Raw genomic sequence first — 57,671 nt, 5'->3', positions numbered from 1 at the left:
GTTAACGTATCCGTTTTTGGACGAAAATCGGTGGACCGGATGAGTGCTACCGCAAACTTTTAGCCAACAACATTCCTTGCAATCAATTGAAAGTTTGCTGTTGATTTCCTCGTCTAAGATGCTATTCATATAAATGGTGAAATCATATAATGAAATATTCGTCACATTGAATCCTGTGTGAATTATTGTTCCGCTAGATCTCAAAATATCGTCTGGACTTAAATCACCATTTGAAGATATTGTGATTGCGTTTGTGTTAGCTATGCCTAAGCCAGATACTAAAGATGAACCCCCTAGCAAGAGCGAGATAACAGAATTGAGAAATCTGACTTTTATCGTTGGAACATCATCATTAAACCATTCATCAAAAAGTGCGGTAAGATATTCCTTATATTTTCCAGTATGCTTTATATTATAGGTTTCATGATTATCATCAGGGAGCAAAAAATCAATTAACTTTAGATTTAACTCTTTAGTAAAATGGTTAAAAATCTTTCTAGATGAATTTTCTGGGTTAATTACACAGATCAATCCATATGGAGCGATTTTGCCACTTTTGACTGCCGCATCAAGAAGTTTCAGCCCTTTTATAGTTTCATCATATGTCCCACTTCCATCGAAATGGATTCGACCGATGTCATTTTCTGATTTTGTTCCGTCAAGACTAGTTGATAATTTGATGTCGAATAGGGAAAAAATATTTATCCAATCCTCATCAATAAGCATGGCATTTGTTTGAAGACAGAACTCTAGTTTAACATTAGATGAAAAACTCTTTTTAAAAATATTAACCATTCTTACGAATAGTATTTTATTCATTATTAACGGTTCACCGCCATGAAAATCTATTTGCAAATATTCTATTCCTAATTTTTTACAACCTTCTGCTAAGAAAGCCGCTATGTCTTTTACAGTGTTAATGGTTATTGTCTTTGCATGACTTTTATAAGAGTCATCTTGTCCATTGAAAAAATAGCAATAAGAGCAATTAATATTGCACCTTTCTGCTATTTTCAAAATAACTTCTAATGATTTCATTTAAAAGTTTTTAGACCATGCGACAAATGCATCAAAACCAGGACTCTCGTTCAAATTCAGTTTGTCAAGCGCTTCTTTGGAAATAGCGCTATTTTCACCAAGATTAGAGTCTTTAATCTCTTTTACAGTATATCCTTGATCCTGCAATTGCTGTAGCAGATCGGCAAGTTTGTTTGTTTGCTCCATTTTATTATGATTTTAATGTAGAGTTCTATTACATAATTACTTTAAGTATTCCTATGGTATGTAAATGTATTGCCTTGAGAATCGGTATATGACACAGTAACACAACCCTGTTCGTCATAGGCTTCTATTTCAATTGTGGGGTGTAATGTGATTTTTTCGGATTCGCCATTTTTTTCGATTTGAAATTTCGCGTCATTTAAAATTGCGTCACCAATTTTTTTTCCAATTTCTAGGTAGACCTCTTGATTATCTCCCATGTGCGCGTCAATGTATGACGTTGTAAGTTTTGTTCCCATAAGTGTTTGATTACTAATTTTATATAAAAATAGCATAAACATTGTAAAATTTTTTGATCGTTATAAAGTTGTGAATGAATCTGGTAATTTATTTTACATATTATACAACTTTTATACATTCAATAGTTTGCATGTGCAACTTTAAGCCGCCTTTATTTTTGCCATTATTCTTAGGGTTGCTGCCTACACCTTTCAGGATATCCTTAAATAGCCGGATGGTGGTGGAATCTACGATGAAAAAGTTCTTTTACAGTTAAGCTCGTTGTTCGGCTGTCCGACAAAAGCTGAGGTAACGTTTGGCTAACTCATAATACAATGCTTCAAAAAAGATATTGTTCGCTTATAATAACGATCACTTTTATCTTCTTTACCAAGTTTTGGAAAGCTATTTATCTGATAATTGTATTACGTGGCTTAAAAGCGTCTCACCGACTAACTTTATTTTTATATTTTTGCTTTTATTTTTACCCGTTGTAGTTATAAAGTCTAAAAGATAACTCAAAAAGAAACTTAAGCCGATTTCTTTACGCTACTAAAGCTAGGAATAGCACTTAGGGTAAATAAAAGGGAAAGAAAATTGATTCAATATGCCCATTTTTGAACACCTATGACTCATTTCAAATATGTCCTAAGGATGAATTTTTTATCGTCGGGACCAACACTAGATTACATATAAAATACACTTAATTACTTGACAGTATATTTAGAGCGCCAGTTGTTATCTTTGCATGATCATTTGTTAAGCTCTTCAGATGATTCTTCCCCATCCTCAGAATCGTATTAACATGCCTTCATTTTTACTTCAGATAATTTTAAATAGATATACCGCAGTTACTGATTAAGATATAATCTTTTCAATAAGAAGGCCTAACATTGATCCTTTAAATGATTGAATGGTCGTTTTTACATGATCCGAAATAGTAGGCAAAATTTTCAGGTCAGGGCATTACAATAAATACTTCAGAAAAGGTTTAAACTTTATTCAGAGTTAAATATTAAATTAAAATGCACAGCAAAAGACTAGAGTTACTATTGATTTACGATGCTAGTGAATTGTTCTCAGAAATTTCTCGTTTAACTTTGATCGGTTTCTTTCTACATACTCGAATGCGCTTGGCGGCCACTTATCGCTAATAATTTACGATTATTTTGGCAAATCATCTTTTAGAAGTCTGTAAATATTATCCAATTTGACATGAACAAACTTTAAGGTGCAATGTTATATTCCGTCACAAAATTAGGGTAAAATATCTCATTTCTTGTCACAGAATTAGGGTAAATTTTCTTGCAAGTTGTAATAAAATTAGGGTAAATGGACTTATCGTAATAAATTATTGAGATTAATTTTTAACAATTATTTGAAAACTATTATGAAGTTATTAGAGATTGAGCAATTTGTGAGGACAGAGTGAGTGTTGTTTACTTTAAACAAAAGAACCCTGAAGCAAGTTCAGGGTTCTTTTTATTTTACTTCCTCGTAATCTACGAAGTCGCCGAGTTTATCTGTTTTACTTTGATCGGGTTTTGGAGGCATATAATCTATAGAAATAGAACCTTCAGGTTTCGATCGCCTTTGTTGCTGCTGCCCGGTAGCCTGACTCTGCATTTTGCCCGCCAGGTTATTAAACAGCATTGGAAGAATCAGCCTAATCAACATTCTGATTAGCCAGAGTACCAATATCGTTATGAATATGAATTTTACTAATGCCATTCTTTAAATTACTGTTGTTACAAATATAGACGTCAGGAAATTTATTTTGTTACTTTTTTCGCCTTTAATTGCATTTCCATTACAATATAATACGCAAATTGGCTTGTAAAAGTTTTAATATCTGCTAATCCTCAATAATTTCAGTAACGCGGCCCACCTGTCCATCTTCGAGTCTTACCTTTATTCCTCTCGAATGAAATGCCGATGATGTAAGCAGATCTTTTACAACGCCATAAGTAACATTTCCAGATCGCTGATCTTTCTTCAATATAATTCCGACTTCTAAACCCGGATAAATGTCTTTTCTATTTTGCCCGTCCATTTATGTTAAATAAATAATTAAAGCCGCAAAAATCCATAAATATTTCGAATGTTAAGGTAATTTGCTGAATTCTATTTCAGGTTTTTTACCTGTAGCGTTTCTATTGAAAATTTTTCTTGGGGAGGTATAATTATTAAAGAATCCTCCATTTTTTAAGTAAAATAAACCTTGGTCTATTCCTCCCTGGTAATCCATTCTATATCCTTTTGCGCCAGTATTATCAGTTGTAAAACGTGCAGAATTTAATTCAGTCCACTTGCCTCTATCGTCGCAGATCCATTGATTGTTGAATAAAACTTTTCTGGATAAATCTCCCTGAACGGGCGAGAAATTTTCTAAAAAGGAATGGAATCGTTTTAGATAAGTTTTAGTCTGTGGCCTGGTAAAACTGGCAATTAACTTCCATTTATTCATTTCTGGAGCGAAGAAATAAGCAGTATATGTAGTGATGCTATCGTTTCCGGGCACACCATGTAGCAAAAATTTATAGGTATTTCCTGTTTTCCACATGTAGTTTAAGTAACTCTGACCGCCAGCACCTTCATTTCCAAATTCACCTGTATGTACACTTTCTCCTTTTTTAAGCATTTTAATTTTGTGCGATTCTGGAATGCTTTTCGGATCATCGGTATTAAAAGGACTCCATACTGAAAACAAGATGTGCCTTTCTGTCGGGCTGTTTACCTGCATACCAAAATATCCTTCCCCAAAACCACAGGCCATAAAGTATGAACCAAGAATATCTTCTCCTTTTGGTACAGTCACCTCGTTGTAATACCATTCTGCATTTACATTTTCAGGCTGTAAATAGTTTAGGTGAACAGATGGACCGCGTCTGCCCCAGTGGAAGAAATTTCCTTCATTATTTTTGACATAAGCAGTTTTGCCTTCTGTTGCCGTTCCGCTGAGAATTAAACTTGGGATGGAAGGAAATTTTGCACCACTTTTATTTATCCCTTTAATGGCAATGGCAACATATCCGGTATCTTTAATCGTCCATTCCCCAATTTTACCATCGAAAGATCTCGATTCATCGAAATTTACTTTTTTGGGTTGATTGTTAATGGAGAATTCCAAAGTTCCCCGCCCTTCAATAACTGGCTTTTCGCTAAGCGAAATGACCAATGTACCTGGCTTTCCAACCCTGAAGTAAGCCGTAAAGTATTCGTTCGGATTGCTCCAGTTTACGATTCCCTGATTGGATAAACTTCTCTCAGCATCCTGGTGTAAGGAGCTGTAGGCATTACCACCGAGCGGCAGGGAGATTGCCGGAACATTTTGGGCCTGACTTTTCAGACCCATAGCACCGAGTACGATCAGTGCTGATAGTTTAAAAGATTTCATTGAATGATTTTTAGATAACTTATTGAAAGCAATTGTAGGCTAAATTATCTAAAAATCATGCTATAAAACCAAATCGTTACTTGCCAAACTTTTCGTTAAACATTTTCTCCAAGGCAAACATTTCATCACGCAGTTTTGCGGCTTGTAAAAAGTCCATATCTTTTGCTGCTTTCTGCATATCCTTACGGGTGGTATCGATAGCGCGTTGCATTTCTGCTTTTCCCATATATTGCACTATTGGATCTGCAGCAATGCTGATTTCGGCATTTTCTACATAAGCTCTTGCTTTGTTATCGCTTGCTTTTTGAGAGAAATCAAGTACAGAGGTCTGCTCTAAAATGGCTTCCCTTGATTTTCCGACGGTTTTTGGGGTAATTCCGTGCTCAAGGTTATATGCAATCTGTATATCTCTACGTCTGTTCGTTTCTGAAATGGTTTTTTCCATACTTTCGGTAATTCCGTCAGCATACATAATCACACGCCCCCTGTCATTACGGGCAGCACGGCCAATAGTCTGTATTAAAGATTTCTCCGAGCGCAGGAAGCCCTCTTTATCGGCATCTAAAATAGCAACCAAAGTTACTTCCGGTAAATCTAAACCTTCACGTAAAAGGTTAATTCCCACTAAAACATCAAATTCTCCAAGGCGTAAACCACGCAGGATTTCCACACGTTCAAGGGTTTTAATTTCGGAGTGGATATACCTGGTTTTAATATTTAAACGGTCTAGATATTTGGTTAACTCCTCGGCCATCCGTTTAGTCAAAGTAGTTACCAGAATACGTCCGCCATCCTTTATGGTTAGGTCAATTTCATCCAGTAAATCATCAACCTGATTTATTGCCGGTCTGATTTCAATCACAGGATCAAGTAACCCTGTAGGTCTGATTACCTGCTCTACCACTACACCTTCCGATTTTTCCAGTTCGTATTCCGCAGGCGTTGCACTCACATAAATGGTTTGCGGAGCAAGAGCTTCAAATTCGTTAAAGTTTAAAGGCCGGTTATCAAGTGCTGCTGGTAAACGGAAACCGTATTCAACCAATGATAATTTACGCGATCTATCCCCACCGTACATCGCCCTGATCTGTGGAACGGTAACGTGGCTTTCGTCAATTACCATTAAATAATCTTCCGGGAAATAATCCAGCAAACAAAAAGGACGCATACCAGGCTGTCTTCCATCAAAAAAACGCGAATAATTTTCGATACCCGAACAATAACCCAGTTCTTTCATCATCTCGATATCGAAATTCGTCCTTTCTTCCAATCTTTTCGCTTCCAGCAAATGTCGGTCGGCAATGAGCTGGTTTTTACGGATTTCCAGTTCTTCCTGAATTCCCCAGATGGAAGAGTTGAACCTATCTTTTGGCGTAACAAAAAGATTTGCAGGATAAATGGCCATATCTTCAAGTTTTTCCAACGTTTTGCCCGAAACTGGATCAATTGCTGAAAGTTCTTCAATATCATCCCCGAAAAAGGAAATGCGGTAGGCATGATCAAGATAGGCAGGGAAAATATCTACAGTATCACCCTTAACCCTAAAAGTTCCGCGTTTGAACTCGGTTGTGGTACGTGAATATAGAATTTCTACTAAACTATGTAAAAAAGCATTTCGTGAAATCCGTAAGCCTACGCCAAAACGGAAAACCATTCTAGAGAAATCTTCGGGATTACCCATACCATAAATGCAGGAAATAGAAGATACGACAATAATATCGCGCCTTCCGCTCATTAGCGAAGATGTAGTGCGTAACCGAAGCTTTTCAATCTCTTCGTTTATACTGAGGTCTTTTTCAATATAGGTATTGCTAGAGGCGATAAAGGCTTCGGGCTGATAGTAATCGTAATAGGAAACAAAATAATTAACAGAGTTTTCGGGAAAGAAATTTTTAAACTCGCCGTAGAGCTGCGCCGCCAGGGTTTTATTGTGACTTAAAATCAAAGTAGGCTTTTGCGTCTGTTCAATCACGTTGGCCACAGTAAATGTTTTTCCCGATCCTGTAACCCCCAATAACGTTTGATAATGTTCGTTTGCATTTACACCATCAACCAATTGTTTTATTGCGCTGGGCTGGTCTCCGGTGGGCTGATATTCTGAAGTGATTTTAAATTTCATGAGTATATCAAATATACGGTTTAGGCTGTAAAGAGTAAAACAGGCGAAAGTCAGGAAAGTTGGAAAATAAAATCCCCGTTGATTTTTTTCAACGGGGGATTAGTTGCAATCTTAATACTTCGCTGGTAACTGGCAATAATTAAATTCTCCGCTACGGTCTAAATTATCATCGCTTAGAATAAGCGCGGGAATCTTTTATTTACCCGTAGCCGCCTGCATTGGGTTTTTGCCAACAGATTGGCCTCTTACTGCCCCACCGGTTTTTGCTTTATAAACTTTAAACTTGCTTTCTTTGGCTTTACCTCCCCAACTATTGTTTGTGGTATCAATATCAGCGGTTTCGCGTAATGGATCAACTAATATAGAAGCCACTTCTTTATCTTTTACATAAAATTTAGAAGTTTTCAATTCATTATGTCTCCAAATCTGTGCCGGTATACGGTCTATTTCTTTTGTTCCATCTTTATAAGTAAATTCTACAATAACAGGCATAACCAAGCCACCTTTGTTGCTAAAACTTAACTCATACAAGAATTTATTGTTGTATTTACTTTGATCTGCATCTGCAACAACTTCTACAGGTGGAGTTATATCCATCTTTGATGAAATTGTAGTATCAACAGTAACCAGGCCTCTATCATACTTGTAATAAAAATCTTGGGCTGCGGTATTTTTATCGGTATAGAAGTTGATTTTTTTATCTTCACGGTTTCTGATTTTCGAAATATCCTCAAAAGCATTCACTGCAGGCTTATCTATTTTTACCATTCTTGATCTTGCCGCAGGTACTTCTTTAGGGAAATCTGCCTTTGCAAATTTTACGCTATCCAAAGAAATGTCACATGGATCGGTTCCATAAAACCAACCTCTCCAAAACCAATCTAAATCTTCTCCACTGGCATCTTCCATCGTACGGAAAAGGTCGGCAGGTTCAGGGTGTTTAAATGCCCATCTTCTTGAATATTCTTTAAAGGCATAATCGAAAAGGTCTCGGCCCATAATTGTTTCGCGTAGGATGTTTAAACCCGTTGCAGGTTTTGAATAGGCATTCGGACCAAAACGTGCAATGTTTTCAGAATTGCTCATAATCGGCTCCAATTCATCCTTAGGCAGTTTCATGTAATCAACAATGGTATATGCCGGCCCTTTTTTGCTCGGAAATTTATTGTCCCAAAGTTCCTCTGTTAAGTATTCTACAAAAGAATTCAGCCCTTCATCCATCCAGGTCCACTGGCGTTCATCACTGTTAACAATCATCGGGAAAAAGTTGTGCCCAACTTCGTGAATTACCACGCCCAACATGCCGTTTTTAGTGCTTTCACTATATGTTCCGTCAGCATCGGTACGGCCGTAGTTGAAACAGATCATCGGATATTCCATTCCGTTGGCCGCCTCAATGCTTTGGGCAACAGGATATGGGTAAGGAATGGTGAAATCTGAATAAGTTTTAATGGTGTGGGCAACTGCGCGGGTAGAAAATTTGCTGTATAAACTATAGGCTTCTTTTCCATAAAAACTCATACACATTACGGTGTTGTTGTTGGCCTGAATTTTTTGAGGCATCGCATCCCAGATAAACTTTCGTGAAGAAGTCCAGGCGAAATCGCGCACATTATTGGCATTAAAAACCCATGTTTTTTTAGCGGTCGATTTTTTGGTTTCTGCAGTTTTGGCCTCTGCAAGCGTTTGAATTTCTACGGGTGCAGCTGCGGTTTTAGCAGAATTGTATCTGGCCAATTGTGTTGGATTTAGAACAGCGCTGTAATTGATACATTCGCCTGTTGAACCTACCAAGTGATCTGCCGGAACAGTCATTTGTACTTTAAAATCACCAAAAGTTAACGCAAATTCTCCTCTGCCGGTAAATTGATGGTTCTGCCATCCCTGGAAATCGCTATATACACATAAACGTGGGTACCACTGAGTCATGGTGAACAGGTAATTCCCATCATTTGGAAAAAATTCATATCCGCCACGGCCTCCAACGCTCATTCTGTCGGTAATTTTATAGTTCCAGTCAATGTTAAAAATTAATTTTTGGCCGGTTCTTAAAGCTACAGGCAAATCCACCCTCATCATGGTTTTATTAACAGTATACTTTAGGTTTTTGCCTGTTGCATCTGTTAATTTGGTAATGTTAATCCCAAAACCATTATTATCCTTTGCACTAAGTTGATCTAAATTTTTGGTGGTACCGATAGCTGGCATTTTGGTTGCATCCTGATAGTTTGCACTTTTATCGGTGCTATGCTCGTTTTCGTCAAGCTGCAACCAGATATAGGTTAACGGATCGGGCGAATTATTGGTGTAGGTTACGGTTTCAGACCCTGTTAACAATAGGTTTTTTTCATCCAGCTCACATTTGATGTTGTAATCGGCCCGTTGCTGCCAATATTTAACGCCTGGTGCACCACTGGCTGTGCGTTGTTCATTTGGGGTAGGTAAAATAGTGCCCAATTGCTCAAACTTGTTTCCGTGGTTACTGCCCGGATTGTTCAAAATGTTTTGGGCCATGGCCAAACTACCCGAAAAGAGTAAAAGGCCAGTTAATGTATACAGTTTATTCATAATATGTTGTTAAAGAGGAATTCTTTCCAAAGCCATTTTTAAAGCCAGGCTAAATACGGCTGCAGATACAAATAACACCCAACTGGTGCGTTTTATACGTGTATAGTTAAAAATAAAAAATGTAACCAATAAAATAATAATCACCATAAAAACCTGTCCGGCCTCTAAGCCAACATTAAAACCAAATAATCCCCACCCAATGTTCTGGTCTTTTGCCAGCATAATCCTGATGGAATTTGCAAAACCCATTCCGTGGATCAATCCAAAACCCAATGCCAGAAAGTAATTGATTTTGACTGATTTTAATGAAAAATTCTTCCTGAATAAATTACTTATCGCGGTAATTACTATGGTGCAGGGAATTAAAAATTCTACCCATTTGCTTTCGAATCTGATGATGTCCAATACACTCAAAAGTAAGGTTAGCGAATGGCCGATGGTAAAAGCAGTAACGAGTATCAATACCTGTTTCAGATTATTGTAGCTGTAAATGGCCACCAATGCTAAAACAAAAAGTTGATGATCTAAAGCATCAGCGCTTATAATATGTTCCCAACCCAGTTTGAAATAAAAGATAAAATCTTGTAACGGCATGAAATAATAAGCTAACTATTGGAGGCAAAATAGATTATAAAGATTAAAAATATATTTTTAATTCCATAAAGACCAAATATCCATTAAACAAAAGCCTAAATACCAAATTTGTTACCAATATTTTATGTTTTACAGCAATTATTAACCAATTACAAGGTTTACAGGTGTAAACTAGATTGTTGTTTAAGCTGCACAAACAATAAGTTATATTGGTACCTGAAATACTGGTTTTTTAATCATCGATATGCTTTGGCTTAAATATTATTTTCAAAAACCCGAAAAAGGTTTCGATCCTGTTCCTAAAGCTTTTGCAGAAAAGTATGCCGCAAATGAGTATCAAAAATTAAATAATGAGGTGATAGAGGCAATAAAAGAACGAGTACCTGATTTTAAAAATAAAACGATACTCGATCTCGGTGCCGGACCAGGGCAATATAGCATTGCTTTTGCTAAAAAAGGGGCAAAAGTTACCTGGCACGATATCAGCCGGAACTATCTTGATATCGCCAAAACCAAAGCTGCAAACGAGAGCCTCGCACTGAACTTTTCACTTGGTTACCTGGAAGAGGCCCATGGGAAATTCGATATAATTTTTAACCGCATCTGCTGGTATTATTGCATTAACGACATCCGTTTTGCCAAGTGCATTTACAATCTGGTAAAAGAAAACGGGTATGGTTTTATTATAGTTAACAATGAAAAATACCTAAAGGAAGAACTTGAAAAAGAATCAGGATTAAAAAAAATGGCAATGAAAATGAGTTATTGGCTTAACGAAAATTTTAATATTAAATTTACTCATGTCCATCCCTCCCACAAAAAATTAGCTAAAATATTTGCCAGGTTAAATTTTAAACATTTACAGCTTGAGCAACGCGGGCATAACACCTTAATTACATTTAATAAGTAGCCGATTTATCTCTTAACTTTGTTTGCTGAAAACAAAAATATTGATGCATAAATTAAAATATATTCTGCTGCTTTTGTGCGGTGCCTTTTTCTCTGTTGAGGCTGGCATAAAACATCCGCTTCATGTAAGTACAACCGAAGTAAACTTTAATGCTAAAGATAAAACGCTGGAGATAAGCTGTAAGATTTTTTCGGATGATTTTGAGGCCATTTTGGCTAAGGTGTATAAGCAGAAAACCGATTTGAGCAATCCAAACATGAAGAATGCGATGGATGAACTGGTAAAAAAATACCTGCTTTCCCATTTACAGGTAAAAGCCAATGGAAAACCCGTCGTAATGAATTACATCGGGTTTGAGATCGATCATGAAGCCACAAACATCTACCTCGAAGTTGAAAAAATTCCGGCAATAAAATCGGTAGAAGTGAACGATACTATTTTATACGATATGTTTGATGATCAGATGAGTATAGTGCATATTGTGAAAGGGAATAACCGCAAAAGTACCAAGATTCTTTACCCTGATAAAAAGTTCAGCGCAAACTTTTAATTGTAATTTTTGTATTAGATAACGGTTCAGTGTTAAATTACCGTTAATTTTATTAGGCGGTATTGTTTTGTTAATATTGGCTGAGAAATATTTCTTGTAATCTTTGTTTTAAAATTCCGGTTTGTTAAAATAGGTTATGCATCTAATCATCTTCTCCAATATATTAACGCCCAGGATAAAATATATCTTCAATTTTATTTTTAAGGATATACTTAAGGCCGAAGTAGAATTTACCGGCAATAGCCAATATTTTCTGCAAAGCGACCAGGTTAAGATCAGTTATGGCGAACAGCCATTGGGCGCTGAACTTTTTTTTAAAAGTACCCCGTTGCTTTTCTCCAATAAACTGGAAGAACTAAAACCTAAAAGCATTTCTTTTGGCGAGTACCAGGTTCCTTTTCCCGTTGAGGATTCTACTTTACCCTTTGATATTTTTGCTGCCTCGTTTTTTATTGTTACCCGTTACGAAGAATATCTTCATCAGCAAGTAACAGACGAAGCTTTTAAACCATCAAAAAGTTATCAGCACAAATGGCGGATTTTAGAGCGGCCGATTATTGATGAGTGGGCGCTGATGATTAAAAGTATCATCAGGAAAAAACATCCCGAGTTTAAATTTCACGAAAAGAAATTTCAACAGCAGCCCACCATACACTTTAGTTTACCGCCCAATATACCCGATGGCTTTTTAAACCGGACTAAATTTGTTTTTAGTGCACTTTTTAAAAAAGAGAACAATTACCTCAGCTCTAAATTTGATGTGCTTACCGGTATTGGTATCAATAATGAGAAGGTTTTGGAAGAAACGAACAACATTTTTGCCAAAAAGAAAAATAAGCCACTCTATTTTGCCGATTTTCCAGATGTACCGATAGAATACCTCCGGATAAGCGGCATTTCACAGCTTTTAGCTAACCAATCATTAGGTTTATTAAGGCCTTGCGCCAGCGATGTGCAAAAAAAGGTAGAAATTAAAGAAGGCTTATCGAAACTTAAAAAGATACATCCAAATATTGTTCCTTCAAGCAGTCAGCAACTGGAAGTTTTAAAGTTTCCCATTTGTTACCTTAATATTCTCAACTCAGGTATTACTGCCGATTATTCGATGGGTTACAGTAATGTACCTGGTTTTAGGGCCGGTACCTGCACAGCATTTAGCTGGTACGATCTGCAACTCGAAAAAGTAACGCCCCTGCTTGTTAATTCTTATTGTTTAACCGATTACATTCTTCAGTTTTTGCCACACCAGGACGCTACAAAAATTTTGCGGCGGTATATTGATTCGGTTAAGGTTGTAAATGGCACTTTTTACAGCAGCTGGCATTTAAAGAGTTTAGCTAACCACCCTAAATACAAAAAGTTAAAACTACTTTTTGCAGAAATGATGAGTTACACAGGTAATTGATTTAGTTTAATATATTTTGGCTTAAAATTCTTAAATTTAAACCATTACAGGGTAATTCCCTGGGTACCGAAAACATGATTATGATTTTTGATCTGAGCAAAACAAAATCTATTGCCAATACCTTTATTGCCGAACTCCGGGATGAGAATATCCAGAAAGATTCGATGCGTTTCCGTAAAAACCTGGAGCGGCTTGGTGAGTTTTTCGCTTATGAAATCAGTAAATCACTTCAATACACAACCAAAGATATTACTACACCCCTAGGTGTTTCGCCTTGCAATGTTTTGGCAGAACAGCCGGTTATGGCTACCATACTCAGGGCCGGTTTGCCCTTACAGCAAGGTTTGCTTAATATTTTCGATAAAGCAGAATGCTGTTTTATTTCGGCATACAGGAAAGTAAAAAAGAGCGGTGATTTTGTAATTCAGATGGATTACATTTCTACCCCTGATCTTGATGGAAAAGTTTTAATTATGGCCGATCCTATGTTGGCCACCGGCCAAAGCATGGTAATGTGCTGTAAAGAGCTTATAAACCGCTATAAAATAGCAGAACTTCATATCGTTGCCGCAATAGCAAGTACCGAGGGGGTAGCACATGTACGTGCCAACCTGCCAAAGGCGAAACTCTGGCTGGGTGCCATTGATGAAGAAATGACCAGCAAATCTTACATTGTTCCAGGGCTTGGTGATGCTGGCGACCTGGCTTACGGTGAGAAAGTGTAAATTGGTCTGCAATCTATATTTTTACCCCAGCGTTATTAATCATTAGTAAATAAAACTTGAATATTCTCTTTGTATGCAGTAGAAACAAATGGCGAAGTGCTACTGCCGAAACCATTTATAAAAACCATGCTGATCACCAGGTACGATCTGCCGGAACTGAACCATCGGCCAGGATTAAAATCAATGCAAAACTGATTTTGTGGGCTGATTTGATTTTTGTAATGGAGAAAAAACACAAGCAAAGAATTACGCAGCGTTTCGCTGAAGAAACCTACCAAAAGGAAATCATTATACTTGATATTCCTGACGATTACCAATACATGGATGAAATGCTTATTGAAGAGTTAAAAGCGAAAGTTGATGATTATTTATAATTCAAAAATCATTAGGCTACCTTTGTAAAAACTTATTTCATGAAAAAACATATTTTCTTCGACCTTGACCACACCATTTGGGATTTTGACCGCAATGCCGAAGAAACGTTGAACGAGCTTTACCTAACGTATAAACTGGATACGCTTGGCCTAAAATCCTGCTCTGATTTTATCTCCACTTATACCGAAAATAATCACCAGTTGTGGGCCGATTATCACCTGGGCAAAATCACGAAAGATTTTTTAAGGTCGGAACGCTTTAGCAAAACCTTTATTCAATTGGGTATTCATCCAGATGCAGTACCTCATCAGTTTGAAGATGACTATGTGAGTATTTCACCTACCAAAACCAATCTTTTCGAAGGAGCCGAAAATGTTCTGGCTTATTTGAAACAAAAATATACCCTGCATATAATTTCCAATGGATTTAAGGAAACCACCTTAACCAAAATGAATCTTTCTAACCTTAATCCTTATTTCGAAAATGTAATTATCTCCGAAGATGTAGGCGTAAACAAACCAAATCCACTAATTTTCGAGTACGCATTGGATAAAGCCAAGGCCTCTAAAGCAGAAAGCATTATGATTGGCGATAGTTTGGAGGCTGATATTTATGGTGCTTTAAACTTTGGGATGGAGGCTATATTTTTCAATCCCATGCGCAAAGAAAAACCTGATGATGTACATAAAGAAATTCTTCACCTCGAAGAATTATTAAGACTTTTTTAGCCTTACTCCTTTTTTGTTTGATTTTGGCATTTGTTTAGCATTAGTTTAATACACACACAAATGAAACCTTAATTAAAATGAAAAAAACCATCTTTTTAGGATTGGCAATGCTATTTGCTACCCTAACTTTCGCTCAACACAATGGCAATTCTGCCGAAGTATTCTTACAAATTGTTAATCCAGGCAAGTACAGCGTGTATTTAGACGATGAACTCGTTGGATCTGCCAATGGGAGGTTCCGCTTTTACGATGTATACAACACCGCACCAACACTATCTATTATTCAGGGCAATACCGTATTGTTAAAACAGCGGCTTAGGGTTACTCCGCAAGAGCGGCTTGTATTAAGTTATGAAAATAAGCGGTTAATCACTTTTAAACAGCTCACCATCTTCCGCAACAGACAATATGCGCTAAATGATTTTGATGGTTATGCCGGAAATTACAATACTGGGATTGTGCCGCCAAGGCCACCACAGCTAGAATTAAATTACAGATTACTCTCTGAGGAGGCTTTCCAGGCGTTTTTAAACCAGTACAGAAAGGAAAATTTTGATGATGGCAGACTAAGAATGATTAATGTAGTGAGCAAAAACTCCTCACTATTAAGCGCTCAGGCAAGAATTTTGTTAAAATCTTTCAGCTTTGATGATGAGCGATTGAAAGTGGCCAGGAATCTTTATAAAAACGTTGCAGATCCTCAGAATTATTTCACGGTATCTGATGTTTTCATTTTCCCATCTAATAAAGACGACTTCTTAAAATATTTGGAGAAGCAGTAATTCATCCTATCTTTATTAAATGACAGCGGCAAAAATAAAGGCATCGATACATAAAATTATCGATGCCTATAAAACAAAATTATTTAATTATCCCGACAGTATCTTTCAAAGTACACCCCCAATTGCCGGTTGGAGTTACAGCGAAGTATACTCACATATTTTTGATGCGAGCCTCTTATCTATAATTGCGATGGAGCATGCAGCTAACGGCAAGGGCGAAAACAAACCGACACACTTCATTGTAAAAATGATTTTACTTTTGGGTGCTCTTCCGCCTGCAAAAAAATATAAGGTGCCCAAACGCCTGGCAGATCGTGTAAAAAAGATCAGTAAAACAGAAGCACTGGATTTTATTTTAGAGTTCGAAAAGGCGCTGGAAGATAATTATCCTTTAATTGCCGATGCGAAGCCCGATTGTAAAACCAAACACCCCAGGTTAGGCTATTTAAATGCTAAACAATGGTTAAGGTTTATTGAAATTCATCTAAAACACCATTTAAAACAGTTAGAAAGAATAGAAAAGAGTTTTCAGGCGTAAATTAATTTCGCCATATTTGGGTAGTCCCAAATTCAGTCTCATGAAAAACGCTTTTTACCTCCTCATTATTACTGTGCTTTGTGCCTGCAATAGCGAAAAAAAAGAAACTGCTCAAACGGTTATTTCAACACCTACAGGGATGCAGGGTTTGCAAAAAAGCAACACTATTCAGCCAGTAAGCCAAAGTTCAAAAACTAACCTTATTTTTAATCCACCGCATGGCGCAGCTGGCCATACATGTGCTTTGGCGGTAGGTGCACCACTAAATCAAGCGGCAGCTGCACAACCACAGCAAAAACTAAATCAGCAGGCAAATAATACTCCCGCAACAACACAAGCAAATACCTCAGGGAAGAAATTAAATCCCAAACATGGAGAGCCAGGTCATCGGTGTGATATTGCAATCGGCGCGCCTCTTGATAGTAAACCCACTCAGGTGGTTACCACTCAACCTGCGGTAAAACAATCGATAGGGATTAAAACAGCCAAAGGTTTAAACCCACCGCATGGCCAGCCAAACCATAGGTGCGACCTTGCAGTTGGTGCTCCTTTAAACAGCAAGCCAGTTCCATCGGTAAATGCGCTCCCTGCGCAAACGCCCGAAGTTAAAACAACAGAAACAAAAGTGTTGGAAAGTAAGGGTAAGGGCAAATAACCTTTATATGTACTTTCGGGATTAAATATTTAGCATTTACATCGCCTTACTTAACGCACATTTTTTTACATCTTTGCGTTAATGAAATTACCCGCCATAAAAGGTTTTAACGAAGAAGCATTTAACAAGTATCTTAAAAATACGGGATGGTTAATGTTCGGGCGGATTTTAAGCATGTTGGTAGGGTTTGTTGTAGCAAGGTTTTTAGGTCCGGTATCTTTTGGCGATCTGAGCTTCGCTGATGCATTTACAGCGATAGCAGCCGCAATTGGTGCGTTGGGTTTAGATACTTTTATCATCCGCGAAATTATAAACGATCCATCTAAAAAAGATGAGATTCTTGGAACTTCATTGTTTTTAAGGTTAGGTGTTAACCTGCTACTTATCCCAATTTCTATTGGTTTATACCTGCTTTTTCATCATTTATCAGATAATCCGGGCCAGCCGCTTACCTATGTGGTAATACTTTTATCCTTTGCTGCATTCTTTAAGTCTTTCAACGTAATCGATTCTTATTTTCAATCACAAGTACAGTCTAAATATGTTGTCCAGGTTCAGAATATATGCGTAATACTATCTGCGTTAGTAAAAATAGTTCTGGTAATCTTGCATCTTCCAGTAATCTGGTTTGCATGGGCATTGGTTTTTGATGGTTTCATTTTGGCCTTCGGATTGATGTTAATGTACCGCATCAAGGGTTTTGATATGTCTAAATGGCATTTCAAAAAAAGCAGGGCCAAATCCTTACTTAAGCAATCTGCGCCGCTAATTTTATCTGCGGTAATGGTTTCTATTTACATGAAAATAGATCAGGTAATGCTAAAAACAGAAGGAAGTAAGGCCGTAGGCATTTACGCTGCAGTTGCAAAAATAAGCGAAGCCTGGTATTTTATTCCGGTAGCAATTGTTACCTCAGTTTTCCCAGCGCTGATTCTTGCCAGAAAAACAGATCATGAGCGGTACCTGAAACGCTTGCAAAACCTGTACGATTTACTGGTTGCAATAAGTTTACCAGTTGCTGTGGTAATTACTTTTTCCTCATCACTTATCATCAAAATTATATACGAAAATCGTTTTGAAGGAGCAGAAACTATGCTCCCGATACACATTTGGTCGGGTATATTTGTTTTCTTAGGCAGTGCGAGTTCTCAGTTTTTACTTGCAGAAGGGTTTACTAAAATTTCTTTTTATCGAACAGCATTTGGTGCATTATTGAATGTTCTGCTCAATTTATGGTTAATTCCTTTATATGCGGGGGTTGGAGCTTCAATTGCTACCCTGATAGCCTGTGCAAGTTCCGCATTTTATCTTTTATTTATTCCTAAAACTAGGCAACAAGGTATAATGATGTTAAAATCATTATTTTTGGTCACAGCATTTCAAAAAATATTTAAACGTTGAGTACTCTTAAAGCATTAACCACACTAGTTGCAAAGCCAAGCAGGCTTAAAGCATTATTATCTTACGGTCATAAAGGCTACCTGAACAGCATTGGCTGGTTCACCGCTTTTGATAAGAAACAGGCTGTAGATGGCAAAGGAAAAGCTTTGCCCTGGGTAACCTATTCGTTTATCGATTTTATAAAGGAGCGGATCAACAAAACGCAGCATATTTTCGAATACGGTTCGGGCAGTTCTACCATTTTTTATGCAGAAAGAGCAGGTTCGGTTACTTCGGTTGAACATGATAAAGGCTGGTTTGATAAAGTTAAAAATACAAGTCCGGCCAATGCCGAGATGATTTTCTGTCACTTGGAAAAAGATGGCGAATATGCTAAAAAAGCAACTTTACTGGGTAAAAAGTTCGATATTATTATCGTAGATGGCCGCGACCGCGTAAATTGCTGTAAATATAGCGTTGATGCGTTATCATCAAATGGTGTATTGGTTTTGGATGACAGCGAACGCGAAGTTTATAATCCTGCACGTGTGCTTTTAAAAACACAAGGTTTTAAAGAAATTAGTTTTAGTGGAATTTCACCAGGGCTTTTTTACGAAAAAGCAACATCAGTTTTCTACAAGCAAGACAATTGTTTAGGTATTTAAATCAATTAGCACCATGTTAAGCGAAGAAGTAAAAACCGCATACGATAATTTTTATACCAATAGCGATGTGGCCTGGCGAATGCTCGGTGCAAAATATAAAGCACAAAACATTGTTGAGGTTTGTAAAGGGCTAAAGCCTAAAAAAGTATTAGAGGTTGGTGCAGGCGATGGCAGTATTTTACACTTTTTAAATGAATGGCATTTTGCACCTGAACTTTATGCGCTGGAAATTGCACAAAGTGGTGTCGACATTATAAAAGACCGTAAGCTTGCCAGTTTAAAAGAGGCACAAACCTTTGATGGATATAAAATTCCTTATCAGGATGATGCTTTCGACCTAATCATCTTAGCGCATGTTTTAGAACACGTGGAACACGAAAGAATTTTGCTCCGTGAGTTAAAAAGGGTTGCAAAATATGTAGTGGTAGAAGTGCCAAAAGATTACCGTTTCGGTGTAGACCAAAGAATGAAGCATTTTTTGGATTATGGGCACATCAACATGTATACGCCAACTTCTTTGCGATTTTTATTGCAAAGTGAAGGTTTGGAAATTCTGGAGGATAAAGTTTCGATGACTGCCCCTGAAACGGTTAAATTTAATGAGTTTATCAATAGAAAAGCACCAAAAACGTTTTCTAAAAATTTAAAAATAGAGCTCGAATACCGCATTAAAAAAGTGTTGGGCAATCTTTTTGGAAAGAAAAAGCAGGAGCAATTTGCAAACGCATACACGGTTTTAACTAGAAAATCAGATCATAACCTGCATATATTTTAAATTAGAAAGACCGTCATTTCGAAATGAAGCCGAGAAATCTTTTTACTTCATGCTAGGTTTGATCATTTTTCTCCAGTCCACGATGCTTTATCCGGTAGCTATCGGATCAAAATGACGATGAATAACAGCAACTGGCCAATTTATTGATAGGGTAATTTATAAAACAAAAATGCAAAAACTTGCTCCAATAGCACTTTTCGTATATAACCGCCCGCAACATACCGAGCGGACAATCAAATTTCTCCAGCAGAACGAACTGGCTGAACAAAGCCACTTATACATCTTTTCTGACGGGGCAAAAACGGATCAGGATAAAGAAAAAGTTGCTGCGGTACGGAAAATCATAAAAAAAATCGACGGATTTAAATCTGTCAAGGTTATTGAAAGTAAAAATAATGCCGGATTGGCCAATTCGGTAATCGCAGGGGTAAGCCAATTAGTAGAGGAATACGATCAGGTGATTGTTTTTGAAGATGATCTGGTTACCTCGCCCCATACGCTGGCATATTTTAATGATGCCCTAAACCGTTACCGCAAAGAAGAAAAGGTAATGCATATCGGTGCTTATATGTATCCTTTAAAGACGGAAACATTGCCGCAATCTTTTTTTTACAGGGCTGCAACAAGTTGGGGATGGGCAACATGGGGAAGAGCCTGGAAAAATTTTGAACCTAATATAGACTTGCTCTTAAAACAGTTTGATAAAAAGAAGCGTGCAACGTTTTCTATCGACAACAAAATGAATTTCTGGAAACAAATGCAGGAGTTTAAAAAAGGAAAAAACAATAGCTGGGCCATAAGATGGTATGCTTCCATCTTTTTAAAAGGAGGTATAACGCTTAATCCATCACAATCGCTTGTGAACAACATTGGGCACGATGGAACAGGAGTGCACTCCGGCATAAATGACATCTATAACGTTATTATCAATCCGAAACCAATTACCGAATTTCCGGCAGTTATTGCTGAAGATCCTATTGCATATGCAGCCATAAAAAACTTTCTGATCAAACGGAAGGGCAATATGGTTATGCGGGTGAGAAGATTCGTAAAAGAAAAACTTACACAGTATTTTTCTAAAGAATAAGCGGTTCATCTTTAGCGATCTGTTGTAAACAATCAAAAATATGACAAACCTTTTTTTGATTGTAGGTGTTGCTCTTATACATCAAAACTATAAAAATAACAACATGAAAACGACAACAGCAACAGCAGAAATATTAAACGACCTTGTTCAAATCAATAACGACCGTATTGAGGGTTATGAAAAAGCCCGTCAGGAATTAAAAGATGGCGACGCTGATCTAAAAACACTATTTTTAAATATGATTGCCGAGAGCCAAAAATATAAAATGGCTTTAGCTACAGAAGTAGCTGCATTGGGCGAAGATATTGAAACAGGAACAACCAACTCTGGTAAAATTTATAGGGCTTGGATGGATGTTAAAGCAATTTTTACCGGACACGACCGTAAAACAGTTTTAAACAATTGTGAATTTGGTGAAGATGCCGCTCAAAATGGATATAAAATGGCTTTAGAAGAAGAAGATCTTCCATCGAATATTAGAGAACTGATTTCTGATCAAAAAGCATCATTAAGAACATCACACGACGAGATTAAAAGATTGCGTGATGCACAAGCATAAATAAAAAGGATATTCAATAAAAAGCCCTCTTTAGTTTCGAAAGAGGGCTTTTTTATGGGTTTCCGTCATGATAAGCATAACAATTCTGCTATTTAAAATCCTAAAATGAATTCAAGATAAAGATGGGTAGCATAATAAAATTGAAAATTATGACTCCAGTTCACGGTCTAAATGTTCAGTAACACGCTGAATTGTATTGTCGATCGTATTACTTAAAATCGTTAAATAAGAACCTTTTTGAGCAGTTTCAATTGCAATCTGCAAACATTCGGTACTTTTATTATTGATAATGATTTCTTTATTGGGATCTACCTCTTTAATTCCTTGCACCAATAAATCAACCAGTTGCTGCTGATCTCTTCCCCTTAAATACTTTTCCTGACAGATGTAGATCTTATCGAACATTTGTGCTGAAATACGGGCAGTTTCGATAATATCTTCGTCTCTTCTGTCGCCGGTTCCAGATATTATGCCTACATGTTCTGTTGCTTCAACACTTTGTAAAAAAGATTTAACACCATTAAATCCATCTGGATTGTGCGCAAAATCAACTAATACTTTAAAATCCTTAAATCTGAAAACATTCATTCTGCCGGGAGTATGTGCTGCAGATGGAATAAAAGTTTCCAATGACAAACGGATATCTTCCGGTTTATAACCCCACAAATAGGTAGCAAGCGTTGCGGCAAGAACATTTTGGATCATAAAGTTTACCGAGCCACCAAAAGTTAAAGGAATATGAGTTGCTTTATCTACGCGAAGTTTCCAGTCGCCTGTTTTAATGGTGATAAATCCGTTTTCGTAAATGGCTGCAATGCCACCTTTTCTGCAATGCTCCTTAATTACCGGATTGTTTTCATCCATACTGAAATAAGCAACATTACAGCGTGCATCTTTGGCAATGCGCACACAATACCCGTTATCAGCATTTAATACAGCCCAGCCTTTACGGCGCACTGCACCAATTACAACCGCTTTAACGCGAGTTAAATCGTCAAGGTTATGGATATCTGAAATGCCTAAGTGATCTTCCTGAATATTGGTTACCACACCAATATCACAGGCATTAAAACCTAATCCTGCCCTTAAAATTCCGCCACGGGCCGTTTCCAAAACAGCAAATTCTACGGTTGGGTCTTTTAAGATAAACTCCGCACTTACAGGCCCCGTGGTATCGCCTTTCATCAGCATGGTATTGTGCACATATACGCCATCACTGGTAGTAAAGCCCACACGCTTACCATTGCTACGGATAATGTGTGCAATTAATCGGGTTGTGGTGGTTTTACCGTTCGTTCCGGTAACGGCAATAATTGGAATCTGTGATAATTTACCCTGAGGATACAGCATATCAATTACCGATGCGGCAACGTTTCTAGGTAAGCCTTCGCTCGGGGCTAGGTGCATCCTAAATCCCGGTGCCGCATTAACCTCTAAAACAACACCGCCATTTTCGGTTAAGGGCTGAGTAAGATTTTGGGCCATAATATCGATACCGCAAATATCCAAACCGATTACCCTCGAAATCCTTTCACAAATAAAGATATTTTGAGGGTGAACAATATCAGTTACATCAATCGATGTTCCGCCGGTACTTAAATTAGCGGTTGATTTTAAATAAACAACCTCTCCTTTTTCGGGGATGGTTTCTAAAGTATATTCTTTTTTGGCAAGCAGATCTAACGTATCACGGTCTACAGCAATCTCGGTTAACACGTTTTCGTGTCCGTAACCACGGCGTGGATCTTCGTTTTCCTTATCAATAAGCTCCTGAATGGTATGGATTCCGTTACCTCTTACATGCGCAGGATCGCGTTGAGCCGCTGCAATTACTTTATGGTCAATTACCAATACACGAAAATCGTATCCGGTAATGAATTTTTCAATAATAACCCTTCTCGAATAAGTTTTTGCATATTCAAAAGCAGCAATAGAATCTTCCATCGTTTTAACGTTGATGGTTGCTCCCTTTCCATGATTTCCATCAAGCGGTTTGAACACCAACGGAAAGCCAACTTTTTTAACCGAAGCTTCAAGGTCATCAATATTGGAAATGGTAACGCCAGATGCGACCGGAATAGCCGCCTCAGTGAGCAAACGTTTCGTTTCCTCCTTATTGCTTGCAATATCTACCGCAATGCTACTGGTTTTTTCAGTCATGGTGGCCCTAAAACGAACCTGGTTTTTGCCGTATCCCAATTGCACCAGAGAGCTTTTGTTCAGTCTGATCCATGGAATGCTTCTGCTCACTGCCTCTTCCACTATTGAGCCCGTACTTGGACCCAAAGCTTCCAGCTCACGAATTTCTTTCATCCTACGGATGTCGTGCTCCAGATCGTATTCTTCATTATTAATTAAAGCTTCGGCAATTTTTACGGCAGCTTCCGCAGCATAAACACCTACTTTTTCTTCCAGATAGCTGAATACCACATTATAAATGCCTTCAGTTTTGGTTTGGCGTGTTCTACCGAATCCGGTTTCCATGCCTGCAAGAGTCTGAATTTCTAAAGCTATGTGCTCAATTACATGGCCCATCCATGTTCCTTCTTTCACGCGGGTAAAAAAACCGCCTTCTACCCCTTTAGAACAGCGGTGGGTAAACATACTTGGCAATAGTTTCTCTATCCGTTCGCTAAATCCTTCTATTACATTGGTTGGTTTTTGTTCTAAATCTTCTAAATCCAGACGCATCTGAATCAGTTTCTTCCGGCTAATCGACCAAATATTTGGCCCTCTCAATACTTGTATGTTTGATATCTTCATGTAATATTTTGTTCGTTTTTTAGGTAAATCAGGCATTTGAAACAGCCTGTTTTATTCAATTTAAAGAAAGAAATTGATGACTGTAAATTATGCATTTATTTTGAAAATAGGTGCCTCATTTAGCTAAATCAATTTTAAGGTGTATTTGTTTTATTTTCAAGTACAATAACGTTAAATTTAGGTTAGATTATTTTAAGGTTTGTTAATAATTTGAATATTATTGACAAAAAAAGTCGTGTTTTTTATCTTAAGCCTATATATTTGGGTTTTTTGATACAATATAATACACAAAGAATGGTTCCGAAAGGTAAACTCATCATTATTGGCGGCGCAATAAACACAGGTAGCTTCGCAGAAACGCAATTTGGCCTCCCTGAAAACATGAATTTTTTTGAGCGTGGAATTCTTAAACGGATTACTACAGAATCATTAAGAGACACACAATCCCGCTTCGAAATCATTACTACGGCTTCATTAATGCCCGAAAAAGTTGGCGAAGAGTACATAAAGGCTTACGCACAACTGGATGTTCATAATGTTGGTGTATTAAATATCACCAATCGTGAAGAAGCCAATTCTGACGAAAATTACGAACGGATCAAAGCAGCTGAAGTGATTATTTTTACAGGTGGCGATCAACTCCGTCTTTCTTCGATCTTCGGTGGGACAAAAATTCACCAGATTTTACTCGAAAAATATAGAAATGAACCTGTGGTAATTGCAGGTACTTCTGCAGGTGCGGCGGCGAGTTCTAAAAACATGATTTACCAGGGCAGCAGCAAAGATGCTTTGTTAAAAGGGGAAGTGAAAATTACTGGCGGCCTTGGCTTTATTGATGATGTTATTGTAGATACACACTTTGTTCAGCGCGGCAGAATTGGTAGATTACTGTATGCTGCGGCCAGTAACCCGGGTATTTTAGGCATCGGCCTTGGCGAAGATACAGGTCTTTTTATCTCCGACGGGCATATTATGGAAGCGATCGGCTCCGGGATGGTGATTTTGGTAGATGGACGCAATATGGCCGATACCAATTTAACCGATGTAGAAATGGGCCAACCGGTCTCGATTAAAAATATGGTGGTACATGTAATGTGTGATGGTGACGTTTATGATTTAACAGACCATAGTTTGGTTATTCATCATCCAAAAGTTATTCCTATATCTTAAATGAAGATTATGGTGTAGGATTTAAAGCCAAACGCTCATAATAATTGTTTTAATACACAAATTTAAAAGATGAAACTCATCATACACGGAGGATTTTTTAGTGAATCGTCTACCAATCAGGAAACAAAAAAGGCGAAACAAGATGCTTTGGCTTCTATTGTTGCGCTTGGGCATGAATATTTAAAAACGCATACGGCTTTAGAAACCGTTGTGTATACTGTTGCACTGCTGGAGGATAATGAGTTATTTAATGCAGGTATTGGCTCACAGATCCAAAGCGATGGTAAGGTGCGGTTAAGTGCTGCTTTAATGGATGGCAAAACAGAAAAATTTAGTGGAGTGATCAATATTGAGGATGTTAAAAACCCGATTGAAATTGCACAGAACTTATTAACTTATGACGACCGTGTTTTAAGCGGAGCTGGTGCACAGCAGTTTGCCAGGGATAATGGGTTCGACTATTATAATCCCATTACCGCGCAACGTCAATCAGAATATGAAGCTAAATTAAATTCAAAAAACAATAAAGGCACTGTAGGTTGTGTTGCGCTCGATGCAGATGGAAATTTGGCTGCTGCAACATCAACCGGTGGCAAAGGCTTCGAAATTCCTTGCCGGGTGAGTGATTCTGCAACTGTTGCTGGCAATTATGCAAATCAATATGCAGGTATTTCCTGTACAGGTGTTGGCGAAGATATAGTGAGCGGGGCACTGGCTGCTAAAATCGTTACCCGTGTTACTGATGGCTTTTCTTTGAAGGATGCATCTGATAAATCTTTTGATGAACTTAAGGCTTTTGATGGCTTTGCAGGAGTTGTTGGCATAACCGCTATAGGCGAGGTATACCATTGCGATTCACACCCATACATGGTTTGGGCATCTTTTGATGTTAATTTACAGGTATTTAGCTGAAATTAGATTTAAAGTATTATTTTTGTTGCATGACCAAGATTGTATTGGCTTTGATTGGCCTTTTCGCATCATTACAATTACAAGCTCAAAACATAGATAAAACTGAAATCCAGGAACCAAATGGAGGTAGCGCTATTAATATTGCGGTATCTAAATTTGATTTGGAAGACGGAAATTCTTTTTTTGAGGAAGCAGAAGATTTAGAGCGAAAAGGAGATTTTAACGAAGCCCTTACCTTATTCGGAAAAGCCGCTTTCGAATATAATGCTGTAAAAAACTTCAACAGGTACGGCCAGGCCATTATCAAAATGAGCAGCATGCATTATCAGTTGGGCCGTTTTAGTGATGCAGAACAGATTCTTTTAAACGTTGCGCTAAAAAACTATTCTAAAACAGGCAATAGAGCGGGTGTAATGAATACTTATAGCCTATTGGGTAAAGTTTATCTGGCAAATACCAAATACACGCAGTCTATGTGGTTTTATACTCAACAGGGTATCCTTGCAAAACAATCCAAAAATAATAACGCATACATCGAATCTATTTTAGGGATTGTTCAGGTAAAAATCAAAAAGAAGGATTTCACACTTGCCCTCCGCGATCTTAAATCAGCAGAATGGATTGCCAATTCAATTAAAACTTCTCAATATAAATCACAGATTAAAGATGCAAGAGAAGTAATTGCAAGTAAAACAACAAGCAAAAAAGTAAATCCAAGCTAGTTTAAGCATTTAAACCCTCTCTTCTTCCTCATAGCTGATCTTTTTGCGTCTTTAATTAGTCAAAATCAGTTCCCTTTTAAAACAAAAAATAAGGCTCAACGTTCTCCTATAGAAATTGTTAAATAAAAAGCTTTTAGTTAGATTTGATAAAGTTTTAACAAGAGACGGTAATAATGCTGTCTCTTTTTTGTTTTTTTGCTAAAATGGTATCATATTGGCTATATAGAATTGGAAATGGATTTTAAATCATTTAAAGAGATGTTAAAGAGAATATTTTTTGTAATTTTTACTGCGGCAGTACTTGCTTGTCATGCTGCACCTAAAACTCAGCCCATGGTTGAGGGTGTTACCAATGTAAAACCTGATGAGCAACAACAATTGGTTATTAAGGAGGTTGTAAACCTGATTGAAAGCTATAATTACAAAAAAATTCAGATTAATGATTCCATATCTTCTATTATTTTAGATAAGTACATTAAATCTTTAGACCAGGGAAAGAATTATTTCTTAGCATCGGATATCAAGGAATTTGAAAAGTATAGGTATACACTTGATGATGATTTTAAAAATGGCGATTTAAGTGGTCCGTTTTTCATCTATAATGTTTATGCTAAAAGGTTAAACGAATATTTTAGCTACTCTTTAGCGCAGATCAAAACCAAATTCGATTTCAATCAAACCGATACCTATGTTTACGACAGGGAGAAAATGCCTTGGGCAGTTTCTTCAACAGCTTTAAATGATACCTGGAAAAAACGTGTTAAATATGAACTGATCAATTTAAACCTAGCAGGAACAGCTGAAGCCAAGAATGTAGAAACATTAACAAAACGTTATCAAAACCTGCAATCTCAAACTTCAAAAACAAACAATCAGGATGTTTTCCAGATTTTGATGGATGCATTTACCGAATCAATCGATCCGCATACCAACTATTTTAACCCTAGCAATGCGGTTGCCTTTAACGAGGATATGTCGCGCTCATTTGAAGGTATTGGTGCCCGTTTACAATTGGAAAATGAAGTGGTTAAAATCTCGGAAATTATTGCCGGCGGACCCGCTTTTAAAGGCAAACAATTAAGTGCAGGCGACAGGATTATTGCTGTAGCGCAAGGCGATGGTGAATTTGTTGATGTTGTGGGCTGGAGATTAGACAATACGGTAACTAAAATTAAAGGTCCTAAAGGCACAAAAGTCCGCTTAAAAGTTATTCCGGTAGGTAAAGAAATGTCATCAAAACCAGTCATAATTGAATTGGTTCGCGATAAAATTATTTTGGAAGAAACCTCTGCCAAGAAAAAAGTTAAAACGATCAACAGCAACGGTAAAGACATTAAGATCGGAATAATTACGCTGCCCGCATTCTACGCTGATTTTAAAGCAGCAAATGCTGGTGATAAAAATTATAAAAGTACCACACGTGATGTAAGAAAACTGATCGATTCATTAAAAACATATGATAAAGTAAATGCGATTGTATTGGATTTACGCGGTAATGGAGGTGGTTCTTTAGTAGAGGCCATTTCATTAACAGGTTTGTTTATTGATAAAGGCCCGGTTGTTCAGGTAAAAGATTTACGTGGTAAAATTGAAGTAGATGAAGACGAAAATAGTGGTGTAGCATGGGATGGTCCTTTTGGCGTAATGGTAGACCGCCTGAGTGCATCAGCGTCAGAAATTTTTGCAGGGGCAATACAAGATTACGGACGTGGTATTATTATGGGAAGCCAAACCTATGGTAAAGGTACTGTTCAATCTTCTATCGATTTAAATAAATTGGTAAACCCAAGCATGTTACAGAGAGTTGCCGGTTTGGTTTCTAAAGATAAAACGGTAGGTACTTCGCCAAACGGCACAAGCCCTGCTGATATTAATTTAGGTCAGATTAACTTAACCATGGCTAAATTTTACCGTGTGGCCGGAAGCAGTACCCAACACAAAGGTGTAACGCCTGATGTTGTTTTCCCTTCTATCTATCCGATGGATAAAATTGGTGAAGATACTGAGCCATCTGCATTGCCTTGGGATGTTATTCCAAGTTCTAACTTTAAAGCAGTTGCAAACTTAACAACCGTTAAGGCACAGTTGATGAAAAACAGTGAGCAACGTGTTGCAAATTCATTGGATTTTAAATACCTGAAACAAGATATCGCCGATCTTAAAAAGCGCGATGCTGAGGTTTCTGTAACGTTAAATGAGGCTAAGCTTAAAGCTGAACGTGAAGCTCAGGAAGCAAAAACGCTTACCAGACAAAATGAATTAAGAGCATTACGCGGATTGCCTGCAATTAAAAAAGGAGATAAAATTACCAAACAGGATGCTTACGATTTTATCGAAGATGAATCGTTAAAAGTTATGGGCGATTTTATGCAACAATCAGGTAATTATGTAATGAACTTAGGTTTAATGCCTAAGAATAATTAATCAGAAATATCTTTAACCAAAAAGGCCGCTTTAGTTTTTTGCTAAAAGCGGCCTTTTATTTTTTACAAATACTTCGGAGGTTTCATTGGCACCTGGCCCAACAGAACTCCGAGGTCTAAATTATTGTGATTTCGGATATTCTTATCCGATATAGCAATTTAATATGGTTAACTGTCTAATGCTAACATCCTACTGCACTTCAAAATAAGCTAGGCTTTCTTTGAAGATGGTTCAGTTTGTTTATTCAATTGCATCGCCATCATTTCTTTCATGGTTTTATTCATCCCATCGGCACTCCCATCTAAAAAGATTACATTACCATCCCCATTTTCTGCAAAGTGTTTGATCGATTCCGTCCACATGGTAAATAAAATTACCGAAATATCCAGGTTAGCCTGTTCCATTTCCTGTGCAGCTTTGCTCATACCATGGGCAACCTCAGCTCTGAATAAAGCAATACCTTGTCCGCGCAATTGCGCAGCCTCACGCTCTGCTGTTGCTGCAATTTTAATGGCATTACCATCAGCTTCTGCAGCTTTAGTTTTGGTAATCAACAAAGCCTGACCTTCATTTTCTGCGGCAGCTTTAAGGTTGTTTGAAGCCACTACACGGCTCATTGAGCGCATAATTTCTTCATCAAAGGTAATATCATTCAACTGAAGATCCTGAAGGTGATAACCCCAGCCATCCAGTACCTGGTCTATCTGTTCCTTAACATGCAGTACAATTTCATTACGCTGAGCCAATACGTTGGCTTGTTTTTGTGTAGCTACATATGCCCTGATCGAACCTTCGATGGTTCTGATCAACGCTTGCATAAGGTTAGTGGCATCTACGAATTTAAAGGCTACATTTTTGATGGTTTCTTCATCCTGGTTTACCACAGAATATAAAAGCATGGCTTTAAAATATACATTGGCCTGATCTTGCGTTACCGCCTGGAATGAAAGTTCTACCGAACGGTTTTGAATCGAAATACGCGAATAAATCTGTTCTATCAACGGAATTTTAAAGTTTAGCCCAGGCCTTAACTGACGGCGGTATTTACCGAAAACCGTTACCACGGCAATGGTTCCTTGTTTAACAGTAACAAACGAGCTGAGTAGAATAATAAAAGCTACTATAACTACAATGTAAATGGTGTATTGCATAATTAGATTTTTTTATGAAGTTATAAAAAATTCATGCAAACTACATCAGGCATTTAGTAGCTTTAAGTTTTTCTAACTAATTCATAAACAATGAAAACTAAATTAATTCTTCCGGCGGCCAGCATTTTGTTGTTTGCTGCTTGTCAGAATAAGAAACATCAGGAAACCGAAACGATAACTGCGCGTACCGAATTTTTCGATAAAACAGGTATGGATACCACAGTTAAGCCAGGTGATAATTTTTTCCTGTATGCAAATGGCAAATGGATTAAAAACACCGAAATTCCGAAAACAGAAACAGGCTGGGGCTCTTTTTATGTTTTGTATAATGATAACCTTAAAAACCTGGATAAGATTCTTGAAAGCGCGTCAAAATCAGATGGTGCTAGGGGAAGTGCCGAGCAAAAAGTTGGCGATTTTTATGCGAGTGGAATGGATACACTTACCATCGAAAAATTAGGTATCGAACCTATAAAACCTTTACTTTCGAAAATTGACGGGATTAAAAATGATAAAGATTTAATCAACTTTGTGGCTGATGGTTATAAAAATGGCGAAGGTGATTTGCTAAGTTTTAGTGTAGAGCCCGACGATAAACTGAGTACCATAAATGCGCTGGCATTTTCACAGGCAGGCCTTACCTTACCCGATCGGAGCTATTACCTTGATCAGGATGATAAAGCAAAAAAAATAAGAGCAGAGTATATTAAATACATCACAAAGATTTTTAGTCTTGCAGGCGATTCAATAAATGCAGCAAAGTATGCAGATAACATTTTAAAGTTAGAAACTGCCATTGCACAATCGCATTCAACACCTGTTCAACTACGCGATCCACAGAAAAACTATAACAAAATGACAGTGGCCGATTTCCAGAAACAAACACCGAATATTGAGTGGAAATCTGTGTTGAATAAATTAGGCGCAACTACTGATACGATTATTGTTAGACAGCCGAAATATTATCAAACTTTATCGGGCCTGGTAAAAAGCCAACCTATTGAGATTTGGAAAGAAAAGCTAAAATTTGATGCCTTAAACCGATCGGCCAATGCTTTTACCAAAAAATTCAGAACGGCTAAATTCAATTTCTTCTCCAAAACGCTGTATGGTCAGCAGGCACTAACAGAAAGGTGGAAATCCATTGTAAACGCTACAGACAATAGTTTAGGCGAACTTTTAGGTCAATTGTATGCCGAAAAGTACTTTAAACCGGAAGCGAAAGAACGCATGTTGACTTTGGTAAATAACTTACAAAAGGTATATGCAGAACGGATTCAGAAAGTGGATTGGATGACCCCGGAAACTAAAAAGAAAGCTTTGGAGAAATTAAATGCATTTATTAAAAAAATCGGCTATCCGGATAAATGGAAAAAATATGATGATGTAGAGGTTTCCAAAAATACGTATTATGCAAACCTCCAATCAGCAAATAAGCACGGCTATAAAGAAATGATGGATAAGCTGGGCAAAAAAGTTGATAAAACGGAGTGGGGAATAACTCCGCCTACAGTGAATGCCTATTATAATCCTTCATTTAACGAAATTGTATTCCCTGCGGGAATTTTGCAGTTTCCTTTCTTTGATTTCGCGGCTGATGATGCAATAAACTATGGTGCTATTGGTGCGGTAATCGGACATGAAATGACACATGGTTTTGATGATCAGGGCCGCCAGTATGATGCTGTAGGCAATTTAAAAGAATGGTGGACCAAAGCTGATGCAGATAAATTTAAAGCTAAAGTGGGTAAGGTTGAAACATTTTACAACAACTTCACTTTGCTGGATAATCAGCACGTTAATGGTTCATTAACTTTAGGCGAAAACCTTGCCGATATTGGTGGATTGAACATCGCTTATGATGCATTTAAATTAACTAAGCAGGGAAAAGGCGATAAAAAGATTGATGGTTTTACGCCAGATCAACGTTTCTTTTTAAGTTTTGCCCAGGTATGGAGAATGAAAACCCGTGATGAAAGTATGCGTGTAAGGATAAAAACGGATCCGCATAGCCCAGAAATGTTCCGGGTAAATGGCCCGGTTTACAATATGGAGGCGTTTTACAAAGCATTCAATATACCTGTTACGGCAAAAATGTATGTTGCACCTGCAGACCGCTTGGGTGTTTGGTAAGCAATTGATTAAAATTAAATTATAGAATCGTCATTTCGAGCGGAGTTTACGCAGTCGGGAAATCTGAATATATTGATCTCTCCATTTTGCTATGCTTCAGTCGGGATGACGGCTTTTTTTGTAATATTCTCTATGATAGGTATTTACTGTTTTATAAAATTTCTGGAAGAGATAACTTACAGGCAAATTGCATTTACAACACAAGCACTTTTTTGATCGATTTAAAACAAAAGCAAAGTTATTTTGTATTAGTCATATTAAAAAGTAACCTCATGAATGTAAAACGCACTTTTGGAACCGTATTAACTATATTAGGAATAATAGGCCTAATATACGCAGGGTATGGTTTTGTAAACCACAATCAAAACTCAAGAGGTTTGATGGTTTATGGAATCATCGGATTGATATTCTTCGTATCAGGCATTGGTCTGGTGAAAAACACTAAAGACGAAAGCTAAGCTATTGTTTTTGTCTTATTTTTGGGATAGCTGGAGGAGTGTCGAAGGTGCTCTGAGGTTATCCCAAATTACTTTTATTTTTAAGCAGCATTTTGTTCGCTAAATTAAGTGAATCACTTCTGTTTCTTTTTTTGCTTAATAATCTGGTATTGACTAAAAGCTACGAGGCACCCCGCTAAAATAATAATACCTGCCGATAATAAGTTCTTAGGATTCTGATTGATGTAATAAGCTGCTGCCAACACCAAAAGTGCAGCTGCAATACCTATGATATAATGAATGATTAATCCGGTTTTCATGGCGCAAATATTCTTAAATAAATTGAGATTGATGTCTTAGAAGATTAATCTTTTAAGCTAATCCTGTTATCAGCAAATTTTAGCTGATGGCCAATGAAATCAATATCCGTTAATTCTTTAATCCTTTTAAAGGCACCATAATTATCATCCAATGTCAAACGGTTGATTTTATCCTGTTTAACCGAAACGATATCCGCAAAAAGAAAATCTCCTTTAGCGTTTATTTTAAGCTGTAGCAAAGGAGCAATGCCATTATTTCCTTTTAGGCTGAACATGCCATAAGTGCAAAAATTACCCAAACTGTAAGCAATAAATTTATTTTTATATACTTCAACCGCACGGGTTACATGTGGGCCATGGCCTAGTACTACATCTGCACCGGCATCTATAACGGCATGTGCAAACGCATATACATTGCCTCTGTTTTCATTGTAAAAAATCTCATTTTTGCGCGGCACATGCTCAAACCTGGCACCTTCGCCCCCGCCGTGAAAAGAAACGATTACAATATCGGCCATCTTTTTTAAACGGGTTACTAAAGCTTTAGCACTATCTATCTTATTAATAGAAACGGTATTTTCATTTGGTGCAAATGCACAGAAAGCATATTTTACACTATCCTTTTCAAAAATTTCGAATGGTTTGTTTACTTGACCCGCATAATGAATCTGTAACGAATCCAAAATTCTTGCGGTGTTTTTACGTCCTTTCGCATCAAAGTCGCCAACATGGTTGTTTGCTATGCTTAAAACATTAAAGCCTGCACTTTTGTAAATTCCTGCATACCGTTCAGGCATTCTAAATGCGTAACAGTTGTTAGGGTTGATGCCATTACATTTATTAGAGTTGCCAGAATTAAGGAAACAACCTTCAAGGTTCCCGAAAACGATATCACCTTTTAACGGGCTATCTACCGCATCAAAACTATTTAAAGCGTCATCGGGTGGCAAATTTATTTTTGAAGGAAATGCTGAGCCAAGCATAATATCGCCTACAGCAGTAATGGATATCGTATCTTTTATTTTTCTGATTACGGTATCCTTTTTGGCAACTGTAGTGGTAATCTGGGCATTATTACTGGTGCAACTAATCAAAATAATCAGTGCAATAGCGGATATCATTAGTGTATTGAAGAACTTCATTATTGATTTAAGCGGTATAAAAAAATCCTCCAAAATTTCTTTAGGAGGATTGTGTATGTTTTAAACTGTTGACTAAAAACCGTCAACTATATATTGGTCTATTCTACTTCAAATTCTTTCTTGAACGATTCTAAAACACGACCGCCTTTGTAAAAGTAACGGCTGTAATAAGGTTCGTTCAGGTTACTGATTACCACACCGCGAGAACTTGATGCGTGAGCAAATCTATTATCGCCTAGGTAAATTCCTACATGAGAAATACTTCTGCTTTTTATTTTGAAGAAAACCAAATCACCTTCTTTCAAATCTTCTTTAGACAATGGATCTACCATGCTGAAAATATCGCGCGAATTTCTTCTGATCGTTGTGTTGAAAACTTTGTCGTAAATCGCTTTGGTAAAAGCCGAGCAATCAATGCCTCTTTTACTGTTTCCACCATAACTATATGGCGTTCCGATCCATTCGTATATAAACTTATATAGTTTTAAATTCGAAGTTGCATCTACTGCAACACCCATCACCTGTGAGAAATATTGCGAAGCAAGATTGTCGGGATCGTTCAGGTCTTTACCAGATTCTTTTGTTTTTGTTTGCGCAAATGCGGTTGAGAGCGTGCAGATAGCGATTAAGGTTGAAAACAAAAATTTTTTAATCATGTTATACAGTTATGTTTGGGTATTCACTTACACATTAACGTACACCACATGGGCTTATTGTTGGTTGTCAAAAGTATTGATTATACAAATGTTATCCAAATGTAATCTTGTAAAAAGTGAAAGTTATTAACATTTTTATTTTTTATCCACGTTTTTTTAAAAAATATTTAAGCACAGGAGGGACTTTTTTTCCCATACCGTTCTCCTGTTAAATTTCGGTTCGAGATTAAATTATTGTTTTTTAAATTATGTAAATCCTTATTTAAACAAAATTATATTTTATAGTAATTTGATTCCGTATTATGATAAAGGGTGTTGATTTAATTATAGGAAATCGTACTAAAACCGCCGAAAAATTGAAAAGTCCTGTTGGTTGTTGCATTTAATTGTAAAACAACTGTTAAATCTGATTTTAACCCTGATACTATGATGTTTTTACACTAGAAAGTGCCAAAAATTACAATAAAAAAATTAGATTTGCTGTCGCAAAAAACAAATATCCTAAAATGAGTGCAGTAGAAATAAATAAAGATACCTGGTTAAAGTGGTTTGAGTCGATGTTGCTTATGCGCAAATTCGAAGAAAAAACTGGCCAGTTATACGGACAACAAAAAATACGTGGCTTTTGTCATTTATACATTGGACAAGAAGCTGTAGTTGCAGGTGCAATATCTGCAATGCAAAAAGGTGATTCAATGATTACAACTTACCGTGATCATGCCCATGCCTTAGCTTTAGGAGTTAGTGCCGATAGTATTATGGCAGAAATGTACGGTAAAGCTACAGGTTGCTCTAAAGGTAAAGGTGGTTCGATGCACATGTTCAGTAAAGAACATAACTTTTATGGTGGTCATGCAATTGTTGGCGGTCAGATTCCATTAGGTGCTGGTGTTGCTTTTGCAGAAAAATATAAAGGAACCGACAATGTTAATATTTGTTACATGGGCGATGGCGCGGTGCGTCAAGGTGCATTAAACGAAACATTTAACATGGCCATGCTTTGGAAATTGCCTGTTGTTTTTGTTTGCGAAAACAATGGTTATGCAATGGGTACCTCAGTACAGCGTACCACCAACATGACCGATATTTATAAAATAGGTTTAGGTTTTGATATGCCATGTGCACCGGTTGATGGTATGGATCCTGTTGCCGTTCATAACGCAATGGATGAAGCAATTCAACGTGCACGTAAAGGTGAAGGACCTACTTTCTTAGAAATGAGAACTTACCGTTACCGTGGTCACTCAATGTCTGATCCGGCAAAATACCGTACCAAAGAAGAATTAGAAGATTATAAAGCAAAAGATCCGGTTGAGCATGCAAGAGAAACTATTCTTAAAGAAAAGTATGCAGATCAGGCCTGGATTGAAGAAGTAGAAGCTAAAGTGAAAGCAACTGTAGATCAGGCAGTGAAATTTGCTGAAGACTCTCCTTGGCCTGATGCATCTGAATTATACAAAGATGTATATATGCAACAGGACTACCCTTATGTAATGGACTAACAATATTTAGATTTCAATTAATTAGATATAATGGCTGATGTAATTAAAATGCCCAAGATGAGCGACACCATGACCGAAGGGGTTTTGGCGAAGTGGCACAAAAAAGTGGGCGATAAAGTGAAAAGCGGCGATGTTTTAGCAGAAGTAGAAACTGATAAAGCAACAATGGACATGGAATCATATTGGGATGGCACGCTTTTATACATAGGTGTAGAAGAAGGATCATCTGTACCTGTTGATGCCATTATGGCCGTTATCGGTAAAGAAGGCGAAGATTATAAAGCTGCTTTGGAAGCTGAAAAAGGTGCTGAAGCACCAAAGGCCGAAAGTACTGATGCTCCAAAAGCTGAAGAGAAAAAAGAAGAAGCTGCGCCTGCACAAGGTGGTGGTTTAACTGAAGAAGAATTGGCTGCTAAAGGTGTAACGGTAATCCGTATGCCTTTATTAAGCGATACCATGACAGAAGGCGTAATTGCCGAATGGCATAAAAAAGTTGGCGATAAAGTAAAAGATGATGATGTTCTTGCTGATGTAGAAACCGATAAGGCAACTATGGAAGTAATGGGCTACGCAACCGGAACTTTATTGCACATTGGTGTAGAAAAAGGTGCTGCTGCGAAAGTAAACGGAATTATCGCTATTGTTGGTCCGGAAGGAACTGACGTAAGCGGAATTTTGGCTGGTGGTTCTGCCCCGGCTCCCAAAGCTGAAAGTGCTGAAGCACCTAAAGAAGAAAAACAAGCTACAGCTGCTGATGCAAATACATCTGCCCCGGTTGCAGAAAGTTCATCTGATAGTCGTGTTAAAGCATCTCCTTTGGCAAAGAAAATTGCTAAAGATAAAGGCATTGATTTAGCACAGGTTGCAGGTAGTGCAGAAGGTGGTCGTATCATTAAAAAAGATATCGAAAACTTTAAACCATCTGCTGCTCCGGCCAAAGCAGAATCTGCTTCGGCTCCGGCTGCTGAGAAAGCTGCTGCACCGGCACCGGTTATTCCTCAATATGTTGGTGAAGTTAAATTTACTGAAGCTCCGGTTTCGCAAATGCGTAAAGTAATTGCTAAACGTTTGGCAGAGAGTTTATTTACTGCTCCACATTTCTATTTAACCATCAGTATTGATATGGACAACGCAATGGCTGCACGTACAGCTATTAATGCAGTTGCTCCTGTTAAAGTTTCTTTCAACGATATCGTAATTAAAGCGGTTGCTGTTGCATTGAAAAAACACCCTGCGGTTAATTCATCATGGGGTGGCGATAAAATCAGGTTTAACGAACATACCAACATTGGTGTGGCTATGGCTGTTGAAGATGGTTTATTGGTTCCGGTGGTGCGTTTTGCTGATGGTAAATCTTTATCTCACATCTCTGCAGAAGTAAAAGATTTTGGTGGTAAAGCAAAAGCAAAAAAATTACAGCCAGCAGATTGGGAAGGTTCTACTTTCACAGTTTCCAACCTGGGTATGTTTGGTATTGATGAGTTTACTTCAATTATCAACTCACCTGATGGTGCAATTTTATCAGTTGGTGCTATCCAGCAAGTTCCTGTGGTTAAAAATGGAGCTGTTGTTCCTGGTAATGTAATGAAATTGACTTTAGGTTGCGATCACCGTGTGGTTGATGGCGCAACAGGTGCACAATTCTTACAAACTTTAAAAGGTTTATTGGAAGAACCAATCAGGTTATTAGCATAATCAGTTAGCGATTTACAATTTTCAGCTCAAGCTGACAATATAATTAAAGCCATCCTTTCAGGATGGCTTTTTTTGCGTTTAAAGCTTTTAGTAAATGGCCACATATTTTACTATTTTTGAATAGAACCATAAACCAAACTAAATGAAAAAGATATTTCTATTTGCGGCCTGTATTATGGCACTTGTTGCGTGTAAGCAAAAAAGCAGCCTGGATAGCAGTGCTGAAAATAAAGCTTTTGCCGGCATGTGCGAACAGTATTATCAGGACGGATTAAAATTGAATCCCATTAATGCAACTTACATTGGTGATGAAAGGTATAACGACCTTTTGGCCAATGATGGATCGCAAACCTATTTGAAAGCATATAGATCTTACAACGAACGTTACCTTGATAGTTTGGGTAAATATGATAGAGCAAGCCTGAATGCAAATGATAAATTATCTTTCGATTACTTGAAAGACCAGTTGGATATCAATCTTGAGGGTTTGAAGTATCATTTCGAATACCTGCCATTTAACCAGATGTTTGCTTTGCCGCTAACCATTGGTCAGTTTGGTTCGGGTACGGGGATACAGCCTTTTAAAACCGTAAAAAATTACGAAGACTGGTTAAAGCGTGTATATGCTTTTTCGGTATGGGCAGATACTGCAATTGGGAATTTTAAAAAAGGTGCAGCTGCCGGTATTGTATTGCCCAAGGCATTGGTGGTAAAAATGATTCCTCAAATGCAAAGCATGGTGGTGGCAAAGCCCGAAGAAAGTTTATTTTATGGTCCGGTTAAATTAATGCCTGGTAGCTTTTCTGCGGCTGATAAACAAAAACTAACCACAGCTTATCGCAATTCCATCACCAATGTGATTATTCCCACCTATAAAAAACTGGGTGATTATCTCCAAAATGAATATTTACCAAAAACCCGAGCAACATCTGGTTATTCTGCCATGCCGGGTGGTTTGGCCTGGTATACTTACCTGGTTAAACAACAAACAACTACCAACAAAACACCCGAGGAAATTTATCAAACAGGTTTAAAAGAAGTTGCCCGGATTAAAGGGCAGATGGACAGCATCAAAAATTTGGTTGGCTTTAAAGGCGATTTAAAGGCTTTTTTCGAGTACATGAAAACCGATAAAAAATTTATGCCTTATAAAACACCCGAAGAAGTTTTGGCTGCTTTTGAGAATATCCACCAAAGGATGAAGCCGAATTTGAAAAAAATGTTTGATGTGGAGCCTAAAACCCCTTTCGAAATACGCCAAACCGAAGCTTTCAGAGCAGCATCGGCCAGTGCAGAGTATAATCAGGGTTCGGCAGACGGAACACGCCCCGGGATATTTTATGTACCTATATTAGATGCAAAAACTTTTAATACCACCTCAGGAATGGAATCGCTTTTCCTTCATGAAGCAATCCCTGGTCACCATTACCAGATTTCTTTAACGCAGGAAAACAAATCGCTGCCTAACTTCCGCCGTTTTGGTGGGCATAATGCTTACGTAGAAGGTTGGGCATTGTACTGCGAATCGTTGGGTAAAGAACTGGGCTTGTATCAGGACCCTTATCAGCAGATGGGCGCATTGGGTGATGAGATGCATAGGGCAATCCGCTTGGTGGTTGATGTGGCCATTCACACTAAAAATATGACCAGAGAGCAAGCCATAAAATATATGACGGATAATGAGGCCATCAGTAATGAAGGTGCAACAGCAGAAATTGAACGTTATATGGGTATTCCTGCACAGGCTTTGGGTTACAAAACCGGTGCAATGAAAATAAGGGAATTAAGAACAAAGTATGAAAAACAATTAGGTCAGAAGTTTAAATTGGCAGCTTTTCATACAGCAGTTTTAAAAGATGGATCTTTGCCGTTATCTGTTTTTGAAGCAAAGATGGATGCCTGGGCTGAAAGCCACAAATAGGATAGTTTTTTGTTGTAAATAATTGTTCAAAAAGTCGTCATTTGAAGAGAAGTGCAATCTAGCCGGGAATCTGTCGAATGAATTCCGTTAATCGATGCTTCATACAAATGACGGCTATTGCAGAAATGTGAATGAAGCAATCAAATCTTTAAACCCTTTGCCAATAACTTTGTTAACTATAAAAACATCCCTAAAACATGGACAAAGAAAAATTGATACAAGAAGCTTACCTAGTTGCGCATAAAATTGAAGAGAACGGCAATTTCCCGAATAACCCAACTTTGCCATTAATGATTTACAAAGGCACTTTTAGGCTTCATCCTGACGATACCGAAGAGGTAATTAAACGTGTTTTTGCGCAGAATGGTTATACCAATGCCTGGGTTGATGGTATTTTCGATTATCACCATTACCATAGCAATACACATGAGGTAATGGGCGTTTTCTGCGGCAAGGCCGATGTGCAGTTTGGTGGCGATCATGGGGTTTGTATTGAACTGGATAAAGGTGATGTAATCATTATCCCCGCAGGTGTTGCACATAAAAAGCTGAACTCAAGTGAAGATTTTACTGTTGTTGGCGCATACCCGAATGGTGCCGAATACAATATGAAATATGGCAAAGCCGAAGAGCGGCCGGAAGCAGATGAAGAGATTGCAAAAGTTAAAAATCCGGATAACGACCCGGTTTATGGAAGTAAAGGTCATTTATTGGAGTGCTGGTATAACCAAAATTGCGAAAATGTGTAAAACTCTTTCGTTTTAACCGTCTAAAATTCTTTAATTTTCGGGTTTTAAATACACTATCCTTAATATAAATGAATTTTCGATACATCTGTTCAGCATTAGCCCTCTCTGTAACTTTACTAACTGCATGTTCAAGCAAAAAATCCGAGGAGAAAAAGGCGGCTGAAAAGAAAATCCGTACCAAAGATGACGACAAAGCCGATAGCCTTTTATTGGTTTACAATCCCCAAAAGGGAGATAAATGGATTGCTGATTTTGTAGATAATCTACACCGGAAATTCGGTTTCAACGGAAATATGCTTGTGGCCAAAGATGGTAAGATCCTTTACGAAAAAGCCATAGGCTGGGCTGATTACCTGCACCGCGATAGTTTAAATATCAACTCAGAATTTGAGCTGGCATCGATTACTAAAACGTTTACAGGCACTGCAATAATGCAACTGGTAGAAGCAGGGAAACTTTCGCTAAACGATAACGTAAAAAAGTTTTATCCTAATTTTCCATATGAAGGGATAACCGTGAAACTATTGCTCTCCCACCGAAGCGGTATGATGAACTACGTTTATTTTATCGATGATATCTGGCGAAAAGAGAAACGCAATATGAAAAAAGGCGTTACCAACCAAGAGGTTATGGATGTAATTGCCGAACGTAAACCAAATCCGTATACCAAACCCGACAACCGTTTTCATTATAACAACTCAAATTTTATGGTTTTGGGAGCCATTATTGAAAAAGTAACCGGACAGCGTTATTCTCAATATATGATGGAACATGTATTTAAGCCTGCCGGGCTAAAGCACACCCATGTATACAGCACCACCGAATATGAAAAAATACCGGTAGATGTGGTTGGCCATGACCGCAATAGCTTTAGGTATTCTGTTGCACAGAATTTTTTAGATGGGCCAGTGGGCGATAAGGGTATTTACAGTACGGTGCACGATCTGGTATTATTTGATAAATATTTGAAAAATGGAAGATTATTAAGTAAAAAAAGTTTAGATTCTGCATATACCGGACATAATAAACCTATAAATGGCCACTTTAACTATGGTTATGGATGGAGAATGTTTGATGGAGAGAAAATGGACAAAGTGGTTTATCACACTGGCTGGTGGCATGGTTTCCGCCATATTTATGTTAGAGATTTAAACAAAAACATTGTTATTGTGTTTTTAGGCAACCTAACTAACGGAAGTTTAATGCATCTCGATGATTTATACAAACACTTTGATATGCCGATTATCCGTAAAGGTGCTTACCATGGCAACGGAAGTTTGCCAGGCTCAGACGAAGATTAATTTTTATGGCAAAAACTAAGTGGATTATTGAACCAAGTACGTTAACCATCTATCCTAAAAGAAACTTGAGGATAATTGGTATTATCTTTTTCGTACTTATTGCGGCTTTTATTTTCTATCTGTCAAGGTCTATCCAAGGTTATTCATACGGCTTAACTTTTGGGTATTATATCTTTATGCTGCTCATCCCACTATTGTTAGTTTTTGTAGCCGAAACTAAAATTATCTTTGATGGCAACAGCAGGAGATTATATAAAAAGATTGGTTTTTTGCCTACCGGATCTATTGCCTTTGATGATATTGCTTCGGTTCAGGCCTATGAAATACTGGGAAGTGGTTTTAATTACAGGCTGTTTAAAAAGAGTAACAGGCACGGAAAAGGCTTAATCGTTTCTTCAGGTTACAGCAAGGCCACCAATGCCAACCTCATTCAATTTCAACAGGAAGTACTGCCAAAAATTGATGAACTTGTTTTTGCCAATGCCCCGTTTATCCCTAAACAGGCCATTTACGATTTTAAATTTTTTAAAGAAGAGGGTGGGGTTTACCTGCTGCGCGACAATAAAATAGGCAGTTTAATTATCGGTTTATTCCTGATCGGTATTACTGTTGCCGTCTTACTTACCCCAAATGCTTTAAGTAGTGAAGGATCTATCAAAAGGTTATTGATAACCTATTTCCCGGCGGTTATCGGTTTGGCATTACTTTTTGCAGCAACTTCCAATATCCGTTTTGATAAAACTCAGCGTAAAATAATCCGTTCTACATTTGCTGGCCGTGTGGTAAAAGAATATCCTTTCGATGATCTGATCCGCTTCCAGATTATCCGTAAAACAACAAATCTCATTTATTCGGGTACCGAAGTTAGGGCTGAGATAGAAATTCCGGCCAAAAACAAGGCAATTACCTTAATCCTTAAAAATTTTATTGGTACAAAAAAAATCGATCGCTTTATTGATGAGGCGAATACGATTTTAGGCAGAATTTAGTTTAATATAAAACACATCCATTATGTTCGATAAATTATTTGCGGCACAACAAAAAGCCGAAGAAATTAAAAAACGCCTCGATACTGTATCAGTATATGGCGAGGTAGAAAACGGTGCAATAAAGATTACAGCAACAGCAAATAAAGCTATTACTGCTGTTTCTATTGATGAAGAATTTTTAAAAAGTGCTGATAAAGAGGAGTTGGAAGAGCTGTTACTAACCGCAATTAACAAAGCTTTGGCAAGTGCCGAGCAGGTAAGTGCAGCAGAAATGCAAGCTTCTGCACAGGATATGCTTGGCGGGTTGGGCGGCATGTTCGGGCAATAATATCATGAGCTTTTATTTGCTTTCAATATTAATTATACTCAAATTTTGATAAAAAAATCATGAAATACACTTATTATGGCCAATCTTGTTTCTTATTAGAAGCAGCTGGAAAAAAACTATTGTTCGATCCGTTTATCTCACACAACCCACTTGCTAAAAAGATAGATATTACTGCTATTGAGGCAGATTATATCTTGGTGAGCCATGGCCATGCCGACCATGTAGCCGATTTGGTTCAATTGGCCAAACAAACGCAAGCTACGGTAATTGCCATGCCGGAGGTTATCGAATGGGCTGCAAAGCAGGGCATAGAAAAAGTACATGGCATGAATTTTGGCAAATTTACCTTCGATTGGGGAACTGTACGCATGGTGCCTGCAACACATTCTTCTGGTTTACCTGATGGAAGTTATGGTGGTAACCCTGCTGGCTTTGTTTTGGAGGTAGATGGTAAACAGATTTATTTTGCGGGTGATACTGGATTAACCATCGAAATGAAAGTGCTTGCCGACATTTATAACCTGGATTATGCCATTCTACCAATCGGTGGAAATTACACCATGGATGTTGATGATGCCTTAATTGCCACTAAATATTTTGATTGCGATCAGGTAATTGGCGTGCATTACAATACCTTCCCTGTAATTGAAATTGATACTAAAGTAGCTTTGGATAAGTTTGCACGTGAAAATAAAACCTTATTACTGCCAGAAATTGGCGAAACGATAAGTTTATAATTTTAGCGGACGTTCCGCTGCCTTCAGTCGGGATGACAAGCGTAAGAAAACAAAAAAGGGCCTCTGATTTTAATCGGAGACCCTTCAAATTATAAACCTGAACCTAATTCTTTTTAGCAGCTTCTTTGTTTGCTTTATAACGCATATCTGCTGTACCATCTTTTTTAGTTGGACCAGCAACTTTAGTTACCGCTTTTGTTTTATTTTCTTTAAAACGCATATCTGGCGTACCATCTGCTTTTACTTTAGCAGCTGTAGTAGTCGTTTTAGTTTCTACTTTTTTAGCCTCTTGTTTTGCACCTGCTTTAACCGGTGCTGTGGTAGTTTTTACTTCTTTTTTGGCAACCATCTTAGTTTTAGCTGGTGCTGTTGCCGGTGTTTGAGCAAATGCTGTTGTTAAACCAAATGCTGCGATTGCGATTAAACTCAATAACTTTTTCATAATTCTTTGATTTTTTTTTAGTTGTTATGAAGCTTCTTCGTTTTACTCCGAGGTTTCATAATCTTTAATTTTTGTTTTACTCGTTTATTTGTTGATATAAAATTGATTAATTGGTATGAAGTTTTAATGAAGATAATAAAATTTGAGGTGATTGTGATATTTATTATTGGGCTTGATCTAACTAAACTTTGGTTTTTCTCAAAATAAGTTTATAACCATTATTGTGATCATTAGCAACAATATTGGATAACGTTTGTCCGCCACCATCAAATTTCGCACTTGGTTTTTTAGCGCTAAATTCGGTTTGATAAGTTTTGTTTATCGAAATAGACTTATCTTTTGGATTAATTAACGTAAAAAATGTGTTTTTGCTACACGTGCTTTTATCTTGAGCATATATCGAAATTGATTTGACAATTATGCCGTTTGTTTCTACAATAATAGAATCAACAGCAGTCAGAAAGTCCGATTGCCTGTTTTGCATCAGGTTTTTTACAGCAATCTCTTTATTTATTGAGGCTTTAAGCAAATTTGCAGTCTGGATGTCTGCGCTTAATATTTCCTGAATTTTGTCGAAAGATTTATCCGTTTGTGCAACCGAAATATGCGCCACAAATAAAATAATTGCAACAGTGAGTAAAATTTTCATTTTTGAGCGTTACCTAGATTAATTAATTACAAAGTTGATTATGATTTTGGCTTGCATAGCAGTAAGCTTGCCGAACAATGTACCAGGAAACCACGGCGGTGATAATTTAAGCACCCTAATGGCTTCCTGACTTAGCATATCGTTTGGTGATGAAAATATTTCGATATTGGATAATCGGCCATCAGTATTTACCGTTGCCGAACAAATTACTTTACCAGTAAGGCTTGGCTCAGGAAAGCGAAGCGTTTTGCCCAGAAATTTATAAAATTTAACATTACCTCCTTTAAAAATGGGTTCGGTTAAAATATTTTTCTTAGCAGCCGGCTGATTGTTTTGGTCTAAATAAATACTGTCTGTTAAATCACCTGTGGCATTGTAAAGCTCTTTTGCCGCCAGTTGTTCGTTGGGATAAAAGATTTTCCATTCGCCGGTTTTTAAACCCTGATTAAAGGAGCCCTGATGTTGAATGTGGTCCTTATCGTAATATGACTTGAATGGACCGTCAATTTTGTTGTTCTGGAAATGAATTTCCTGCGCTGTATTGCCCAATGAATCGTAAACTATCCATTTACCTGTTTTAGCATTTTTGCTGTAATGACCGTGAATAAAAAGCTTGCCATTTAAAAATTCCTGATAACTCCCATGATGGTTTTTCAGTTGTTCGTCAGCAAAAGTCTCTTTTTTGAGCAGAACAAAGTTTTTATCGGCCGTAGTTTTAACCCATGCTAACGTGTCTCTCCTATTAATTTTGTATACGTTAACATTTTCCTTTTTTGCTTCTGCACCGCCAAAATTATAGGTTACAAGCGTATCGCTTTTCTGTGCCATGCATGTAATAAATGTTAAGCAGCAAATCAGAAATGGTAAAAACGTTTTCATGTTAATGTGCGGCCAACCAATTATCACCCTCACCAATTTCGACTACAATAGGCACGGTTAATTTAATTGCATTGCTCATTTTATCCTGGATGATTGCTTTCATCGCATCTTTTTCTGATCTCAATACGTCAAACACCAACTCATCATGCACTTGCATGGTCATGGTTGATTGCATATGCTGGACTTTCATTTCTTTATGGATATTAATCATGGCTATCTTGATCATATCTGCCGCAGAGCCTTGTATCGGTGCGTTGATGGCATTTCGTTCGGCAAAACCCCGCACAGTTTGGTTGGCAGAGTTAATGTCTCTTAAATAGCGTCTTCTGCCCATTATCGTTTCCACAAATCCATTTTCTCGGGCAAAATTCATGGTATCACTCATGTAGCGTTTAATACCTGGGTATTGTGCAAAATATTGTTCGATAATTTCTGCAGCTTCCTTACGCGGAATACCTAAATTTTGAGATAAACCAAAAGCAGATTGGCCATAAATAATTCCAAAGTTTACCGCTTTTGCATTTCTGCGCTGTGTGCCGTCCACCTCTTCAATGCTAATGCCATATACTTTTGCAGCTGTTGCGGTGTGGATATCGATGCCTTTGCTAAAGGCATCGAGCATGTTTTCTTCTTTACTGATTTCTGCAATAATGCGCAGTTCGATCTGCGAATAATCTGCTGATAACAAAATGTGGTTTTCGTCTCTTGCAATAAATGCTTTACGTACTTCCCTGCCACGTTCTGTACGGATTGGAATATTCTGTAAGTTTGGGTTGTTAGAACTTAACCTCCCTGTAGCGGCAACAGCCTGATTATATGAGGTATGTACCCTTCCTGTTTTTGGATTAACCATTAATGGCAATGCATCAACATAGGTTGATTTGAGTTTCTGCAACTGTCGGAAATCTAAAATATCCTGTACAATATCGCTTTTGCTTGCCAAAGCGCTTAAAACATCTTCTCCAGTCTGATACTGGCCAGTTTTGGTCTTTTTAGCTTTTGGATCAAGCTGAAGTTTATCAAACAATACTTCTCCGAGTTGTTTTGGAGAGGCCAGGTTAAATTTGATTCCGGCTTTATCATACACATTCTGCTCAAACTTGATAATTTCGGTTTCAAGCTCTTTAGAATAGGCCTGTAATGTTTCAATGTCAATCCGAACACCTTCTTTTTCTATATCTGCCAAAACATACACCAAAGGATTTTCTATTTCTTCGGCCAGTTTTGCGGCATTCAATTCTTTCAACTTAGGTTCAAAAATGTGTGCAAGCTGTAAGGTTACGTCTGCATCTTCAGCGGCATAATCCACTACATCTACCACTGCAACATCACGCATGGTGCCCTGGTTTTTGCCTTTTGCGCCAATTAATTTAGTAATGGATATGGGCGAATAACCAAGATAATTCTCAGAAAGTACATCCATCCCATGCCGGGTGTCGGGATCAATCAGGTAATGGGCCAGCATGGTATCAAAAAGTTTGCCTTTAACCTGAACTCCGTACCATTTCAACACCAGGATGTCGTATTTGGTATTTTGACCTATTTTTTCGATGGCTTCATTTTCCAGTACCACCCTAAATTCGTCTACAATAGCCTGAGCTTCTGCTCTTTCGGCCGGAACAGGTATGTAATAGCCGGTGCCTGGTTTTATAGAGAAAGATAAGCCCACCAAATCGGCCATGTTTGCATCTGTACCGGTGGTTTCGGTATCAAAAGAGATTCTCCTTTCAGCTAGCAATATTTTAATTAAATCGGCTCGTTGTTCTGCAGTTTCTACCAGTTTGTAATCGTGTTCTGTATTTTCGATGGTTTTAGGTGGAAGTTTTTCTGCAGGTTCCTCTTCAATCGTGTTGGTGTATTGAATTGCTTCACCCGTTTGGTTGCCAAATAAATCGGTTTGTGTTCCTTCCTGAAAACGGGCTGTAGTAACCGAAAATTCATCACCAAATACCCTTCGCCCTAATGTTCTAAATTCCAATTCGGTAAATAACGGCTCTAATAAATCGCGACTTGGATCGCAAAGTTCTAAACTTGCTTCATCCAGTTCAACAGGAACATCCAGCAAAATGGTGGCGAGCTTTTTGGAAATTAAACCCTGCTCTGCAAAATTTTCTACGTTTTCGCGTTGTTTTCCTTTTAATTCGTGAGCATTTGCAATAATGTTTTCCATAGAACCGTATTGCTTAATCAAAGCTTTAGCGGTTTTTTCTCCTATGCCGGGTATACCTGGTATGTTATCAACCGCATCGCCCCACAAGCCTAAAATATCTATTACCTGTAGCACATTTTCGATTTCCCATTTGGCCAATACTTCTTTTACGCCCAAAATTTCCATATCATTACCCATACGAGCAGGCTTATAAATGAAAATATTTTCTGAAACCAATTGAGCAAAATCCTTATCAGGCGTCATACAATATACCTGATAACCTTTTTGTTCCGCTTTTTTGGCCAGTGTACCAATAATATCATCTGCCTCGTAACCATCAGATGTTATTACAGGGATATTAAAACCCGTAATTAATTTAATCACATATGGCATTGCTGCCGCAAGATCTTCGGGCATGGCCTGGCGGTGTGCTTTATATGCTTCGAAAGATGTATGTCTTTCTGTGGGTGCTTCGGTATCAAAAACAACTGCAATATGGGTTGGTTTTTCTTTCTTCAAAACATCCAGCAAGGTATTGGTAAAGCCCATTACTGCTGATGTATTGATGCCTGTTGAGGTAAAACGCGGGTTTTTACTTAATGCAAAATGCGCCCTGTACATTAGCGCCATACCATCGAGGAGAAAGAGTTTTTTATTCATGTGATTACACTGATTTAAAGATTACACCGGCAAACGGATTTACCGGATGATAAAAGTAACCAAAGTTAATAATCTACAGAACTATAACATGAAATTTTATGAACGTATCTCAAAACCAGTTAAATTGCGTTACTTAAAAAATAGAAGTCAAGATGAAAAAATACATTACCCTTACTATATTGTTATTTGCATCAGTTTACTTTAGCCAAGCGCAGGATTTTATCGTTAAAAATAATGATGATGTAATCCGTGGAACAATCAAGGGAACTGATTACTTTTCTGTTTTTATTAGTGCTAACGACGAAGCAGATGTGATTTTACCTGCAAAAGAGGTTAAAAACTTCTTCTGGAACGGCAATAGTTTTGTAAGTAAGGGCTTTGCTAACGGCCGCAATTTCGAATACCGTTTTGTTAAGGTAATTGAAATGGGAAATGTTAACCTATATTCTTTTGGTGGTGGCACTTTAGTGCCCCAAGTAAAAGAGAAAAAGGTAAAATTCCGGCCATCAATCGGTATTGGTACAGGAACCGGCGGATATGGCGGTATGGGCATGGGTGGAGGCATTAGTATCGGTGGTGGCCGTAATGCTGCTCCAGAAAGACCAGCAGGAGCACCAGTAGTGCGTTATTTTATCGAAAAACCAGGTTCAGGGCCTTTGCAGGAAGTGCCTATGAAAGCAATAACTGTGGATGCCAAAAAAATTGAAGTAAAAAATATTCTTTTACAGAAAATTGGCGATTTGCCTGCATTAAAAGCCAAAGTTGAGACGGGAACCGATTTTAACAGCAAAGATGTTGTTGAGTGGGTGAAAGAATATAACGCGACTAAAAAGTAAACAGGATTAATGATCGATTATAGGATTGCACGATCGTTTTTATCATTAAACCACAACTTTTCATAGATTTCCAAACTGATGAGTTTACCATTTTTAATTTCACAATTTTTAATCGTTTTATGGTAGTTGAATCCCATCTTTTTTAGCACCTTTTTGCAGTCTCCGTTTTCTGTTTCAACTAGAGCTTCAATTTTTTAAGTTTAAATTTTCAAATGCATAACTGCATACAAACCTGGCAGATTCGTTAATAATTCCCAATCCCCAATATTCTGGTAACAGCCAGAAGCCAATTTCTGCTTTTTCTTCGAAAGTGTTCAGGTCATTAATTCCTATTGCTCCAAAGAATGTTAAACTTTTCTTGTCGCAGATTGCCCACCAAATGCCTGTCTCATTTTTTTGAAGTTCATTAAACCAGGTTAATTGTGCATTGGTTTCCTCGAGGTTATCATAACTTACACCATAATAGCGAATCACATCCGGGTGTGATAAGCCTTTAAAAACATCTGTTAAGTCATCATTGCTAAACTGTCGCAACAAAAACCTGTCGTTATAAAGCGAATTCGAAGCGAACATTATCTTGCACAGCAATTTAACAAATGGTCATTAACCATTCCTGTGGCCTGCATATGTGCGTAACAGATGGTGGTACCGAAAAACTTAAAGCCGCGCTTTTTCATATCTTTACTGATGCGGTCGGATAGTTCTGTGCGTGGTGGAACATCACCCATTTTTTCGATAGGGTTTAAAATAGGTTTACCTTCGGGCACAAAACTCCACATGTATTTAGAAAAACTGCCAAATTCTTTCTGGATTTCGATAAATAATCTGGCATTGGTAATGGCTCCGTTAACTTTTAATCGGTTACGGATTATGCCTTCATCATTCATCAGGCGTTCCACATCTTTTTCTGTAAAAGCCGCAACCTTTTCCACCTCAAAGTCTGCAAAAGCCTTTCGGTAATTCTCCCTTCTTCGAAGGATGGTAATCCAGCTTAAACCGGCCTGAGCACCCTCCAGTATCAGAAACTCAAATAAAATTTTATCATCATAAACGGGTTTCCCCCATTCTTCATCATGGTATTTGATGTAAAGCGGATCAGAACCGGCCCAGGCGCAGCGGATTTTTAAGTCAAGCATAGCGTTTTACCTTTAGAAATTTCAAATTAAACATTCTTTACAAACTGTTAAATTGGCGGTCTTTAATACACTCGTCAACCTGAATTTATTTTAGGGCCTTGGTTTAGTACAATTCCTAGCAAGAAAAAAAGATGCTGAAATAAATTCAGCATGACGAATGATTAATCGTATGTCGCTAAACTCCCGCCTCCAAACTCAATTCATCCCAATACTCAACGGCTCTTCTATAATGCGGAATAACAATGCTGCCGCCAACTAGATTGGCAATCATGAAGATTTCATTCATTTCGTCGCTGTTTACACCTGCATCAAAGCATTTGCCAAGGTGGTATTTAATGCAATCATCACAACGCAGAACCATAGAAGCTACCAAGCCCAACATTTCTTTTGTTTTAACATCCAGCGCACCATCGGCATAGGAAGTGGTATCAAGTGCAAAAAAACGTTTAATGTTTGTGTTTGCTGTTTCCATAATCCTATCGTTCATTTTTTCACGATAGCCGTTAAATTCTTCTACTAATTTTCCCATATTTTAAAATTCAAAATCTTTTTCAACTGTTATTTGTTAGCAATATAAATATTTGATTATGAAAATGATATCTCCAAAATTTCACGCTGTTTTAGACTATATTTTGATTATGCTTTTACTGGCCTCTACAGATATTTTTGGCCTATCCAAAACGGCATCTACATTGGCCTATGCACTTGGTATTATCCATTTTTTGTTAACAGTATGTACCGATTTCAGCGGAGGTATATTCAAAATAATCAGCCTTAAATTACACGGAATAATTGAATTTTTTGTAAGTATTTTATTAGTTGTTTTAGCATTTACCCTTTTTAAGGGCAATTTAACCGACGAAATATTTTACGCTTGCCTGGGCCTGTTGATTCTGATTATTTTTACCCTTACCGATTATAAACGGAGCTTACCTGTTATACTATAATTTCGTTCTGAGGGTCCCAAAATACCTTTTTAAAGTTAACTACTTTATCGTTCTTTACCTCAACGCCTTCTTTGTTCAGCAGTGCTTCCATCAAATCCGGCGTTTTAAAATGAAACTTTCCGGTAAGCAAACCACTACTGTTGACCACCCGGTGAGCAGGTACACTTGGGTAGGCTGTTCCGGCATAAAGCATGGCATGCCCCACCATTCTCGACGATTTTGCGGCCCCTAAACTTTTGGCGATGGCTCCATAAGAGGTAACCCGCCCTGTCGGGATAAGGCGTACAATCTCATAAACCTGCTCGTAAAAATTGGTATTCATCAGTCGAATGAAAACTGAATATAATTAATATTTTTATCGTGGAGCAGGTATTTTTTTTCGTAATAGGTTTTGATTGATAAAACTTCGTTTACCAGGTTTGATGTATATAAATGATCGGTATTTTTATGTACAGGTAAGCCCAGTTCTTCTACTTTTTCACAGGTATAGGCATACAATTGGTCGTTATCTGTTTTCAGGTTAACATTGCCACCTGGTTTTAAAACAAGTTTATACCGGTTTAAGAATGCAGGGAAAGTTAAACGTTTTTTCTCGCGGCTATCCTGAGGCTGCGGATCAGGAAAAGTTATCCAAATTTCATCAATTTCACCTTCATTAAAATAATCCAGCAAATTTTCTATCTGGATCCTTAAGAAAGCAACATTATCGATCCCATCTTCAATGGCTGTTTTAGCACCGCGCCAAATGCGGTTGCCTTTATAGTCTATCCCAATAAAGTTTTTTTCAGGAAAAAGCCTGGCTAAATTAACTGAATATTCGCCCTTGCCACATGCCAGTTCGAGTACAATAGGATTCGAATTTTTGAAATGTTCTGCAGCCCAGGTTCCTTTTAATGCCTTTCCTTCTTCTAATTGATATACGTTCGCAAATGTTTCTATTTCTGCAAAACGCCTAAGTTTATCTTTACCCAAAAGTCTTTTTTTTGCAAAAATACAATTAAATCAATAATGCGGGTTTGTTTTGACTGAAAGTTTAATACCATTCTTATTTAGGAATTGTATTTTTGTGGTTTATAAAAAACAACGTGGAAAAAAACGCTAAGATATATGTTGCAGGTCATCGTGGTATGGTGGGTTCGGCCATTCACCGTAAACTGCAAAAAGAAGGCTATGCAAATATCATTACCAGAACTTCGGGTGAACTTGATTTACGCAGCCAACAGGCTGTTACCGATTTCTTTGCTGAAGAAAAACCTGATTATGTATTTCTTGCTGCTGCCAAAGTTGGCGGCATTGTAGCAAACAATACCTACAGGGCCGATTTTCTTTTCGAGAATTTAGCCATACAAAACAATGTAATCCACAATGCTTATGTTACGGGCGTAAAAAAACTAATGTTTTTAGGCTCGAGTTGCATTTATCCAAAAATGGCTCCTCAACCTTTAAAAGAAGAGTACCTTTTAACAGGGACCTTGGAGCATACAAACGAACCTTATGCCATTGCTAAAATTGCGGGCATTAAAATGTGCGATGCTTACCGCGATCAATACGGCTGTAATTTTATATCGGTGATGCCAACCAATTTATATGGTTATAATGATAACTATCACCCTCAAAATTCACATGTTTTACCTGCTTTAATACGTAAGGTGCACGAAGCAAAAGCGAATAACGAAAAAGAAATTGTGGTTTGGGGTTCAGGCTCGCCAATGCGCGAATTTTTGTTCGCAGATGACTTGGCAGATGCCTGTTATTTTCTGATGCAAAATTATAACGAACCGCATTTGATTAATGTAGGTACAGGACACGATTTAACCATCAAAGATTTAGCGCTATTAATTAAAGATGTATTGGGTTTCGAAGGTGAATTGGTATTTGATGCCAGCAAACCTGACGGCACACCTCGAAAATTGATGGATGTTAGCAAACTTCATGATTTGGGATGGAAACATAAAATCGAATTACCAGAAGGTATAGCATTGGCCTATCAGGATTTTGAAAGCAGGTATTAGAATAATAATCGGGTAGTATTTTTATTAACCTGATATTCTCTTTTAAAATTTAATCATTCAGTAATTTATTATAGTTAGAATTTATATCTTTGATTATATAAATAAATTTTAACTATATGACTTTAGTTCAGCTTGAATATATCGTGGCAGTAGATACTTACAGAAGTTTCGTAACTGCTGCAGATAAGTGTTTTGTAACCCAGCCAACATTGAGTATGCAGGTGCAAAAACTTGAAGAGCTGATCAGTGTTAAAATTTTCGACAGAAGTAAACAGCCTGTAAGTCCGACTGAAATTGGTGCACAGATTATTGCACAGGCCAGGATTATTTTACAGGAAAGCGGAAAAATAAAAGAACTCATTAGCAGTCAGCAACAAGATGTTTTGGGCGAATTGAGAATTGGCGTTATTCCAACTGTTGCGCCCTATTTGCTGCCCGAAGTAATTTCAGCAATGCTGGAAAAATATCCGGAATTAAAGCTCCTAATCTGGGAGTATACCACCGAAGATATTATTCATCATTTAAAAACAGGCGTATTGGATTGTGGTATTCTGGCCACCCCACTAACGGATCCGAATATTACAGAAACTCCTTTATACTATGAAAACTTTGTAAGTTACATCAGTAAAAACAGCAAGCTTTATAAAAAGAAAGCTGTAGATGCTGAAGACTTAAATGATGAGAACATCTGGCTTTTAAACGAAGGTCACTGTATGCGTAACCAGGTATTGAACATTTGCCGTTCAACCAAAAACAACAGGTTGCAAGGGCTGGAATATAATACAGGTAGTGTAGAAACCCTTGTCCGTATGGTCGATTTAAACGGGGGTGCAACTTTGCTTCCTGAGTTGGCTATTGCAGAGTTAAATGTGAAGCAAACCAGTAAAGTCCGCCATTTCAAATCTCCGGAGCCTGTACGCGAAATCAGCCTGGTTACCCATAAAAACTTTATAAAAAAGCGGATGCTTAATGCTTTGAAGGATGAGATTTTGGAAATTATCCCTAAGGCAATGAAGCAAAAAAAGAAAAAAGATATTGTTGGAATTTAGACCGCGTTTTTGAAATTAATGAGGATTGGCCAAATCAAACATTTGGCAACTTTACCCACGCGATCGTCATGCTGAATTTATTTCAGCATCTCTATTGCTACATAAACCCTGAAATAAATACAGGGGGTGAAGGCTATTCATGAAAAGTATTATAGTAACCTTACATGGTTCAACAAGAAAGATTTATAAAACTTCAGAAACTAATTTCTTATCTTTATCCACATGATCTGCCAATTGATAACTTTGTGCTGCGGGATTTTTATCTTCTAAAAAGATGAGGATAATTAGTGAAATGATGGGGATTAAAAAGGAAATGAAAAACCAGAACCAGAAATTCCGACCTGTTCTTTTTGCCAAAAAACCTGCCAGCAGTTGTGGTGATAACAGCAAGCCGAGTACGAGAGATCCTAAGATTATTTCTGGCATGGCTATTTTGAATTAAAATCTTGCCCAGCGGTATCAGGAATGATTACTGGTTTTGCTTTTCTATTGGGGGTGCAGATAATAATCCTTTAATATCGCTCTCCACTTCTTCTTCCTCGCCTTTTTTCTTTTTCTTGTTTTTTGCTTTTAATCCTTTGCCGCTTAAGCGTTCTTCTATCACTTTATCATACTCTGTTTGCTGCTCTGGCCTTAAAACATTGCGGATGTTTTTTGATGTCTCATTCTGTAATTTATAGAATTTGTCTACATCCTCTTCGCGCGAATTGCCTGCCTGTTGCCTTTTAATTAAATCTGCCTGTTCTTTAGCCTGGTTAAATGTAAAGCTATAGATCACGCTTTTTTGCGTGCCATTTAATTTTAATCTTTTGTCGAGATCATCTACATTCTTTTGTGCAATTTCTGAAGGAGTAGGTACTTTATTTTGCTGGGCACTTACCAAGCCATTTACACCAATTACAATTAAGAATAAAATTACAAGCCTTTTCATTTCGAACATTTTATATCTGCGAAGTTACTTAATTATCTTAAAACAAGGAAGTCCCGATTTGCATCGGGACTTCCTTATATTTTAAACTATATTTGGCTTACAAAGCTTTTTTGTAAAGTTCAGCAACTGCATCCCAGTTTACTGCATTCCAAATTGCCGCTAAATAATCAGGGCGTTTGTTTTGGTATTTTAAATAATATGCGTGTTCCCAAACATCGATACCGAAAATTGGTGTACCTTTTACTTCAGCAATATCCATTAATGGATTATCCTGGTTTGGAGTAGATGAAACCTGAAGTTTTTTATCAGCACCTACAGATAACCAAGCCCAGCCCGAACCAAAACGGGTAGCACCAGCTTCTTGTAATTTAGTTTTAAGATCAGCAAATGATCCGAAAGTTTCGTTAATTGCTTTAGCTAAATCGCCAGTTGGCTCACCACCTTTATTGGGGCCTAAAACGTTCCAGAATAATGAGTGGTTATAATGACCGCCACCATTGTTTCTAACAGCTGCAGGGTATTTTGAAATATTTTTTACAATTTCCTCGATGCTTGAGCTTGCTTCAGGTTTACCTTCTAACGCTTTGTTTAAGTTGGTAACGTAAGCTTGATGGTGTTTATCATGGTGAATTTCCATGGTAGTTTTATCAATATGCGGTTCTAATGCATCGGTTGCGTAGTGTAACGCAGGTAATTCAAAAGCCATAATGTTTTATGTTTAAAGATTTAAAAATGTTTCTTGTAGCAAATATAACATTAGAACGTTAAGATTTGTTCATGTTATTATCATCAAATCGTTTTCTGCGTTGCTATTGTAAATTAGAACGGGTTAAAAGTTGTAAGGTTCAGTGCGATAGCCAATTCCTTTTCAATAAAAAAATTGATTTTTAATCAATAGTTTATAGCTAATTTTTCTATTAACTATAAGCCATTAACCCATCTCCACTACCGCTTCTTCGCAAAAAAATCCCGCATAAGTATTGCGCATTCTTCTGCCATTACACCACCTTTTAATACTGTTTTGGGATGAAGCAGGTTTGCGTTTTTTGATATAAAACCTCTTTTTTCTTCTCGGGCACCATAAACAATTCGGCCAATTTGTGTCCAGTAACTTGCGCCTGCACACATTACACAAGGCTCAATGGTTACATATAAGGTGCAATCTCTCAAATATTTTCCACCAATGGTTTGTGCAGCAGAAGTAAAAGCCTGCATTTCCGCATGCGCAGTTACATCATTAAAGCGTTCAGTTAAATTATAACCACGACCAATAATCCGGTTTTTACCAACTACTATTGCGCCAATCGGGATCTCATCTTCATTTAACGCTTTTTTTGCTTCTTCCAAAGCCAACTTCATGTAATGAATGTCTTCCTGTTCGGGATCGGTATTTTCGAAATTGTAAAAGCTCATGTGGCAAATATAGGGTATAATGGCCAAAAAGACTTCCGAAGTTTTGGTGGCCATGCGCGTGGTAAACTTCTGAAGTCTACGCTGAAAATTGGTTAGGTTTTGGAGCGCAGTGTCGCTGATAATCGGTTACCTCAGTCCTGCTTTTCGTTACAAGTCCTCATTCGTACCTCACTCCGGTCTTTTCACTTCAATCAGGGCTATTAG

The 57,671-nt window shown here is 37.6% G+C and carries 59 protein-coding genes (1 of these 59 cut by a window edge); 32 read left to right on the top strand and 27 right to left on the bottom strand.

All coding sequences use genetic code 11. The features are described from left to right. From ACZZZW_RS01260 to ACZZZW_RS01220, 9 genes are all read right to left on the bottom strand, one after another. A protein-coding gene (locus ACZZZW_RS01260; RefSeq protein ID WP_463492067.1) for a radical SAM protein crosses the window boundary here: on the bottom strand, window positions 1-1,038 show its 5' portion. It extends 111 nt beyond the left edge of the window; only the first 1,038 of its 1,149 coding nucleotides appear in the window; its start codon is at window positions 1,036-1,038; the stop codon falls past the left edge of the window. Next, window positions 1,039-1,224, bottom strand: a complete 186-nt coding sequence (locus ACZZZW_RS01255) for a hypothetical protein (RefSeq protein ID WP_463492066.1) — start codon at window positions 1,222-1,224, stop codon at window positions 1,039-1,041. Window positions 1,225-1,265: 41 nt separating this feature from the next. Next, complete coding sequence (locus ACZZZW_RS01250) at window positions 1,266-1,520, bottom strand: hypothetical protein (RefSeq protein ID WP_463492065.1); 255 nt, start codon at window positions 1,518-1,520, stop codon at window positions 1,266-1,268. A gap of 1,462 nt (window positions 1,521-2,982) precedes the next feature. Beyond that, entirely contained in the window at window positions 2,983-3,231 is a 249-nt protein-coding gene (locus ACZZZW_RS01245; RefSeq protein ID WP_055903040.1) for a DUF4834 family protein, read from the bottom strand. Between the two features lie 124 nt (window positions 3,232-3,355). Continuing rightward, window positions 3,356-3,553 (bottom strand): YwbE family protein, encoded by a 198-nt coding sequence (locus ACZZZW_RS01240; protein ID WP_055903038.1) that lies wholly within the window; start codon window positions 3,551-3,553, stop codon window positions 3,356-3,358. Window positions 3,554-3,604: 51 nt separating this feature from the next. After that, window positions 3,605-4,897 carry a DUF3472 domain-containing protein gene (locus tag ACZZZW_RS01235; protein ID WP_463492064.1) on the bottom strand — a complete coding sequence of 431 codons (1,293 nt, stop codon included), beginning with the start codon at window positions 4,895-4,897 and terminating at the stop codon, window positions 3,605-3,607. A 76-nt stretch (window positions 4,898-4,973) separates the two neighbouring features. Further along, window positions 4,974-7,016 (bottom strand): excinuclease ABC subunit UvrB, encoded by a 2,043-nt coding sequence (uvrB, locus tag ACZZZW_RS01230; protein WP_055903034.1) that lies wholly within the window; start codon window positions 7,014-7,016, stop codon window positions 4,974-4,976. A 195-nt stretch (window positions 7,017-7,211) separates the two neighbouring features. After that, on the bottom strand, window positions 7,212-9,584 hold the full coding sequence (locus tag ACZZZW_RS01225; protein ID WP_463492063.1) for a M1 family metallopeptidase: 2,373 nt from the start codon (window positions 9,582-9,584) through the stop codon (window positions 7,212-7,214). Window positions 9,585-9,593: 9 nt separating this feature from the next. Next, window positions 9,594-10,178, bottom strand: a complete 585-nt coding sequence (locus ACZZZW_RS01220) for a HupE/UreJ family protein (RefSeq protein WP_055903031.1) — start codon at window positions 10,176-10,178, stop codon at window positions 9,594-9,596. A 244-nt stretch (window positions 10,179-10,422) separates the two neighbouring features. On the opposite strand from ACZZZW_RS01220, the gene ACZZZW_RS01215 reads away from it, so the two are divergent. The 14 genes from ACZZZW_RS01215 (at window position 10,423) to ACZZZW_RS01150 (ending at window position 21,312) form a co-directional block, all read left to right on the top strand. Next, entirely contained in the window at window positions 10,423-11,088 is a 666-nt protein-coding gene (locus tag ACZZZW_RS01215) for a class I SAM-dependent methyltransferase (RefSeq protein WP_463492062.1), read from the top strand. A 43-nt stretch (window positions 11,089-11,131) separates the two neighbouring features. Next, a complete protein-coding gene (locus tag ACZZZW_RS01210; RefSeq protein ID WP_463492061.1) occupies window positions 11,132-11,638 on the top strand; it encodes a DUF6702 family protein in 507 nt (168 codons plus the stop codon). A 136-nt stretch (window positions 11,639-11,774) separates the two neighbouring features. After that, window positions 11,775-13,043: a DUF7033 domain-containing protein gene (locus ACZZZW_RS01205; RefSeq protein ID WP_463492060.1), complete on the top strand. Its 1,269-nt coding sequence runs from the start codon at window positions 11,775-11,777 to the stop codon at window positions 13,041-13,043. A gap of 80 nt (window positions 13,044-13,123) precedes the next feature. Next, window positions 13,124-13,768, top strand: a complete 645-nt coding sequence (gene upp, locus ACZZZW_RS01200; RefSeq protein WP_055903114.1) for a uracil phosphoribosyltransferase — start codon at window positions 13,124-13,126, stop codon at window positions 13,766-13,768. Window positions 13,769-13,824: 56 nt separating this feature from the next. Next, window positions 13,825-14,142, top strand: a complete 318-nt coding sequence (locus ACZZZW_RS01195) for a low molecular weight protein tyrosine phosphatase family protein (protein WP_463492059.1) — start codon at window positions 13,825-13,827, stop codon at window positions 14,140-14,142. A 39-nt stretch (window positions 14,143-14,181) separates the two neighbouring features. Continuing rightward, window positions 14,182-14,871: a YjjG family noncanonical pyrimidine nucleotidase gene (locus ACZZZW_RS01190; protein ID WP_055903021.1), complete on the top strand. Its 690-nt coding sequence runs from the start codon at window positions 14,182-14,184 to the stop codon at window positions 14,869-14,871. A 77-nt stretch (window positions 14,872-14,948) separates the two neighbouring features. Further along, window positions 14,949-15,653, top strand: coding sequence for a DUF4476 domain-containing protein (locus ACZZZW_RS01185; protein WP_463492058.1), 705 nt, complete (start codon window positions 14,949-14,951; stop codon window positions 15,651-15,653). A gap of 19 nt (window positions 15,654-15,672) precedes the next feature. Beyond that, on the top strand, window positions 15,673-16,191 hold the full coding sequence (locus tag ACZZZW_RS01180; protein ID WP_463492057.1) for a DinB family protein: 519 nt from the start codon (window positions 15,673-15,675) through the stop codon (window positions 16,189-16,191). 40 nt (window positions 16,192-16,231) lie between these two features. Next, window positions 16,232-16,846: a hypothetical protein gene (locus tag ACZZZW_RS01175; RefSeq protein ID WP_055903015.1), complete on the top strand. Its 615-nt coding sequence runs from the start codon at window positions 16,232-16,234 to the stop codon at window positions 16,844-16,846. Between the two features lie 81 nt (window positions 16,847-16,927). Next, the gene (locus ACZZZW_RS01170) at window positions 16,928-18,247 is read left to right on the top strand and encodes a flippase (protein ID WP_055903013.1); all 1,320 of its coding nucleotides are present in this window, start codon (window positions 16,928-16,930) and stop codon (window positions 18,245-18,247) included. Next, window positions 18,244-18,891, top strand: a complete 648-nt coding sequence (locus ACZZZW_RS01165) for an O-methyltransferase (protein WP_055903010.1) — start codon at window positions 18,244-18,246, stop codon at window positions 18,889-18,891. The genes ACZZZW_RS01170 and ACZZZW_RS01165 overlap by 4 nt, the downstream gene beginning before the upstream one ends. Window positions 18,892-18,904: 13 nt before the next feature. Next, a complete protein-coding gene (locus tag ACZZZW_RS01160; protein ID WP_463492056.1) occupies window positions 18,905-19,666 on the top strand; it encodes a class I SAM-dependent methyltransferase in 762 nt (253 codons plus the stop codon). 169 nt (window positions 19,667-19,835) lie between these two features. Then, window positions 19,836-20,753, top strand: coding sequence for a glycosyltransferase (locus tag ACZZZW_RS01155; protein WP_463492055.1), 918 nt, complete (start codon window positions 19,836-19,838; stop codon window positions 20,751-20,753). Between the two features lie 103 nt (window positions 20,754-20,856). Continuing rightward, complete coding sequence (locus ACZZZW_RS01150) at window positions 20,857-21,312, top strand: PA2169 family four-helix-bundle protein (RefSeq protein WP_055903112.1); 456 nt, start codon at window positions 20,857-20,859, stop codon at window positions 21,310-21,312. A gap of 147 nt (window positions 21,313-21,459) precedes the next feature. On the opposite strand, the gene cphA is transcribed toward ACZZZW_RS01150, so the two are convergent. Then, a complete protein-coding gene (gene cphA / locus ACZZZW_RS01145) occupies window positions 21,460-24,075 on the bottom strand; it encodes a cyanophycin synthetase (protein ID WP_055903110.1) in 2,616 nt (871 codons plus the stop codon). Window positions 24,076-24,345: 270 nt separating this feature from the next. Here cphA and ACZZZW_RS01140 point away from each other — a divergent pair, with 270 nt between their 5' ends. The 4 genes from ACZZZW_RS01140 (at window position 24,346) to ACZZZW_RS01125 (ending at window position 29,303) form a co-directional block, all read left to right on the top strand. Continuing rightward, a complete protein-coding gene (locus ACZZZW_RS01140; RefSeq protein ID WP_463492054.1) occupies window positions 24,346-25,245 on the top strand; it encodes a cyanophycinase in 900 nt (299 codons plus the stop codon). Window positions 25,246-25,314: 69 nt separating this feature from the next. Continuing rightward, window positions 25,315-26,157, top strand: a complete 843-nt coding sequence (locus ACZZZW_RS01135) for an isoaspartyl peptidase/L-asparaginase (protein ID WP_055903003.1) — start codon at window positions 25,315-25,317, stop codon at window positions 26,155-26,157. A gap of 29 nt (window positions 26,158-26,186) precedes the next feature. Then, entirely contained in the window at window positions 26,187-26,879 is a 693-nt protein-coding gene (locus tag ACZZZW_RS01130; protein ID WP_055903001.1) for a hypothetical protein, read from the top strand. Window positions 26,880-27,137: 258 nt separating this feature from the next. Then, window positions 27,138-29,303 (top strand): carboxy terminal-processing peptidase, encoded by a 2,166-nt coding sequence (locus ACZZZW_RS01125; protein ID WP_463492053.1) that lies wholly within the window; start codon window positions 27,138-27,140, stop codon window positions 29,301-29,303. 209 nt (window positions 29,304-29,512) lie between these two features. Here the strand turns inward: ACZZZW_RS01125 and ACZZZW_RS01120 are convergent, their stop codons facing one another. Beyond that, entirely contained in the window at window positions 29,513-30,454 is a 942-nt protein-coding gene (locus ACZZZW_RS01120) for an SPFH domain-containing protein (protein WP_055902995.1), read from the bottom strand. 90 nt (window positions 30,455-30,544) lie between these two features. Between ACZZZW_RS01120 and ACZZZW_RS01115 the strand changes: the two genes are divergently transcribed. Together ACZZZW_RS01115 and ACZZZW_RS01110 are read left to right on the top strand one after the other, a co-directional pair. Beyond that, entirely contained in the window at window positions 30,545-32,587 is a 2,043-nt protein-coding gene (locus tag ACZZZW_RS01115; RefSeq protein WP_055902990.1) for a M13 family metallopeptidase, read from the top strand. A 272-nt stretch (window positions 32,588-32,859) separates the two neighbouring features. Further along, window positions 32,860-33,045, top strand: coding sequence for a hypothetical protein (locus ACZZZW_RS01110; RefSeq protein WP_055903108.1), 186 nt, complete (start codon window positions 32,860-32,862; stop codon window positions 33,043-33,045). 113 nt (window positions 33,046-33,158) lie between these two features. On the opposite strand, the gene ACZZZW_RS01105 is transcribed toward ACZZZW_RS01110, so the two are convergent. The 3 genes from ACZZZW_RS01105 to ACZZZW_RS01095 form a co-directional block, all read right to left on the bottom strand. Beyond that, a complete protein-coding gene (locus tag ACZZZW_RS01105; protein ID WP_055902988.1) occupies window positions 33,159-33,344 on the bottom strand; it encodes a hypothetical protein in 186 nt (61 codons plus the stop codon). A gap of 44 nt (window positions 33,345-33,388) precedes the next feature. Further along, window positions 33,389-34,486: a CapA family protein gene (locus tag ACZZZW_RS01100; RefSeq protein ID WP_463492052.1), complete on the bottom strand. Its 1,098-nt coding sequence runs from the start codon at window positions 34,484-34,486 to the stop codon at window positions 33,389-33,391. 98 nt (window positions 34,487-34,584) lie between these two features. Then, entirely contained in the window at window positions 34,585-35,142 is a 558-nt protein-coding gene (locus ACZZZW_RS01095) for a C40 family peptidase (RefSeq protein WP_055902984.1), read from the bottom strand. A 506-nt stretch (window positions 35,143-35,648) separates the two neighbouring features. Here ACZZZW_RS01095 and pdhA point away from each other — a divergent pair. From pdhA to ACZZZW_RS01055, 8 genes are all read left to right on the top strand, one after another. After that, window positions 35,649-36,644 (top strand): pyruvate dehydrogenase (acetyl-transferring) E1 component subunit alpha, encoded by a 996-nt coding sequence (gene pdhA / locus ACZZZW_RS01090; protein ID WP_055902982.1) that lies wholly within the window; start codon window positions 35,649-35,651, stop codon window positions 36,642-36,644. A 30-nt stretch (window positions 36,645-36,674) separates the two neighbouring features. Further along, entirely contained in the window at window positions 36,675-38,339 is a 1,665-nt protein-coding gene (locus ACZZZW_RS01085; RefSeq protein WP_055902980.1) for a dihydrolipoamide acetyltransferase family protein, read from the top strand. Between the two features lie 142 nt (window positions 38,340-38,481). Beyond that, the gene (locus ACZZZW_RS01080) at window positions 38,482-40,260 is read left to right on the top strand and encodes a DUF885 domain-containing protein (protein ID WP_463492051.1); all 1,779 of its coding nucleotides are present in this window, start codon (window positions 38,482-38,484) and stop codon (window positions 40,258-40,260) included. Window positions 40,261-40,457: 197 nt separating this feature from the next. After that, window positions 40,458-41,009 carry a cupin domain-containing protein gene (locus ACZZZW_RS01075; protein WP_055902976.1) on the top strand — a complete coding sequence of 184 codons (552 nt, stop codon included), beginning with the start codon at window positions 40,458-40,460 and terminating at the stop codon, window positions 41,007-41,009. A gap of 68 nt (window positions 41,010-41,077) precedes the next feature. Beyond that, window positions 41,078-42,310: a serine hydrolase domain-containing protein gene (locus ACZZZW_RS01070; RefSeq protein WP_055902973.1), complete on the top strand. Its 1,233-nt coding sequence runs from the start codon at window positions 41,078-41,080 to the stop codon at window positions 42,308-42,310. 5 nt (window positions 42,311-42,315) lie between these two features. Beyond that, window positions 42,316-43,299: a hypothetical protein gene (locus tag ACZZZW_RS01065; protein WP_463492050.1), complete on the top strand. Its 984-nt coding sequence runs from the start codon at window positions 42,316-42,318 to the stop codon at window positions 43,297-43,299. 22 nt (window positions 43,300-43,321) lie between these two features. Next, window positions 43,322-43,627 carry a YbaB/EbfC family nucleoid-associated protein gene (locus ACZZZW_RS01060; RefSeq protein WP_055902969.1) on the top strand — a complete coding sequence of 102 codons (306 nt, stop codon included), beginning with the start codon at window positions 43,322-43,324 and terminating at the stop codon, window positions 43,625-43,627. A gap of 59 nt (window positions 43,628-43,686) precedes the next feature. Further along, entirely contained in the window at window positions 43,687-44,364 is a 678-nt protein-coding gene (locus ACZZZW_RS01055; protein ID WP_055902966.1) for a metal-dependent hydrolase, read from the top strand. A gap of 103 nt (window positions 44,365-44,467) precedes the next feature. Here the strand turns inward: ACZZZW_RS01055 and ACZZZW_RS01050 are convergent, their stop codons facing one another. The 4 genes from ACZZZW_RS01050 to polA form a co-directional block, all read right to left on the bottom strand. After that, window positions 44,468-44,806 (bottom strand): hypothetical protein, encoded by a 339-nt coding sequence (locus ACZZZW_RS01050; RefSeq protein ID WP_055902963.1) that lies wholly within the window; start codon window positions 44,804-44,806, stop codon window positions 44,468-44,470. A gap of 181 nt (window positions 44,807-44,987) precedes the next feature. Continuing rightward, a complete protein-coding gene (locus tag ACZZZW_RS01045; RefSeq protein WP_055902960.1) occupies window positions 44,988-45,455 on the bottom strand; it encodes a hypothetical protein in 468 nt (155 codons plus the stop codon). A gap of 18 nt (window positions 45,456-45,473) precedes the next feature. Further along, complete coding sequence (locus tag ACZZZW_RS01040; protein WP_463492049.1) at window positions 45,474-46,283, bottom strand: energy transducer TonB; 810 nt, start codon at window positions 46,281-46,283, stop codon at window positions 45,474-45,476. Between the two features lie 52 nt (window positions 46,284-46,335). Further along, entirely contained in the window at window positions 46,336-49,143 is a 2,808-nt protein-coding gene (gene polA / locus ACZZZW_RS01035) for a DNA polymerase I (RefSeq protein WP_463492048.1), read from the bottom strand. 152 nt (window positions 49,144-49,295) lie between these two features. Between polA and ACZZZW_RS01030 the strand changes: the two genes are divergently transcribed. Continuing rightward, window positions 49,296-49,979, top strand: coding sequence for a hypothetical protein (locus ACZZZW_RS01030; RefSeq protein ID WP_463492047.1), 684 nt, complete (start codon window positions 49,296-49,298; stop codon window positions 49,977-49,979). 186 nt (window positions 49,980-50,165) lie between these two features. Here the strand turns inward: ACZZZW_RS01030 and ACZZZW_RS01025 are convergent, their stop codons facing one another. The 3 genes from ACZZZW_RS01025 to ACZZZW_RS01015 all read right to left on the bottom strand — a co-directional run bounded on the left by ACZZZW_RS01025 (window position 50,166) and on the right by ACZZZW_RS01015 (window position 51,644). Then, complete coding sequence (locus ACZZZW_RS01025; protein WP_200912241.1) at window positions 50,166-50,552, bottom strand: GNAT family N-acetyltransferase; 387 nt, start codon at window positions 50,550-50,552, stop codon at window positions 50,166-50,168. Then, on the bottom strand, window positions 50,552-51,115 hold the full coding sequence (locus ACZZZW_RS01020; RefSeq protein ID WP_463492046.1) for a DNA-3-methyladenine glycosylase I: 564 nt from the start codon (window positions 51,113-51,115) through the stop codon (window positions 50,552-50,554). The genes ACZZZW_RS01025 and ACZZZW_RS01020 overlap by 1 nt, the downstream gene beginning before the upstream one ends. A gap of 175 nt (window positions 51,116-51,290) precedes the next feature. After that, complete coding sequence (locus ACZZZW_RS01015) at window positions 51,291-51,644, bottom strand: carboxymuconolactone decarboxylase family protein (RefSeq protein WP_055902946.1); 354 nt, start codon at window positions 51,642-51,644, stop codon at window positions 51,291-51,293. A gap of 58 nt (window positions 51,645-51,702) precedes the next feature. On the opposite strand from ACZZZW_RS01015, the gene ACZZZW_RS01010 reads away from it, so the two are divergent. Further along, window positions 51,703-52,062: a hypothetical protein gene (locus ACZZZW_RS01010; protein WP_463492045.1), complete on the top strand. Its 360-nt coding sequence runs from the start codon at window positions 51,703-51,705 to the stop codon at window positions 52,060-52,062. On the opposite strand, the gene ACZZZW_RS01005 is transcribed toward ACZZZW_RS01010, so the two are convergent. Together ACZZZW_RS01005 and trmB are read right to left on the bottom strand one after the other, a co-directional pair. Then, window positions 52,052-52,384, bottom strand: coding sequence for an MGMT family protein (locus ACZZZW_RS01005; RefSeq protein WP_463492044.1), 333 nt, complete (start codon window positions 52,382-52,384; stop codon window positions 52,052-52,054). The two genes, ACZZZW_RS01010 and ACZZZW_RS01005, sit on opposite strands and share 11 nt — an antisense overlap. Beyond that, on the bottom strand, window positions 52,384-53,034 hold the full coding sequence (gene trmB, locus ACZZZW_RS01000; RefSeq protein ID WP_463492043.1) for a tRNA (guanosine(46)-N7)-methyltransferase TrmB: 651 nt from the start codon (window positions 53,032-53,034) through the stop codon (window positions 52,384-52,386). The genes ACZZZW_RS01005 and trmB overlap by 1 nt, the downstream gene beginning before the upstream one ends. A gap of 113 nt (window positions 53,035-53,147) precedes the next feature. On the opposite strand from trmB, the gene fcl reads away from it, so the two are divergent. Next, window positions 53,148-54,074, top strand: coding sequence for a GDP-L-fucose synthase (gene fcl / locus ACZZZW_RS00995; RefSeq protein WP_463492042.1), 927 nt, complete (start codon window positions 53,148-53,150; stop codon window positions 54,072-54,074). Window positions 54,075-54,190: 116 nt separating this feature from the next. Continuing rightward, window positions 54,191-55,123: a hydrogen peroxide-inducible genes activator gene (locus tag ACZZZW_RS00990; protein ID WP_055902928.1), complete on the top strand. Its 933-nt coding sequence runs from the start codon at window positions 54,191-54,193 to the stop codon at window positions 55,121-55,123. A 183-nt stretch (window positions 55,124-55,306) separates the two neighbouring features. Here ACZZZW_RS00990 and ACZZZW_RS00985 read toward each other — a convergent pair whose 3' ends face one another. The 4 genes from ACZZZW_RS00985 to ACZZZW_RS00970 form a co-directional block, all read right to left on the bottom strand. Next, window positions 55,307-55,549, bottom strand: coding sequence for a hypothetical protein (locus ACZZZW_RS00985; protein WP_463492041.1), 243 nt, complete (start codon window positions 55,547-55,549; stop codon window positions 55,307-55,309). Between the two features lie 43 nt (window positions 55,550-55,592). After that, a complete protein-coding gene (locus ACZZZW_RS00980; RefSeq protein ID WP_055903106.1) occupies window positions 55,593-56,054 on the bottom strand; it encodes a hypothetical protein in 462 nt (153 codons plus the stop codon). 97 nt (window positions 56,055-56,151) lie between these two features. Then, a complete protein-coding gene (locus tag ACZZZW_RS00975) occupies window positions 56,152-56,760 on the bottom strand; it encodes a superoxide dismutase (protein WP_055902921.1) in 609 nt (202 codons plus the stop codon). A gap of 239 nt (window positions 56,761-56,999) precedes the next feature. Beyond that, window positions 57,000-57,467: a nucleoside deaminase gene (locus ACZZZW_RS00970; RefSeq protein WP_463497697.1), complete on the bottom strand. Its 468-nt coding sequence runs from the start codon at window positions 57,465-57,467 to the stop codon at window positions 57,000-57,002. Window positions 57,468-57,671: the final 204 nt, after the last annotated feature.

This window comes from Pedobacter sp. AC379 (assembly GCF_979258145.1).
The sequence above is the reverse complement of the archived record's forward strand: the minus strand, read 5'-3'. Positions and strand labels throughout refer to the sequence as shown.

Coding starts and splice junctions, on each gene's coding strand:
- ACZZZW_RS01255 (WP_463492066.1), bottom strand. CDS start 1,224: ATGGAGCAAACAAACAAACTTGCCGATCTGCTACAGCAATTGCAGGAT.
- ACZZZW_RS01250 (WP_463492065.1), bottom strand. CDS start 1,520: ATGGGAACAAAACTTACAACGTCATACATTGACGCGCACATGGGAGAT.
- ACZZZW_RS01245 (WP_055903040.1), bottom strand. CDS start 3,231: ATGGCATTAGTAAAATTCATATTCATAACGATATTGGTACTCTGGCTA.
- ACZZZW_RS01240 (WP_055903038.1), bottom strand. CDS start 3,553: ATGGACGGGCAAAATAGAAAAGACATTTATCCGGGTTTAGAAGTCGGA.
- ACZZZW_RS01235 (WP_463492064.1), bottom strand. CDS start 4,897: ATGAAATCTTTTAAACTATCAGCACTGATCGTACTCGGTGCTATGGGT.
- uvrB (WP_055903034.1), bottom strand. CDS start 7,016: ATGAAATTTAAAATCACTTCAGAATATCAGCCCACCGGAGACCAGCCC.
- ACZZZW_RS01225 (WP_463492063.1), bottom strand. CDS start 9,584: ATGAATAAACTGTATACATTAACTGGCCTTTTACTCTTTTCGGGTAGT.
- ACZZZW_RS01220 (WP_055903031.1), bottom strand. CDS start 10,178: ATGCCGTTACAAGATTTTATCTTTTATTTCAAACTGGGTTGGGAACAT.
- ACZZZW_RS01215 (WP_463492062.1), top strand. CDS start 10,423: ATGCTTTGGCTTAAATATTATTTTCAAAAACCCGAAAAAGGTTTCGAT.
- ACZZZW_RS01210 (WP_463492061.1), top strand. CDS start 11,132: ATGCATAAATTAAAATATATTCTGCTGCTTTTGTGCGGTGCCTTTTTC.
- ACZZZW_RS01205 (WP_463492060.1), top strand. CDS start 11,775: ATGCATCTAATCATCTTCTCCAATATATTAACGCCCAGGATAAAATAT.
- upp (WP_055903114.1), top strand. CDS start 13,124: ATGATTTTTGATCTGAGCAAAACAAAATCTATTGCCAATACCTTTATT.
- ACZZZW_RS01190 (WP_055903021.1), top strand. CDS start 14,182: ATGAAAAAACATATTTTCTTCGACCTTGACCACACCATTTGGGATTTT.
- ACZZZW_RS01185 (WP_463492058.1), top strand. CDS start 14,949: ATGAAAAAAACCATCTTTTTAGGATTGGCAATGCTATTTGCTACCCTA.
- ACZZZW_RS01180 (WP_463492057.1), top strand. CDS start 15,673: ATGACAGCGGCAAAAATAAAGGCATCGATACATAAAATTATCGATGCC.
- ACZZZW_RS01175 (WP_055903015.1), top strand. CDS start 16,232: ATGAAAAACGCTTTTTACCTCCTCATTATTACTGTGCTTTGTGCCTGC.
- ACZZZW_RS01170 (WP_055903013.1), top strand. CDS start 16,928: ATGAAATTACCCGCCATAAAAGGTTTTAACGAAGAAGCATTTAACAAG.
- ACZZZW_RS01160 (WP_463492056.1), top strand. CDS start 18,905: ATGTTAAGCGAAGAAGTAAAAACCGCATACGATAATTTTTATACCAAT.
- ACZZZW_RS01155 (WP_463492055.1), top strand. CDS start 19,836: ATGCAAAAACTTGCTCCAATAGCACTTTTCGTATATAACCGCCCGCAA.
- ACZZZW_RS01150 (WP_055903112.1), top strand. CDS start 20,857: ATGAAAACGACAACAGCAACAGCAGAAATATTAAACGACCTTGTTCAA.
- cphA (WP_055903110.1), bottom strand. CDS start 24,075: ATGAAGATATCAAACATACAAGTATTGAGAGGGCCAAATATTTGGTCG.
- ACZZZW_RS01135 (WP_055903003.1), top strand. CDS start 25,315: ATGAAACTCATCATACACGGAGGATTTTTTAGTGAATCGTCTACCAAT.
- ACZZZW_RS01130 (WP_055903001.1), top strand. CDS start 26,187: ATGACCAAGATTGTATTGGCTTTGATTGGCCTTTTCGCATCATTACAA.
- ACZZZW_RS01125 (WP_463492053.1), top strand. CDS start 27,138: ATGTTAAAGAGAATATTTTTTGTAATTTTTACTGCGGCAGTACTTGCT.
- ACZZZW_RS01120 (WP_055902995.1), bottom strand. CDS start 30,454: ATGCAATACACCATTTACATTGTAGTTATAGTAGCTTTTATTATTCTA.
- ACZZZW_RS01115 (WP_055902990.1), top strand. CDS start 30,545: ATGAAAACTAAATTAATTCTTCCGGCGGCCAGCATTTTGTTGTTTGCT.
- ACZZZW_RS01110 (WP_055903108.1), top strand. CDS start 32,860: ATGAATGTAAAACGCACTTTTGGAACCGTATTAACTATATTAGGAATA.
- ACZZZW_RS01105 (WP_055902988.1), bottom strand. CDS start 33,344: ATGAAAACCGGATTAATCATTCATTATATCATAGGTATTGCAGCTGCA.
- ACZZZW_RS01100 (WP_463492052.1), bottom strand. CDS start 34,486: ATGAAGTTCTTCAATACACTAATGATATCCGCTATTGCACTGATTATT.
- ACZZZW_RS01095 (WP_055902984.1), bottom strand. CDS start 35,142: ATGATTAAAAAATTTTTGTTTTCAACCTTAATCGCTATCTGCACGCTC.
- pdhA (WP_055902982.1), top strand. CDS start 35,649: ATGAGTGCAGTAGAAATAAATAAAGATACCTGGTTAAAGTGGTTTGAG.
- ACZZZW_RS01085 (WP_055902980.1), top strand. CDS start 36,675: ATGGCTGATGTAATTAAAATGCCCAAGATGAGCGACACCATGACCGAA.
- ACZZZW_RS01080 (WP_463492051.1), top strand. CDS start 38,482: ATGAAAAAGATATTTCTATTTGCGGCCTGTATTATGGCACTTGTTGCG.
- ACZZZW_RS01075 (WP_055902976.1), top strand. CDS start 40,458: ATGGACAAAGAAAAATTGATACAAGAAGCTTACCTAGTTGCGCATAAA.
- ACZZZW_RS01070 (WP_055902973.1), top strand. CDS start 41,078: ATGAATTTTCGATACATCTGTTCAGCATTAGCCCTCTCTGTAACTTTA.
- ACZZZW_RS01065 (WP_463492050.1), top strand. CDS start 42,316: ATGGCAAAAACTAAGTGGATTATTGAACCAAGTACGTTAACCATCTAT.
- ACZZZW_RS01060 (WP_055902969.1), top strand. CDS start 43,322: ATGTTCGATAAATTATTTGCGGCACAACAAAAAGCCGAAGAAATTAAA.
- ACZZZW_RS01055 (WP_055902966.1), top strand. CDS start 43,687: ATGAAATACACTTATTATGGCCAATCTTGTTTCTTATTAGAAGCAGCT.
- ACZZZW_RS01050 (WP_055902963.1), bottom strand. CDS start 44,806: ATGAAAAAGTTATTGAGTTTAATCGCAATCGCAGCATTTGGTTTAACA.
- ACZZZW_RS01045 (WP_055902960.1), bottom strand. CDS start 45,455: ATGAAAATTTTACTCACTGTTGCAATTATTTTATTTGTGGCGCATATT.
- ACZZZW_RS01040 (WP_463492049.1), bottom strand. CDS start 46,283: ATGGCACAGAAAAGCGATACGCTTGTAACCTATAATTTTGGCGGTGCA.
- polA (WP_463492048.1), bottom strand. CDS start 49,143: ATGAATAAAAAACTCTTTCTCCTCGATGGTATGGCGCTAATGTACAGG.
- ACZZZW_RS01030 (WP_463492047.1), top strand. CDS start 49,296: ATGAAAAAATACATTACCCTTACTATATTGTTATTTGCATCAGTTTAC.
- ACZZZW_RS01025 (WP_200912241.1), bottom strand. CDS start 50,552: ATGTTCGCTTCGAATTCGCTTTATAACGACAGGTTTTTGTTGCGACAG.
- ACZZZW_RS01020 (WP_463492046.1), bottom strand. CDS start 51,115: ATGCTTGACTTAAAAATCCGCTGCGCCTGGGCCGGTTCTGATCCGCTT.
- ACZZZW_RS01015 (WP_055902946.1), bottom strand. CDS start 51,644: ATGGGAAAATTAGTAGAAGAATTTAACGGCTATCGTGAAAAAATGAAC.
- ACZZZW_RS01010 (WP_463492045.1), top strand. CDS start 51,703: ATGAAAATGATATCTCCAAAATTTCACGCTGTTTTAGACTATATTTTG.
- ACZZZW_RS01005 (WP_463492044.1), bottom strand. CDS start 52,384: ATGAATACCAATTTTTACGAGCAGGTTTATGAGATTGTACGCCTTATC.
- ACZZZW_RS00990 (WP_055902928.1), top strand. CDS start 54,191: ATGACTTTAGTTCAGCTTGAATATATCGTGGCAGTAGATACTTACAGA.
- ACZZZW_RS00985 (WP_463492041.1), bottom strand. CDS start 55,549: ATGCCAGAAATAATCTTAGGATCTCTCGTACTCGGCTTGCTGTTATCA.
- ACZZZW_RS00980 (WP_055903106.1), bottom strand. CDS start 56,054: ATGAAAAGGCTTGTAATTTTATTCTTAATTGTAATTGGTGTAAATGGC.
- ACZZZW_RS00975 (WP_055902921.1), bottom strand. CDS start 56,760: ATGGCTTTTGAATTACCTGCGTTACACTACGCAACCGATGCATTAGAA.
- ACZZZW_RS00970 (WP_463497697.1), bottom strand. CDS start 57,467: ATGAGCTTTTACAATTTCGAAAATACCGATCCCGAACAGGAAGACATT.